This window comes from Streptomyces sp. NPDC028419 (genome assembly GCF_055565515.1).
Genome location: NZ_JBVHUE010000016.1, coordinates 57106 through 112163 on the forward strand (window position 1 = coordinate 57106; position 55058 = coordinate 112163).

General features: G+C 73.0%; 56 protein-coding genes and 3 pseudogenes (1 of these 59 running past the window's edge). 21 read left to right on the plus strand and 38 right to left on the minus strand.

The features are described from left to right. From ACZ4UB_RS19790 to ACZ4UB_RS19805, 4 genes are all read right to left on the minus strand, one after another. Nucleotides 1-187, minus strand: partial view of a cold-shock protein gene (locus ACZ4UB_RS19790; RefSeq protein WP_351038745.1) — the 5' portion only. It extends 17 nt beyond the left edge of the window; 187 of the gene's 204 nt are visible here — the first part of the coding sequence; the start codon lies at nt 185-187; the stop codon falls past the left edge of the window. 218 nt (nt 188-405) lie between these two features. Further along, a complete protein-coding gene (locus ACZ4UB_RS19795) occupies nt 406-1563 on the minus strand; it encodes an acetyl-CoA C-acetyltransferase (protein WP_468071737.1) in 1158 nt (385 codons plus the stop codon). 20 nt (nt 1564-1583) lie between these two features. Continuing rightward, nucleotides 1584-2198, minus strand: a complete 615-nt coding sequence (locus ACZ4UB_RS19800) for a TetR/AcrR family transcriptional regulator (protein WP_468071739.1) — start codon at nt 2196-2198, stop codon at nt 1584-1586. A gap of 33 nt (nt 2199-2231) precedes the next feature. Next, on the minus strand, nt 2232-3020 hold the full coding sequence (locus tag ACZ4UB_RS19805) for an SDR family oxidoreductase (protein WP_468071741.1): 789 nt from the start codon (nt 3018-3020) through the stop codon (nt 2232-2234). A gap of 204 nt (nt 3021-3224) precedes the next feature. On the opposite strand from ACZ4UB_RS19805, the gene ACZ4UB_RS19810 reads away from it, so the two are divergent. From ACZ4UB_RS19810 to ACZ4UB_RS19820, 3 genes are read left to right on the plus strand one after another with little or no spacing between them, the layout of a single operon-like run. Next, nucleotides 3225-3374 (plus strand): hypothetical protein, encoded by a 150-nt coding sequence (locus tag ACZ4UB_RS19810; protein ID WP_468071743.1) that lies wholly within the window; start codon nt 3225-3227, stop codon nt 3372-3374. Next, complete coding sequence (locus ACZ4UB_RS19815; protein WP_468071745.1) at nt 3374-4519, plus strand: acyl-CoA dehydrogenase family protein; 1146 nt, start codon at nt 3374-3376, stop codon at nt 4517-4519. The genes ACZ4UB_RS19810 and ACZ4UB_RS19815 overlap by 1 nt, the downstream gene beginning before the upstream one ends. Then, a complete protein-coding gene (locus ACZ4UB_RS19820; RefSeq protein ID WP_468071747.1) occupies nt 4519-5493 on the plus strand; it encodes an acyl-CoA dehydrogenase family protein in 975 nt (324 codons plus the stop codon). The genes ACZ4UB_RS19815 and ACZ4UB_RS19820 overlap by 1 nt, the downstream gene beginning before the upstream one ends. Nucleotides 5494-5978: 485 nt before the next feature. Here the strand turns inward: ACZ4UB_RS19820 and ACZ4UB_RS19825 are convergent, their stop codons facing one another. The 3 genes from ACZ4UB_RS19825 to ACZ4UB_RS19835 form a co-directional block, all read right to left on the minus strand. Beyond that, nucleotides 5979-6743: a class I SAM-dependent methyltransferase gene (locus tag ACZ4UB_RS19825; protein WP_468071912.1), complete on the minus strand. Its 765-nt coding sequence runs from the start codon at nt 6741-6743 to the stop codon at nt 5979-5981. 409 nt (nt 6744-7152) lie between these two features. Then, nucleotides 7153-7881, minus strand: a complete 729-nt coding sequence (locus ACZ4UB_RS19830; protein ID WP_468071914.1) for an SDR family NAD(P)-dependent oxidoreductase — start codon at nt 7879-7881, stop codon at nt 7153-7155. Nucleotides 7882-7893: 12 nt separating this feature from the next. Next, nucleotides 7894-8391, minus strand: coding sequence for an LLM class flavin-dependent oxidoreductase (locus ACZ4UB_RS19835; protein WP_468071749.1), 498 nt, complete (start codon nt 8389-8391; stop codon nt 7894-7896). A gap of 115 nt (nt 8392-8506) precedes the next feature. Between ACZ4UB_RS19835 and ACZ4UB_RS19840 the strand changes: the two genes are divergently transcribed. From ACZ4UB_RS19840 to ACZ4UB_RS19855, 4 genes are all read left to right on the plus strand, one after another. Next, complete coding sequence (locus ACZ4UB_RS19840; RefSeq protein WP_468071751.1) at nt 8507-9112, plus strand: helix-turn-helix transcriptional regulator; 606 nt, start codon at nt 8507-8509, stop codon at nt 9110-9112. Between the two features lie 162 nt (nt 9113-9274). After that, nucleotides 9275-9427, plus strand: coding sequence for a hypothetical protein (locus ACZ4UB_RS19845; RefSeq protein ID WP_468071753.1), 153 nt, complete (start codon nt 9275-9277; stop codon nt 9425-9427). A 15-nt stretch (nt 9428-9442) separates the two neighbouring features. Beyond that, nucleotides 9443-10171 (plus strand): VWA domain-containing protein, encoded by a 729-nt coding sequence (locus ACZ4UB_RS19850; RefSeq protein WP_468071755.1) that lies wholly within the window; start codon nt 9443-9445, stop codon nt 10169-10171. 60 nt (nt 10172-10231) lie between these two features. Next, nucleotides 10232-10735: a pyridoxamine 5'-phosphate oxidase family protein gene (locus tag ACZ4UB_RS19855; RefSeq protein WP_468071757.1), complete on the plus strand. Its 504-nt coding sequence runs from the start codon at nt 10232-10234 to the stop codon at nt 10733-10735. 168 nt (nt 10736-10903) lie between these two features. Here ACZ4UB_RS19855 and ACZ4UB_RS19860 read toward each other — a convergent pair. The 4 genes and pseudogenes from ACZ4UB_RS19860 to ACZ4UB_RS19875 form a co-directional block, all read right to left on the minus strand. Beyond that, nucleotides 10904-12322 (minus strand): annotated as a pseudogene (locus ACZ4UB_RS19860) (DUF1906 domain-containing protein); the annotation flags it as partial. 60 nt (nt 12323-12382) lie between these two features. Further along, nucleotides 12383-13477, minus strand: coding sequence for a hypothetical protein (locus ACZ4UB_RS19865; RefSeq protein ID WP_468071759.1), 1095 nt, complete (start codon nt 13475-13477; stop codon nt 12383-12385). Next, nucleotides 13474-13695, minus strand: coding sequence for a hypothetical protein (locus ACZ4UB_RS19870; protein ID WP_468071761.1), 222 nt, complete (start codon nt 13693-13695; stop codon nt 13474-13476). Before ACZ4UB_RS19870 ends, ACZ4UB_RS19865 begins: the two co-directional genes overlap by 4 nt. Before the next feature lie 97 nt (nt 13696-13792). Further along, entirely contained in the window at nt 13793-14980 is a 1188-nt protein-coding gene (locus tag ACZ4UB_RS19875) for a DNA sulfur modification protein DndB (protein WP_468071763.1), read from the minus strand. Nucleotides 14981-15327: 347 nt separating this feature from the next. On the opposite strand from ACZ4UB_RS19875, the gene ACZ4UB_RS19880 reads away from it, so the two are divergent. Together ACZ4UB_RS19880 and ACZ4UB_RS19885 are read left to right on the plus strand one after the other, a co-directional pair. Beyond that, nucleotides 15328-15582 carry a hypothetical protein gene (locus ACZ4UB_RS19880; protein ID WP_468071765.1) on the plus strand — a complete coding sequence of 85 codons (255 nt, stop codon included), beginning with the start codon at nt 15328-15330 and terminating at the stop codon, nt 15580-15582. A 19-nt stretch (nt 15583-15601) separates the two neighbouring features. Then, nucleotides 15602-16144 (plus strand): GntR family transcriptional regulator, encoded by a 543-nt coding sequence (locus tag ACZ4UB_RS19885; RefSeq protein ID WP_468071767.1) that lies wholly within the window; start codon nt 15602-15604, stop codon nt 16142-16144. A 148-nt stretch (nt 16145-16292) separates the two neighbouring features. On the opposite strand, the gene ACZ4UB_RS19890 is transcribed toward ACZ4UB_RS19885, so the two are convergent. The 3 genes from ACZ4UB_RS19890 to ACZ4UB_RS19900 form a co-directional block, all read right to left on the minus strand. After that, the gene (locus ACZ4UB_RS19890; RefSeq protein ID WP_468071769.1) at nt 16293-17753 is read right to left on the minus strand and encodes a glutamate synthase subunit beta; all 1461 of its coding nucleotides are present in this window, start codon (nt 17751-17753) and stop codon (nt 16293-16295) included. Beyond that, nucleotides 17746-22311, minus strand: a complete 4566-nt coding sequence (gene gltB, locus ACZ4UB_RS19895) for a glutamate synthase large subunit (protein ID WP_468071916.1) — start codon at nt 22309-22311, stop codon at nt 17746-17748. The genes ACZ4UB_RS19890 and gltB overlap by 8 nt, the downstream gene beginning before the upstream one ends. A gap of 373 nt (nt 22312-22684) precedes the next feature. Then, nucleotides 22685-23416, minus strand: coding sequence for a VIT1/CCC1 transporter family protein (locus tag ACZ4UB_RS19900; protein ID WP_354384494.1), 732 nt, complete (start codon nt 23414-23416; stop codon nt 22685-22687). 280 nt (nt 23417-23696) lie between these two features. On the opposite strand from ACZ4UB_RS19900, the gene ACZ4UB_RS19905 reads away from it, so the two are divergent. Genes ACZ4UB_RS19905 through ACZ4UB_RS19935 form a run of 7 tightly spaced genes read left to right on the plus strand, consistent with a single transcriptional unit; the run spans nt 23697 to nt 31535 of the window. Then, nucleotides 23697-24791 carry an ADP-ribosylglycohydrolase family protein gene (locus tag ACZ4UB_RS19905; RefSeq protein ID WP_468071771.1) on the plus strand — a complete coding sequence of 365 codons (1095 nt, stop codon included), beginning with the start codon at nt 23697-23699 and terminating at the stop codon, nt 24789-24791. Beyond that, nucleotides 24788-26080 (plus strand): ADP-ribosylglycohydrolase family protein, encoded by a 1293-nt coding sequence (locus tag ACZ4UB_RS19910; protein ID WP_468071773.1) that lies wholly within the window; start codon nt 24788-24790, stop codon nt 26078-26080. The genes ACZ4UB_RS19905 and ACZ4UB_RS19910 overlap by 4 nt, the downstream gene beginning before the upstream one ends. Then, entirely contained in the window at nt 26077-27222 is a 1146-nt protein-coding gene (locus ACZ4UB_RS19915) for an ADP-ribosylglycohydrolase family protein (RefSeq protein ID WP_468071775.1), read from the plus strand. The genes ACZ4UB_RS19910 and ACZ4UB_RS19915 overlap by 4 nt, the downstream gene beginning before the upstream one ends. Continuing rightward, nucleotides 27219-28625 carry an ADP-ribosylglycohydrolase family protein gene (locus ACZ4UB_RS19920; RefSeq protein ID WP_468071777.1) on the plus strand — a complete coding sequence of 469 codons (1407 nt, stop codon included), beginning with the start codon at nt 27219-27221 and terminating at the stop codon, nt 28623-28625. Before ACZ4UB_RS19915 ends, ACZ4UB_RS19920 begins: the two co-directional genes overlap by 4 nt. Then, nucleotides 28622-29527, plus strand: a complete 906-nt coding sequence (gene rbsK / locus ACZ4UB_RS19925) for a ribokinase (RefSeq protein ID WP_468071779.1) — start codon at nt 28622-28624, stop codon at nt 29525-29527. The genes ACZ4UB_RS19920 and rbsK overlap by 4 nt, the downstream gene beginning before the upstream one ends. Further along, entirely contained in the window at nt 29524-30717 is a 1194-nt protein-coding gene (locus ACZ4UB_RS19930) for a CaiB/BaiF CoA transferase family protein (protein WP_468071781.1), read from the plus strand. The genes rbsK and ACZ4UB_RS19930 overlap by 4 nt, the downstream gene beginning before the upstream one ends. Further along, the gene (locus ACZ4UB_RS19935; RefSeq protein ID WP_468071783.1) at nt 30669-31535 is read left to right on the plus strand and encodes an HpcH/HpaI aldolase/citrate lyase family protein; all 867 of its coding nucleotides are present in this window, start codon (nt 30669-30671) and stop codon (nt 31533-31535) included. The genes ACZ4UB_RS19930 and ACZ4UB_RS19935 overlap by 49 nt, the downstream gene beginning before the upstream one ends. A gap of 72 nt (nt 31536-31607) precedes the next feature. Here the strand turns inward: ACZ4UB_RS19935 and lgt are convergent, their stop codons facing one another. The 11 genes and pseudogenes from lgt to hisI form a co-directional block, all read right to left on the minus strand. Continuing rightward, entirely contained in the window at nt 31608-32579 is a 972-nt protein-coding gene (gene lgt, locus ACZ4UB_RS19940; RefSeq protein WP_468071785.1) for a prolipoprotein diacylglyceryl transferase, read from the minus strand. A 334-nt stretch (nt 32580-32913) separates the two neighbouring features. Next, a pseudogene (locus ACZ4UB_RS19945) lies at nt 32914-33699 on the minus strand (DsbA family protein); the annotation flags it as partial. Between the two features lie 94 nt (nt 33700-33793). Then, nucleotides 33794-34624 (minus strand): tryptophan synthase subunit alpha, encoded by an 831-nt coding sequence (gene trpA, locus ACZ4UB_RS19950; RefSeq protein ID WP_468071787.1) that lies wholly within the window; start codon nt 34622-34624, stop codon nt 33794-33796. Continuing rightward, nucleotides 34621-35868 carry a tryptophan synthase subunit beta gene (gene trpB / locus ACZ4UB_RS19955; RefSeq protein ID WP_468071789.1) on the minus strand — a complete coding sequence of 416 codons (1248 nt, stop codon included), beginning with the start codon at nt 35866-35868 and terminating at the stop codon, nt 34621-34623. The genes trpA and trpB overlap by 4 nt, the downstream gene beginning before the upstream one ends. A gap of 119 nt (nt 35869-35987) precedes the next feature. Further along, nucleotides 35988-36197 carry a tryptophan biosynthesis modulator TrpM gene (gene trpM / locus ACZ4UB_RS19960; protein ID WP_354383962.1) on the minus strand — a complete coding sequence of 70 codons (210 nt, stop codon included), beginning with the start codon at nt 36195-36197 and terminating at the stop codon, nt 35988-35990. A gap of 11 nt (nt 36198-36208) precedes the next feature. Then, entirely contained in the window at nt 36209-37018 is an 810-nt protein-coding gene (trpC, locus tag ACZ4UB_RS19965; protein WP_354383961.1) for an indole-3-glycerol phosphate synthase TrpC, read from the minus strand. Between the two features lie 148 nt (nt 37019-37166). Beyond that, nucleotides 37167-37649 carry a DUF2752 domain-containing protein gene (locus ACZ4UB_RS19970; RefSeq protein WP_468071792.1) on the minus strand — a complete coding sequence of 161 codons (483 nt, stop codon included), beginning with the start codon at nt 37647-37649 and terminating at the stop codon, nt 37167-37169. 52 nt (nt 37650-37701) lie between these two features. Then, nucleotides 37702-37959 carry an HGxxPAAW family protein gene (locus ACZ4UB_RS19975; RefSeq protein ID WP_354383959.1) on the minus strand — a complete coding sequence of 86 codons (258 nt, stop codon included), beginning with the start codon at nt 37957-37959 and terminating at the stop codon, nt 37702-37704. A gap of 130 nt (nt 37960-38089) precedes the next feature. Next, nucleotides 38090-38761: a TIGR02234 family membrane protein gene (locus tag ACZ4UB_RS19980; RefSeq protein ID WP_468071794.1), complete on the minus strand. Its 672-nt coding sequence runs from the start codon at nt 38759-38761 to the stop codon at nt 38090-38092. A gap of 14 nt (nt 38762-38775) precedes the next feature. Beyond that, entirely contained in the window at nt 38776-40266 is a 1491-nt protein-coding gene (locus ACZ4UB_RS19985) for an anthranilate synthase component I (protein ID WP_354383957.1), read from the minus strand. A 15-nt stretch (nt 40267-40281) separates the two neighbouring features. Further along, the gene (gene hisI / locus ACZ4UB_RS19990; protein ID WP_354383956.1) at nt 40282-40653 is read right to left on the minus strand and encodes a phosphoribosyl-AMP cyclohydrolase; all 372 of its coding nucleotides are present in this window, start codon (nt 40651-40653) and stop codon (nt 40282-40284) included. Nucleotides 40654-40737: 84 nt separating this feature from the next. Here hisI and ACZ4UB_RS19995 point away from each other — a divergent pair, with 84 nt between their 5' ends. Next, a complete protein-coding gene (locus tag ACZ4UB_RS19995; RefSeq protein WP_468071796.1) occupies nt 40738-41370 on the plus strand; it encodes a TIGR03085 family metal-binding protein in 633 nt (210 codons plus the stop codon). 9 nt (nt 41371-41379) lie between these two features. Here the strand turns inward: ACZ4UB_RS19995 and ACZ4UB_RS20000 are convergent, their stop codons facing one another. The 10 genes from ACZ4UB_RS20000 to hisD form a co-directional block, all read right to left on the minus strand. After that, nucleotides 41380-42573 (minus strand): winged helix DNA-binding domain-containing protein, encoded by a 1194-nt coding sequence (locus ACZ4UB_RS20000; protein WP_468071798.1) that lies wholly within the window; start codon nt 42571-42573, stop codon nt 41380-41382. 67 nt (nt 42574-42640) lie between these two features. Beyond that, nucleotides 42641-43849: an MFS transporter gene (locus ACZ4UB_RS20005; protein WP_468071800.1), complete on the minus strand. Its 1209-nt coding sequence runs from the start codon at nt 43847-43849 to the stop codon at nt 42641-42643. A gap of 35 nt (nt 43850-43884) precedes the next feature. Further along, nucleotides 43885-44640, minus strand: coding sequence for an imidazole glycerol phosphate synthase subunit HisF (hisF, locus tag ACZ4UB_RS20010; RefSeq protein ID WP_404015572.1), 756 nt, complete (start codon nt 44638-44640; stop codon nt 43885-43887). Further along, entirely contained in the window at nt 44637-45032 is a 396-nt protein-coding gene (locus ACZ4UB_RS20015) for a RidA family protein (protein WP_468071802.1), read from the minus strand. Before ACZ4UB_RS20015 ends, hisF begins: the two co-directional genes overlap by 4 nt. Beyond that, nucleotides 45029-45775 (minus strand): bifunctional 1-(5-phosphoribosyl)-5-((5-phosphoribosylamino)methylideneamino)imidazole-4-carboxamide isomerase/phosphoribosylanthranilate isomerase PriA, encoded by a 747-nt coding sequence (gene priA / locus ACZ4UB_RS20020; RefSeq protein ID WP_468071804.1) that lies wholly within the window; start codon nt 45773-45775, stop codon nt 45029-45031. The genes ACZ4UB_RS20015 and priA overlap by 4 nt, the downstream gene beginning before the upstream one ends. Next, a complete protein-coding gene (gene hisH / locus ACZ4UB_RS20025; RefSeq protein ID WP_354383949.1) occupies nt 45775-46452 on the minus strand; it encodes an imidazole glycerol phosphate synthase subunit HisH in 678 nt (225 codons plus the stop codon). Before hisH ends, priA begins: the two co-directional genes overlap by 1 nt. Further along, the gene (locus ACZ4UB_RS20030; protein ID WP_354383948.1) at nt 46449-46616 is read right to left on the minus strand and encodes a hypothetical protein; all 168 of its coding nucleotides are present in this window, start codon (nt 46614-46616) and stop codon (nt 46449-46451) included. Before ACZ4UB_RS20030 ends, hisH begins: the two co-directional genes overlap by 4 nt. Before the next feature lie 2 nt (nt 46617-46618). Beyond that, on the minus strand, nt 46619-47212 hold the full coding sequence (gene hisB / locus ACZ4UB_RS20035; RefSeq protein WP_328298154.1) for an imidazoleglycerol-phosphate dehydratase HisB: 594 nt from the start codon (nt 47210-47212) through the stop codon (nt 46619-46621). Then, the gene (locus ACZ4UB_RS20040) at nt 47209-48336 is read right to left on the minus strand and encodes a histidinol-phosphate transaminase (protein WP_468071807.1); all 1128 of its coding nucleotides are present in this window, start codon (nt 48334-48336) and stop codon (nt 47209-47211) included. The genes hisB and ACZ4UB_RS20040 overlap by 4 nt, the downstream gene beginning before the upstream one ends. After that, nucleotides 48333-49655 carry a histidinol dehydrogenase gene (gene hisD / locus ACZ4UB_RS20045; protein WP_468071809.1) on the minus strand — a complete coding sequence of 441 codons (1323 nt, stop codon included), beginning with the start codon at nt 49653-49655 and terminating at the stop codon, nt 48333-48335. The genes ACZ4UB_RS20040 and hisD overlap by 4 nt, the downstream gene beginning before the upstream one ends. Before the next feature lie 136 nt (nt 49656-49791). Here hisD and ACZ4UB_RS20050 point away from each other — a divergent pair. The 3 genes and pseudogenes from ACZ4UB_RS20050 to ybaK all read left to right on the plus strand — a co-directional run bounded on the left by ACZ4UB_RS20050 (nt 49792) and on the right by ybaK (nt 52787). After that, nucleotides 49792-51391, plus strand: a pseudogene (locus ACZ4UB_RS20050) (oxidoreductase). Further along, entirely contained in the window at nt 51304-52245 is a 942-nt protein-coding gene (locus tag ACZ4UB_RS20055; protein WP_468071811.1) for an LON peptidase substrate-binding domain-containing protein, read from the plus strand. The pseudogene ACZ4UB_RS20050 and the gene ACZ4UB_RS20055 overlap by 88 nt, the downstream one beginning before the upstream one ends. A gap of 38 nt (nt 52246-52283) precedes the next feature. After that, nucleotides 52284-52787 carry a Cys-tRNA(Pro) deacylase gene (gene ybaK / locus ACZ4UB_RS20060; RefSeq protein ID WP_354383943.1) on the plus strand — a complete coding sequence of 168 codons (504 nt, stop codon included), beginning with the start codon at nt 52284-52286 and terminating at the stop codon, nt 52785-52787. An 18-nt stretch (nt 52788-52805) separates the two neighbouring features. Here ybaK and ACZ4UB_RS20065 read toward each other — a convergent pair whose 3' ends face one another. Continuing rightward, nucleotides 52806-53252 carry a nuclear transport factor 2 family protein gene (locus ACZ4UB_RS20065; protein ID WP_468071813.1) on the minus strand — a complete coding sequence of 149 codons (447 nt, stop codon included), beginning with the start codon at nt 53250-53252 and terminating at the stop codon, nt 52806-52808. Between the two features lie 137 nt (nt 53253-53389). On the opposite strand from ACZ4UB_RS20065, the gene ACZ4UB_RS20070 reads away from it, so the two are divergent. Further along, nucleotides 53390-53962: a TetR/AcrR family transcriptional regulator gene (locus tag ACZ4UB_RS20070; protein WP_354383941.1), complete on the plus strand. Its 573-nt coding sequence runs from the start codon at nt 53390-53392 to the stop codon at nt 53960-53962. A 3-nt stretch (nt 53963-53965) separates the two neighbouring features. Here ACZ4UB_RS20070 and ACZ4UB_RS20075 read toward each other — a convergent pair whose 3' ends face one another. Continuing rightward, complete coding sequence (locus ACZ4UB_RS20075; RefSeq protein WP_468071815.1) at nt 53966-54544, minus strand: hypothetical protein; 579 nt, start codon at nt 54542-54544, stop codon at nt 53966-53968. A gap of 91 nt (nt 54545-54635) precedes the next feature. After that, entirely contained in the window at nt 54636-55040 is a 405-nt protein-coding gene (locus ACZ4UB_RS20080; protein ID WP_354383939.1) for a hypothetical protein, read from the minus strand. Nucleotides 55041-55058 lie beyond the last annotated feature (18 nt).

Genomic DNA, 55058 nt, shown 5'->3' on the forward strand with positions numbered 1-55058 from the left:
TCTCGGCCTGCGGGCCCTTCTGACCCTGGGTGACCTCGAAGGACACGCGCTGGCCCTCCTGGAGCTCACGGAAGCCCTGGGTGGCGATGTTCGAGTAGTGCGCGAAGACGTCCGGGCCGCCGCCGTCCTGCTCGATGAAGCCGAAGCCCTTTTCGGAGTTGAACCACTTCACGGTGCCTTGAGCCATTTTGAAATCTCCTGAATAGGTGGCAAGGGCCCCATCCGGAAGAGCCGGAAACAAAATAAGCGCCTGAGGAGCAATCCCGTCAGGCGCACATAAAGTTCATGGGTACCACAACTGCAACGTCTCCAACGTACCACAGGAAGACCGCGGAGCTCGGATCCGGGTGTGTGACGCATGTCGCCTGCGGGGCGCCCCGGCGGTCCGCCGGGGCGCTCCGTGGGTCAGAGCCGCTCGATGATGGTCACATTGGCCTGACCTCCGCCTTCGCACATCGTCTGGAGCCCGTAGCGGCCCCCCGTGCGCTCCAGCTCGTGCAGCAGGGTCGTCATCAGCTTGACCCCGGTGGCCCCCAGCGGGTGCCCCAGCGCGATCGCTCCGCCATTCACATTCACCCGTTCGGGATCGGCTCCGGTTTCCTTCAGCCAGGCGAGGACGACCGGCGCGAAGGCCTCATTGATCTCGACCAGGTCGATGTCGTCCAGGGACATCCCGGTCTTCTTCAATGCGTACGCCGTCGCGGGAATGGGAGCGGACAACATCCGGATGGGGTCCTCCCCGCGCACGGAAAGGTGGTGGATGCGGGCGCGCGGGGTCAGGCCGTGTTCAGCGACGGCCCGCTCGGAGGCGATGAGCAGCGCGGCGGCGCCGTCGGAGACCTGGGAGGAGACGGCCGCGGTGATGGTGCCGCCCTCCACGACGGGCTTCAGCCCCGCCATCTTCTCCAGGGTGGTGTCCCGGCGCGGTCCCTCGTCCGTGCGGACGTCCCCGTGGGCGACGGTCTCGCGCTCGAAGCGGCCCTCGTCGATGGCGCGCAGGGCCCGCTGGTGCGAGCGCAGCGCGAACTCCTCCATGTCGAGGCGCGAGATCCCCCACTTCTCGGCGATGAGCTGGGCCCCGTGGAACTGGTTGACGGGGGCGTCGCCGTAGCGGGCGCGCCAGCCCGCCGAGCCGGCGTAGGGGCCTTCGGTGAGGCCGAGCGGTTCGGCGGCCTGCCGGGAGGCGAAGGCGATCGGGATCATCGACATGTTCTGGGTGCCGCCCGCGACCACGAGGTCCTGGGTGCCGGACAGGACGCCCTGCGCGGCGAAGTGGACGGCCTGCTGCGAGGAGCCGCACTGGCGGTCGATCGTGACTCCGGGGACCTCCTCGGGGAGCCCGGCGGCCAGCCAGGCGGTCCGGGCGATGTCGCCGGCCTGCGGGCCCACGGTGTCGAGGCAGCCGAAGACCACGTCCTCGACGGCGGCCGGGTCCACCCCGGAGCGCTCCACGAGCGCGCGCAGGACGTGGGCGCCGAGGTCGGCCGGGTGGACCCCGGACAGTCCTCCCCCGCGCCGGCCCACGGGGGTGCGGACCGCGTCGACTATGTAGGCCTCGGGCATCGGAACTCCTAGGTGAGGGTTCAGGTACGGAGCGCGATCCCGTCCAGCACCATCGAGAGGTACTGGCGGGCGATCTCCTCGGGGCTGTGCTGGCCGCCCGGCCGGTACCAGGACGCCGCCACCCACACCGTGTCGCGCACGAAGCGGTAGGTGAGGCGGATGTCCAGGTCGGCCCGGAAGACCTCGGCGGCGACCCCCCGCTCCAGCGTCCCCAGCCACGCCTTCTCGAATTTGACCTGCGAGTCCGAGAGGTAGTGGAAGCGGGGCTGCGCGGACAGGTGCCGGGCCTCCTTCTGGTAGATCGCGACGGCGGCGCGGTGCCGGTCGATCTCCCGGAAGGACTCGGTGACGAGGGCCTCGATGGTCTCCCTGGGGCCGAGCCGGGCGTCGAGCACGGTGTCGTAGCCCTGCCACAGCTCGTTCAGGAAGCTCGAGAGGATCTCGTCGAGCATCGATTCCTTGGAATCGAAGTGGTAGTAGAGGCTGCCGGCGAGCATTCCGGCGGCGTCGGCGATCTTGCGGACGGTGGTGGCGTTGTAGCCCTGGGCCGCGAAGACCTCCGCGGCGGTGTCGAGGAGCTCCCGTCGGCGCTCCGGCGAGGCCGTCACCTGCTGCTTCTTCTGGTTCGTTGGCACGCGCCCATTGTGGTCCCAGTGGTCCTCGCGGTCCTACGCGTGCTGACTGCTGACCGATACGGTCTCGCCCGTCATGTACGACGAGTAGCCGCTGGCCAGGAACACGATGACGTTGGCGACCTCCCACGGCTCGGCGTAACGCCCGTAGGCCTCCCGGGCCGTCAGTTCGTCCAGGAGCTCCTCGCTGGTGACCTTCACCAGGTGCGGGTGCATGGCCAGGCTGGGGGCGACCGCGTTGACCCGGACGCCGAACTCGGCGGCCTCCAGGGCCGCGCAGCGGGTCAGCGCCATCACCCCGGCCTTGGCGGCGGCGTAGTGGGCCTGGCCGGCCTGGGCCCGCCAGCCGATGACGGAGGCGTTGTTGACGACGACCCCGCCGGCGCCGGCCGCCTTGAGGGAGCGCAGGGCGGCGCGGGTGCAGCGGAAGGTGCCGTTCAAGGTGACGTCGAGGACCTTGGTCCACTGCTCGTCGGTCATGTCGACGAGGGCCGCGGTGCCGCCCAGGCCGGCGTTGTTCACGACGACGTCCAGGCCGCCGTGGGTGGCCTCGGCGAGCGCGAACAGGGCCCGGACCTGCTCCTCGTCGGTGACGTCGCAGGGCAGGGAGGTGATCCGGTCGGCGCCGAAGTCGGCGGCCAGCGCCTGCTCGGTCTCCTTGAGGCGGCGGGCGTGCGCGTCGCTGATGACCACGCGGGCCCCCTCCTCCAGGAAGCGGCGGGCGGTGGCGCCGCCGATCCCGGCGCCGGCCGCCGCGGTGATCACGGCCGCGCGGTCCTTGAGCAGCCCGTGCCCGGCGACGTACCGGGGAGCGGTGGCGTTCATGCCCGAACCTCCTTGGGAAGGCCGAGGATCCGCTCGGCGATGAGGGTGCGCCGGATCTCGTCGGAGCCGCCGCGAACGCGCCGGTGAGGTGGGTCCGTGGCCACTCCCGAACCTCGGTGCGGAACTCCTCGACGCCGCTCATGGCCGTACGTTAACCTACCAAACACTTGTTAGGGAAGGTCGCTCGTGAAGGATGGAAGCCGGATGCCCGCCCAGCCCCCCGCCGACGAGGCCGAGGTGGTGCTCTACGAGCGCCACGGCCCGGTCGCGCACGTGACGATGAACCGCCCCCGCAACCGCAACGCGCAGAACGGCGCGATGACCATCGCGGCGATGAAGGAGGCGACCGGCTGATGGACCTGACCCACACGGCGGAAGTGACCGCGTTCCGGGCCGAGGCCCGGGACTGGCTGCGCGCGCACGTGCCCGCGCGGCCGCTGCCCTCGCTGGAGACGGCCGAGGGCTTCGCCGCGCACCGGGAGTGGGAGGGCCTCCTCGCGGCGGACCGCTGGTCGGTGGTGTCCTGGCCCGAGGAGTACGGCGGCCGGGGCGCGGGCCTCGTGAAGTGGCTGGTCTTCGAGGAGGAGTACTTCGCCGCCGGGGCGCCGGGCCGGGTCTCGCAGAACGGCATCAACCTCCTCGCCCCCACCCTCTTCGACCACGCGACCCCCGCCCAGCGGGCCCGCGTCCTGCCGTCGATGGCGAGCGGCGAGGTGATCTGGGCGCAGGCCTGGTCGGAGCCGGAGTCCGGCTCCGACCTCGCCTCGCTGACCTCGCGCGCGGAGCGCACCGAGGGCGGCTGGCTGCTCTCGGGGCAGAAGACCTGGTCCTCGCGGGCGGCCTTCGCGGACCGCGCCTTCGGCATCTTCCGCACGGAGGCGGGCACGCCCAAGCCCCACCAGGGGCTCAGCTACCTGATGTTCGACCTGCGGGCGCCGGGGGTGACGGTACGGCCCATCGGGCGCCTGGACGGGAAGCCCGCCTTCGCGGAGCTGTTCCTGGACGGGGTGTTCGTGCCGGACGAGGACGTGATCGGCGAGCCGGGCCAGGGCTGGCGGATCGCGATGTCCACGACGGGCAACGAGCGCGGGCTGACCCTGCGCTCCCCCGGCCGCTTCCTGGCGGCGGCGGACCGGCTGACCGCGCTGTGGCGGGAGCGGGCGGAGCCGGCCGACACGGCGCTGCGCGACCGGGTGGCGGACGCGGTGATCGGGGCGCGCGCCTACGAGCTGTTCACCTGGGCCAACGCCTCGCGGTTCGCGGCGGGCGAGACGATCGGCGCGGAGTCGAGCCTGAACAAGGTGTTCTGGAGCGAGTACGACATCGCCCTGCACGAGAGCGCGCTGGACCTGCTGGGCGCGGACGCGGAGCTCGCGGACGGGCCGTGGGCGGAGCCGTGGCTCTTCTCGCTGGCCGGGCCGATCTACGCCGGCACCAACGAGATCCAGCGCGACATCATCGCCGAGCGGCTGCTCGGCCTCCCGAAGGGCCGCCGCTGATGCGCTTCCTGCCGACCGACGAGCAGTCGGACTTCGCCCGCACCCTGCGCGCGCTGCTGGGCGCCGCGGACGTGCCGGCCGTCGTACGGTCCTGGTCCACCGGGGCGTACGGGCCGGGGCGGGCCCTGTGGTCCCGGCTCGCGGACACGGGGCTGCTCGCGCTGGCGGCGCCGCCGCAGTACGAGGGGCTGGGTCCGCTCCCCGTCGAACTGGCCCTGGGGTTCGTGGAGCTGGGGCGCGCGGCGGTGCCGGGGCCGCTGGCGGAGACGGCGGCGGTGGTGCGGCTGCTGTCGGAGCTGGGGGACGAGGCGCTGGCGAAACGCTTCGTCCCGGGGCTGGTCTCGGGCGGGGCGCCGGCGACGCTCGTCCTCCCGGACGGGGGTCCGTACGCCGTGGACGCCGGGGCGGCCGACCACGTCTTCGTCGTCTCCGCGGCGGGGGAGCTGCGCCTGGCCGCCGGGCCGGGGGCGGAGCTGGCCTCCCTGGATCCGGCCCGGCGCCTCTCGCGGCCCGCCCCCGGCGGGGAGTTGCTGGCCGCGGGCCCGCACGTTACGGCGGCGGCCGCGACCGCCCTGCGGTGGGCGCGGCTGCTGACGGCGGCGCAGTGCCTGGGGGTGGGCGAGGCGCTGCTGGCGCGGACCGTGGAGTACGCGAAGCAGCGCACGCAGTTCGGGGTGGCCATCGGGTCCTTCCAGGCCGTCAAGCACCGGCTGGCGGACACGCTGATCGGGCTGGAGTTCGCGCGGCCGCTGGTGTGGGCGGCGGCGCTCGGCCTCGTCCCCTGGGAGGTCGCGGCGGCGAAGGTCGCGGCCGGCGAGGCCGCGTACCGGGCGGCCCGGACCGCGCTCCAACTCCACGGCGCGGTCGGCTACACGGACGAACTCGACCTCTCCCTCTGGCTCCGCAAAGCCCGCCCCCTCCGCGACGCCTGGGGCACCCCGTCCACCTGCCGAGCCGAAATCCTGCCGACCTGACGTGACCCCGGGTCCAAACCCCGACCCCAGGCTCCGCCCAGGGCACGTCCTCAAACGCCGGACGGGCTGGGGGTGACCCCGGCCGCTTCAGCCCCGCCGAACAACCGGCCCCGGCCGCTTCAGCCCCGCCGGCGTTTGAGGCGCGGGTCCGGGCAGAGCCCGGGACGACGGGCCGCACCCGGGCCCCCAGCGTCCTCAAACCCCGGACGGGCTGGGGGGGTGACCCCGGCCAATTCAGCCCCGCCGGCGTTTGAGGCGCGGGTCCGGGCAGAGCCCGGGACGACGGGCCGCACCCGGGCCCCCAGCGTCCTCAAACGCCGGACGGGCTGGGGGGGGTGACCCCGGCCAATTCAGCCCCGCCGGCGTTTGAGGCGCGGGTCCGGGCGGAGCCCGGGAGGGCGGGCCGCACCCGGGCCCCCGGCGTCCTCAAACGCCGGACGGGGTGGGGGTGGCCCCGGCCGATTGAGGTGCGGGTGCGGGCGGGGTCAGGGGTGGGTGACGGACAGGGTGACGGCGTAGGGTTCCTCGATCGTGCCGTCGGGGAAGAGGCGCAGGAGCCGGTCCCGCTCGGCCGCACAGAAGTCCGCGGTGGGCCCGGCCCCGAGGACCAGGAAGGCCGAGTGACTGGCCAGGTTCGCCAGATGCACGTCGACCGGGACCCGCCGCCCCCACCGCACCTCGCGCGTCACGAAGTCGAGCCCCGCGGGCAACCCCCGCCCCGGAACCCCCGGCCGCGCCGACAGGAAGTCCGCCACCCGCCGGTCCTGCTCGGCGACCCACGGCACGGACAGGTCCAGGTCGTTCCACCACAGGGCCAGCGCCCCACCCTCCCGCAGCACCCGCCGCACCTCCGGCACCGAGCGGCCGGGATCGGTCCAGTGCCACGCCTGCGCGTAGGTGACCAGGTCGAAGGCCCCGTCGGCCAGCGGCAGCCGGTCCCCGTCCCCCCGCACCAGCGGAATCCCCGGGTGCCCCCGCCGCAGCTCGGCCGCCATGCCGTCCCCCGGCTCGACGGCGACGACCCGCGCCCCCCGCGCCCGCAGCAGCGCACTGGCGATCCCGGTCCCGGCCCCCACGTCCGCGACCCGCGCCCCCTCCAGCGACCGCCCGGTCAACTCCTCGACGGCGTCGAACAACTCCGGCGGATACCCGGGCCGGTTGGCCCCGTACAGCGCGGCGGCGGCGTCGAAGGACCGCGCCCGCTCCCGGACCGTGCCGAACTCGTGCACCACCTCGATCCGCCCGACGATGTGCGCGTTGAACTCCGCCAGCTCCTCCGCCGGCACCCACAGCTCCAGGATCGTCTCCCCGCCCGCCTGCTGGACCGGGTACCGCGCGAGGAACTCCGTGTCCACCTCGAAGCGGGTCACGAAGCCCGCCCCGTCGTGCTTGACGTTCCAGTCGCGGGCGATGCGGATCGCGTAGTCCTCGTTCATGACCGGGTAGAAGATCGGCTGTTCCGGCAGCCGCGGCGGCCAGGCCCGCCAGTCGGCCGCCGCCACCAGTTCCAGTTCGACGGGCCCGGCGGGCCGCCACAAGGTCGTCGTAGTCGTCATCTCCCGACCCTAAGTGCCCCTGCGCGCAACCCACTCGGCCGCCCCCGGCCAGGTCCGGCGCCGGATCGTAAACCCGCACCGGCACCCGCCCCGGGACGGACGCTCACCGCGTCGTCATCCCGCCGTCGACGGTGAACTCCGCGCCCGTGATGTAGGAGGAGGCGTCCGAGCACAGGAACCGCACCAGCTCGCCGACCTCCTCCGGGCGCCCCATCCGCCCCAGCGGCAGGTGCGACCAGTCCCGGCCCGTCACCGCCGCGGCGACCATCGGCGTGTCGATCGCCCCCGGGTGCACGGAGTTGACCCGGATCCCGTCCCCGGCCAGGTCCAGGGCCGCCGACCGGGTCAGCCCGCGCAGGGCGAACTTCGTGGAGCCGTAGGCCGCGTGGCCCGGTATCCCGACCAGGCCGGCGGTGGAGGAGATGTTCACGACGGAGCCGCCCCCGGCCGCCCGCATGAGCGGGGCCACCGCCTGGATGCCGAGGAAGGGGCCCAGCAGGTTGACCCGGAGCAGCGCTTCGAAGTCCTCGACACCCTGCCGCTCCACGTGGGCGGTGCGCCACAGGGCCGCGTTGTTGACCAGGGCCGAGACGCCCCCGTACGCGTCCACGGCGGCCCGCGTCACCCCGGCCCAGCTCTCGGCGTCGGCCACGTCGTGCCGTACGTACAGGCCCTGGTCGCCGAGCGCCCCGGCGACCTCGCGCCCCTCCTCCTCGCGGATGTCGGTGACGACGACCCGCGCGCCGGCCTCCGCGCACAGCCGGGCCTCCGCCGCGCCCTGGCCGCGCCCGGCGCCGGTGATGACGACGACCTTCCCGTCCAACGGGACCATCGCTCCCACGGGTCAGCCCTCCAGCGCGCGGAAGTGGCGGAAGTGGGGGATGGCCTTCTCGCCCCACTGGCGGATGGTCTCCCTGCGGACCTCCTGCGGGACGGTGCCCATCTGGATCAGGCACATCACCTCGTCGACGACGTCGCCGGCGCCCGCGAAGCCCATCACCGGGGCGCCGATGCCGAGTTCGGCGGCCAGCTTGAGGGTGTCGTGCTGGGAACAGGCCATGAAGAGCGGCGGGTGCGGGTCCTGGACCGGGCGGGGCAGGACCGCCCCGGGCCCGATGTCGATCGAGCCGTGCCACTCGAACCGCTCCCCCTTCCACGCCGTGGAGAAGATCCGCAGGCCCTCCTCCATCTGCGGGTAGGTGTCCTCGGGGCGCACCGGGTGCTGGTAGCCGAAGGGCATGGTGACCACGCCGTGGCCGACGCGGATCCGCTCGGTCCGGGCGGCGACCCAGGTCGGGAAGGGGGCGACGAGCTGCGCCTCGAAGATCATCGAGAACTTCACGTGGGGTCCTCCATCACGAGCGTCCGCGAGCATTCATATCCCTAATCGGCATACTTCTAGCAGGCACACCCCGCAGGGGGAAGGGCGCCGCGAGGCCGGTCGTAGACTGCGGTCCGTGGCAGAAGAGGCGAACGGGCGCGCGCTCCCCGCAACGAGCTGGGCGGTGCTCGGACTGCTCTCCTTCGGGGAGGAGCTGTCCGGCTACGACCTGAAGAAGTGGTCGGACCGGTCGCTCAAGTTCTTCTACTGGAGCCCCTCCTTCAGCCAGATCTACAGCGAACTCAAGCGCCTGGAGAAGGCCGGCTACGCCTCCTCGCGCCTGGTCGCCCAGGAGACCGGCACCCGCGACAAGCGGGTCTACCGGATCACCGACGAGGGCATGGACGCCGTGCGCGACTGGGCCCGCCGGGCCCCCGCCGACCCACCCGTCCTCAAGCACGGGCCGATGCTGCGCCTGTGGCTGGGACATCTGCTGGAGCCGGAGCAGATGCGCGACGTGCTGGCGCGGCACCAGGAGTTCGCGGAGAAGATGCGCCTGCGGGCGGTCGCGGACGTCGAGGGCGCCCAGGGCGAGGCGGCGTGGGCCTACCCCGCCCTCACCCTCAAGTGGGCCGAGCGGTACTACGCCTCCGAGCGCGACCTCGCCGCCGCCATGCTGGAGGACATCGAGGCACTGGAGGCGGAGCGCGGGTCCGCCGCCCCGGGCGGCAACACCCCGTAGGCCCGCCGGACAGAAGCAGACCGGCGGCGGGACGCGGGACACCGAGGAGAAGGACCGCACGGCCATCCCGACGGTACGGCCGTCGCCTTCGCACACCGTGGTGACGGCGACGACGCCGCCGGTTCGGCGTACGGGGAGGCGTACTCCTGGGTGGTCGGGGAGATGATCCAGCCGCACGGCGGGATCGGGATCATCCGGGAGCACGAGGCGCACCGGTTCTTCAAGCGCGCCCACGCCGCCGCGCGGCTGTTCGGCGGCCCGCCCGCGCACCGCGACCGGCTGACCGCACGGCTGGGGCCGATCGGGGCCCGTTGACGTACCCTCGGGGCCATGACCGGCAGTGCGATCGACCTGCGCAAGATGGAAGAAACCGCTCCGGCGCTCGTCAGCCTGTACAAGAGCGCCGGGGTCTCCCTGCGCAAGCACGGCCTGGACGGTCAACGGGCCGCGGTCTACCTGGTGCTGGACTACTCCGGCTCGATGCGCCCGTACTACGCCGACGGCACCGTGCAGGCCTTCGCGGACCGGGTGCTCGGACTGTCCGCGCACCTGGACGACGACGGTCGGGTCCCGGCGGTCTTCTTCTCCACGGACGTCGACGCCGTCGAGGAGATCTCGCTGGAACGGCACGCGGGCGCGGTGGGCCGCATCGTGGCGGGCCTCGGGCACATGGGCAAGACGTCCTACGACGCGGCGATGGACGCGGTCATCGACCACTACCTGGACAGCGGGGCGACGGATCCCGCCCTGGTGGTCTTCCAGACGGACGGCGGCCCCCTCGACAAGGCCGCGGCGGAGCGCCACCTGTGCAAGGCGGCCCGGCTGCCGCTCTTCTGGCAGTTCGTCGGCTTCGGCAACACCCGCAGCACCCAGTTCGACTTCCTGCGCAAGCTGGACGAGCTACCGGTGCCCCGGGCGCGCGTCGTCGACAACGCGGGCTACTTCCACGCCGGGAAGGACCCGCGCGCGGTGCCGGACGCGCAGTTGTACGACCGGCTGGTCTCGGAGTTCCCCTCGTGGCTGGCCGCGGCGCGGACGGCGGGCATCGTGCGCGCCTGAGCGGCGGGCATCGTGCGCGCCTGAGCGGTCGGCGCCCGTACCAGGCGCTTTCATAGCGGTATGACGACGAACAACTGGGCGCATTTCGCCGCGGCCGAGCCGGAGCTCGCCGAGGCGGTCCGGGCCCGCTTCGGGCAGTACGCGCACCACGTCCTGGCGACCCTGCGCAAGGACGGCTCGCCGCGGGTCTGCGGGCTGAACGCCACCTTCCGGGGCGGCGAGCTGTGGCTCGGGATGATGCCGGGGTCGATGAAGGCCCTGGACCTGCGGCGCGATCCCCGGTTCGCGCTGCACACCAATCCGGGTGCGGACGAGTCGATGCCCGACGGGGACGCCCGCGTCTCGGGGCGGGCCGTGGAGATCCTGGACCCGCCCGAGCTGCACCGCTTCGCCGAGGAGTCAGGCGAGCCGCCGCACCCGTCCCACCTGTTCCGGGTGGAGCTGACCGAGGTGGTCCTGACCGGGATCGACGGGGACGACCTGGTGGTGCGCGCGTGGACCCCGACCACCGGCCTGCGCACGATCCGCCGGGGGAACGACGACGAGCCCGCCCGGGAGGAGTGAGGCGCGGTCGACCTCGGACTCCTCGTCCGCGTACTCGTCCTCGTCCGCGTCCTCGACGGGGGTGGGAGCGGGGGCGGGGGCGGTCGACACCGGGGCCGGGACCGGCTCGGGGGCGGGCCCGGTCCCGGGGAGGGCGATCGCGGCCGGGTCCACGTCGACCTGGTTGCGGTCGATGTTGATCGTCACGCCGTCGTAGGTCTCGTCGTGGTCGCCCTGGTACTGGTGAGCGCGCCGGCGCCCGCCCCACTGCCCGCCGCCCGCGGGCAGGCCCAGGTCCGAGTCCGTGACCGAGGCGCGCCCGTTCCAGGCCGCGGCCCAGACGACGTCCGGGACGGCGCGCCCGGTGCGCGCGTGCTCGGCGCTGAGCGCCTTCACGCCCGAACCGGCCGCGAGGTAGGCGGCGGCCCGGTAGCCGAGCGCGTGCAGCCGCTGGGTCCAGGCGGTGACGTACGCGACCACCGGCCGGTCCCAGGTGGCCCGGTCGGTGTAGTTCTCCAGGTCGTTGTAGAGGACGGTGCCCGCCCCCAGGCCGAGCGAGCGGGCCGCCGAGGCCGCGCCGTCGGCGGCCGTCCGGCCCTGCGCGGCCGCGGTGTCAGGGTCGGTGGACAGCCCGGTGGTGGCACTGCGCCAGGGCTGGCGACCCACCCAGATCGGCATCAGGTGCCAGCCCGCCGCGCTCTGCCGCTTGACCCAGTCGGCGGTCAACTGCGGCTGGGCGCAGGCGCGGGCGCCGCCGCCGATGTAGATGCCGACGGCGCCGAAGGGGGACTCCTCGCCCCAGCCGTCCATGGTGGCCTGGCCGGGCGCGGTGCACGCGTCGAAGCCCGGGCCGGTGTAGGCGCCCGGCGTGACCGAGGCCACCGGTACGGGGACGGGCCGCAGGACGGAACCGGGGGACGCGGGCCGGCCCGGCACGGTGGCCGGGGGGCCGGCGTGGCCCCCGGGGCCGCCGACCGGGCGGGCGCCCTCGATCACGGCGCGGACCGCGGTGGGCGTGTCGCCGTAGGAGGCCGTGGCCATCACCCCCGACTGGGCGAGGGCGTAGCGCAGTTCGTTGCTGGGCGTGCGGGGCCCGGTGACGGGCAGCGCGGTGCCCACCGGTACGTCGACGGTCGGCACGTCGGCGCGCGGCGGGGCGTCCCGTACGGGCTCCAGGTGCAGGGTGTCGGCGCGGTCGGCGACCGCCCGGCCCGCGCACTCGCCCTGCCTCCCGGCGTGGCCGACGTACAGCGTGGGCACGTCCAGGCGCAGGCAGGCGTCGGGGGTGCGGTCGAGGTCGACGACCCGCCAGTTCGCGGGGAGCGTGAAGCGCAGCCCCCGGTAGTCGTACTGGCCGGGCCCCGGGCCGGGGCCAGGGTCCGCGGCGGCGACGGGCCCCACCGCGGTGAGCCCGCTCAGCGCGAGCACGACCCCGCAGCCCGAGGCGACCAGCCGCCTCAGCCCCCGCCTCCCGCCAGCGGCGGACGCGCCGGAGCCTTTGCCGGGGCCATCGCCACGACCCTCGCCACACCACTCGATACGACTCTCGACACGACTCTCGACACGGCACTCGACACTCGACATGACCTTCGACATGGCTCGCGACATGACGCTGTGTATACAGGTGCCGCGGCCTCCCGGAGACCCGGCGAGGCCGCGGCGGCCCGGCTAACTACCCGCCTGGTCCTGGAAGGCGGGCAGCTCGAAGACGCGCTGCTTGCCCGCGTCGTCCATCAGCTCCACCAGGGGCAGGACCAGCTCCCACAGGTCCCGCTCGTCGACCTCGCGGACGAGCGCGTCCAGCTCCCCGTCGCCCAGCAGGGCCGCGGTGTCGGCGACCACCTTGCGCCCGTCCTCGGGCAGCACGCCGACCAGCGGCAGGAACTCTCCCCACAGGCCGGTCCCGACGACGGCGCGGACCACCCCGCGCAGCACCTCGGGCTCGCGGAGCGCCTCCAAGCGGGCGACGGCCGTACGGTCCTCCTCCCCCAGTAGCGCGACCAGCGGGAGCAGCGCCTCCCACAGGCCGCGCTCGTGGGTGGCCCGGACCAGCGAGTCGAGGGCGCCGCCGTCCAGCCGGGCCGTCAGCTGGGCGATCCGTTCGCGCTGTTCGCCGTCGACCGACCCGGCGACGGCGAGGGCCTCCTCCCACAGCCCGCCCGCGGCGGCCGCGCGCACCACGCCCGCGAGCCGCTCGTCGCCCATCAGCCGCAGGACGTGCGGCAGCCGCTCGGGCTGGTCGACGTAGAAGCCGGTGCGCAGGACGGCCTCGTCGTCGACCTGTTCGAGGATCCGGGTGAGCGCCCGGTCGCGGATGTGGCCGACGAAGCGGCCCATGGTGAGGAAGTCGGCCGACTCGGCGAGCGCGACGGCGATGCGGACGAGCAGGCCCTCGTCGAGCCGGTCGACCACGCCCGCGATCCGCCGGGGGTCGAGGTGGGCACAGGAGTCGACGGTGAAGGGCACCGGGAGCTTCTCGATGATGTCGGCGGCCCGCCCGGGGTCGAGCCGGCCCGCGACCGCCGCCGCGAGGCGGGGGCCGAGCGCCTTCTGCGAGATGGCGGCGGCCACCGCGGCCGGCACCAGCTTGGTCGCGGCGGCGATCCGGTCGAGCATCTCGGGCGCCCCGTCGTACAGGACGGCGGTGACCTGCTCGCGGAAGCGGCGCACGTCCTCGGCGGGCACCGCCTCCAGGAAGCGCAGCGCCTCCGGATCGCCCTCCCCCAACAACCGTGCCACCTTCTCCACCTCGGCGCGGCTCACCGGAAGAGCACCTTGCGCACGGCGCCGCGGGCGAGCGCGGGGACGAGCTTCAACGCCTCCTCGGCGGCGTCGCCGAGCCCGACGGCCTGCCGCTCCCGCTCCGCGCGCAGCGCGTCGGCGAGCCGCCCGAGCTCCCCGTCCGCCAGCCCGGCGAACGACCCGGGCACCGACGCCCCCTTCAACTCCACACCCAGCCTGGCGAGTTCCTCTGCACCCACGGGACGACCTCCCACGACGGCGACACCACGACAACGGCTCGCCCCCGAGACTGATCCCACTTTGACTATTAGTCAATACTCGCGGGTAGCAGTGCCCTCAAAGCCCTCGGACCTTGCAGCCCGACACCGATTCGGGGTCGGTCAGAGCGTCGTAAACCTTGTACCCGGAGTCCTTGGCACCACCGCCCCAGGTCACCTTGCCGTCGGAGCGGACCGTGGCGGCGACCCCGCCCCAGAAGCGGGCGTCCCGCTCCCACCGCACGTCGCCGAGCAGCGCCATGACGTCCTCGCCGTCGTCGCTAACGCCCGACCAGGGCATCGCATGATGCAGGGTGGCCCCGAGCCCTGCGAGCACGGCGGGCGCGGTGATCGCGGACCGGGAGGCGAACGCCTCGGCGAACCGATTGATGACCTCTCCCAGCAGGGACGTCACCGCGTCCATCACCTCCTCCGCAGTGAAGTCCCCCGGGAGGTCGTGGAGGGTGACGCCGCCGGAGGTGGACTGGATGCCGGACTTGCCGAGCAGGGTGGTGACCACGAGGGTCCGCACCGCGGAGAGCGTCACCCACTCGCGCGCGCTACTGGCGATCTGCCGCTTGCCCGTGAGGACGTAGTCCGTGAGGCGGACCTTCTCGCCCCGGAGCGTGACGACCACGTTGTCCACCAGCGCGCGCGTCACGGTGGTCGCCAGATCGCGCGAGTCCATCGACAGGGCGAGCGACTTGTCGACGGGCACGCCCTTCAGGTTCCGGTCATGGAAGATCTGTCGCGCATGGCCGGTGGAGACGCCGTGGAAGATCTCGAAGGCCACGTTGGCCTGCGAGAAGTCGAAGCCCTCCAGTCCGTAGTCCCGATAGTTCTTGCGCACCCGGTGCATGGCCGAGACCTGGGTCTCGGCGTCGACCGCAATGATCAGATCGCGGAGCGGAAGAAACGTCTTCCCACCCCGGCCGATACTCAGCGGCCTCGGACACCACCAGGTGAGCGGCGGCACGGACCAGCCGTCGCTGAGCTCACCCCTGATCCCCTGCGCGATGTACTCGGCGTAAGACGTGATGTTCCGGGCCTTCGACGTCCCGGCGCCACCGATCAACCTCTGCACCTGGCTGCGCAGTTGCGCGTATTCACCGAGCCCCAGGTCCACCCGCCCGGAAGCGGAGAGCTCCACGAGCTGCGGGTCGTGGACGATCGCCAGGACACTCTCCCAGTCCAACACCCCGATGGCGAGCTTCGGCCGGACCTCCATCACGGTCACCGGAAGCCCCGTCCGAATGGGCTCAAGCACGCCGTTCCCCTTCCTGCGGGCGGCCATTGACACCGCACTCTCCTGCCCCACTTCGGCGATGCTAGCAACTGTCACACCCCAACTGCGGCGCGAATCCCCGTGGATACGACTACACCGCAGTTCACCGAGGGCCAGGCTGCATTCGTCAGGTCGAGGCGGCAGCATCGCTCAGCCAACTCAACAGAGCGGCTCACGATGGACGTTGGACTGAGCTAGGCTGACCTCAGCAGACACCTGGAAAGAGTTTGGGGGGACCGTCCTACCGGTCCCCCCAAGGTCCAGTGGCGTCCGCATGCATCAAGGCCGCTTAGCCGTCAACAACAAGTGAATCCACTGGAGGCTCCATCATGTCACGTCCCCTCGACGAGGCACTCGGGAACGAGCACGGCGGGCACGGCGGCGGGTATGCCCCCGTCTTCCCCCGCCCCGCCTGGCGCGACCGCGCGATCGGAGGGCTGTCGGTGGCGCTGGTGGAAGCCGTCAGCGCTCCCTGGCTGCCAACCTTCTCCACCCACGAAATCCTCGCGGTCCAGTTCGGCGCGGTCCTCGCGTACTACGCCACCACGTACGTCCGCCTGGAGCGCCGCCCCCACCGGGCCTGACGGGAATACGGAGAGCAGCATGAGCGAAGGCCGCTGGACCAGTGCGTCGATGCCGTACCTGACGCCCCGCGCGGCGGGGGCGGTGGACGCGTGGACGGCCGAGGCAGCGGCCCGGGGGCGGTCCGGCGGGCAGCGCATCCTGTACGCCGGGGAGCAAGCCGCGCCGGAGGAGGTCGCCCGGATGCTCCGGCTCCCCGCCGGAGGGGGCGTCGTAAGGCGTCGGCGTCTGATCGAACTGGACGGGATCCCGACCGAGTTGACGGACAGCTACTACCCCGCGACCATCGCGGCGGGGACCCCTTTGGCGGGCACGGCGAAGATCCGCGGCGGCTCCGTCACGCTGCTCGCCGCGCTGGGGCACGTCGGTGTCCGCGCGGTGGAGCACGTGACGGCCCGGTTGCCGAGCCCCGAGGAGTGCGAGCACCTGCGCACCGGCCCCGGCGAACCGGTCCTGGTCCTGTCCAGGGTCACCCTGGACGCGGCCGACCGCCCCCTCCAGGCCGACGTGATGGTCATGCCCGCCGACCGCGCGCAGCTGCGCTACGCGACCCGGATCGGCTGACCCCACCCGCCCCCGGGCATGCCACAGCGCCCGCCTTCCCTGGTCGGAGACTGGCGGGCGCCGTGTCAGAGTCCCGTACGCCTTTGTACGGACCGTTTGAGGGCCTCCCCTCCCCGGAGTTCCGGGGGGGGAAGGGGGCCGGGGGCGGTTACACCATCAGCGAGCGGTCCGTCGGCTTGACCGGGTACGGGAGGGTGCTCGCGCCCGTCAGGAAGCGGTCCACGCCGCGGGCCGCGGAGCGGCCTTCGGCGATGGCCCACACGATCAGGGACTGGCCGCGGCCCGCGTCGCCGGCGACGAAGACGCCGTCCACGTTGGTCGCGTAGGAGGCGTCCCGCGCGACGTTGCCGCGCGCGTCCAGCTCCAGTCCGAACTGCTCCACCAGGCCGTTGGCCTGGTCGGTGCCGGTGAAGCCCATCGCGAGGGTGACCAGCTGCGCCGGGATGACCCGCTCGGTGCCCTCCTTCTGGACGAGCTTGCCGTCCTCGAAGGCCACCTCGACCAGGTGCAGGGACTGGACGTTGCCGTCCTCGTCGCCCTCGAAGTGGGTCGTCGAGACGGAGTAGATCCGCTCGCCGCCCTCCTCGTGGGCCGAGGTGACCTTGTACAGCATGGGGAAGGTCGGCCACGGCTGGCCGGCCGGCCGGTCCTCGGAGGGACGCGGCATGATCTCCAGCTGGGTGACCGAGGCCGCGCCCTGGCGGTGGGCGGTGCCCACGCAGTCCGCGCCCGTGTCACCGCCGCCGATGACGACGACGTGCTTGCCCGCGGCGGTGATGGGGGGCGCCACGAAGTCGCCCTCCTGCACCTTGTTCGCCAGCGGCAGGTACTCCATCGCGAAGTGGATGCCGTTCAGGTCGCGGCCCGGGACCGGGAGGTCGCGGGAGACCGTGGCGCCGGCCGCGATGACGACCGCGTCGTAGCGGCGGCGCAGCCCGTCGGCCGGGATGTCCCGACCGATCTCGACGCCCGTACGGAACTTGGTGCCCTCCGCGCGCATCTGCTCGATGCGGCGGTTGATGTGCACCTTCTCCATCTTGAACTCGGGGATGCCGTACCGCAGCAGGCCGCCGATGCGGTCCGCGCGCTCGAACACCGCGACCGTGTGACCGGCCCGCGTCAGCTGCTGGGCGGCGGCGAGTCCCGCCGGGCCCGAGCCGATGACGGCGACGGTCTTGCCGGACAGCCGGTCCGGCGGCTGCGGGGTGACGTCGCCGTTGTCCCACGCCTTGTCGATGATCGAGACTTCGACGTTCTTGATGGTGACGGCCGGCTGGTTGATGCCGAGCACGCACGCCGACTCGCACGGAGCCGGGCACAGGCGGCCGGTGAACTCCGGGAAGTTGTTCGTGGCGTGCAGGCGCTCGGACGCGGCGGTCCAGTCCTCGCGGTAGGCGAAGTCGTTCCACTCGGGGATCAGGTTCCCGAGCGGGCAGCCGTTGTGGCAGAACGGGATGCCGCAGTCCATGCAGCGACCGGCCTGCTTGCTGATGATCGGCAGCAGCGAACCCGGGACGTAGACCTCGTTCCAGTCCTTCAGCCGCTCGGCGACGGGACGGGAACAGGCGGTCTCGCGGGGGGTGGTGAGGAAGCCCTTCGGGTCAGCCATGGGTCGCCGCCTCCATCATCTTCTCGGTGGTCTCGGACTCGGAGAGTCCGGCCCGCTCAGCGGCGTCCTTGGCGGCGAGCACTGCCTTGTACGTGGTCGGGATGATCTTGCTGAAGCGGTCCACCGAGACGGACCAGTCAGCGAGGAGCTTGGCGGCCACGGTCGAGCCGGTCTCCTCCTCGTGGCGGCGCACCACATCGTGCAGCCACTGCTTGTCGGCGTCGGACAGGTCGGTCTCGACCGCGCCCGCGTTGCCGACGTTGACGTTGCAGGGGTCGAGGTCGATGACGTACGCGACGCCGCCCGACATGCCGGCCGCGAAGTTGCGCCCGGTCTCGCCCAGGACCACGGCCTGGCCACCGGTCATGTACTCGCAGCCGTGGTCGCCCACGCCCTCCGAGACGACCAGGGCGCCGGAGTTGCGGACGCAGAAGCGCTCGCCGGTGCGGCCGCGCAGGAACATCTCGCCGCCGGTCGCGCCGTAGCCGATGGTGTTGCCCGCGATGGTCGAGTACTCGGCCAGGTGGTCGGCGCCGCGGTCCGGGCGGACCACGATCCGGCCGCCGGAGAGCCCCTTGCCCACGTAGTCGTTGGCGTCGCCCTCCAGGCGCAGCGTGATGCCGCGCGGCAGGAAGGCGCCGAAGGACTGACCGGCCGAACCCGTGAAGGTGAGGTCGATGGTGTCGTCGGGCAGGCCCGCGCCGCCGAACCGCTTGGTGACCTCGTGGCCGAGCATGGTGCCGACGGTCCGGTTGATGTTGCGGATCGCGACCTGCGCGCGGACCGGGTGGGCGGCCTCGGCGTTCGGGGCGTTCAGCGCGTCGGCGGACAGCCGGATCAGCTCGTTGTCGAGGGCCTTGGCCAGACCGTGGTCCTGCTCGATGACGGCGTGGCGGACCGCGCCCTCGGGCAGCTCGGGCACGTGGAAGAGCGGGTCCAGGTCGAGGCCCTGGGCCTTCCAGTGCGCGACGGCCTTGGTGGTGTCGAGGAGTTCGGCGTGACCGACGGCCTCCTCGATGGTGCGGAAGCCCAGCTCGGCGAGCAGCTCGCGCACCTCCTGCGCGATGAACTCGAAGAAGTTGACGACGAATTCGGGCTTGCCGGAGAAGCGGTCGCGCAGGACCGGGTTCTGCGTGGCGATGCCGACGGGGCAGGTGTCGAGGTGGCAGACGCGCATCATGACGCAGCCGGAGACGACGAGCGGCGCGGTCGCGAAACCGAACTCCTCGGCGCCGAGCAGCGCGGCGATGATGACGTCGCGGCCGGTCTTGAGCTGGCCGTCGGTCTGGACGACGATGCGGTCGCGCAGGCCGTTGAGCAGCAGCGTCTGCTGGGTCTCGGCGAGGCCGAGCTCCCAGGGACCGCCCGCGTGCTTGAGCGACGTCAAAGGAGACGCGCCCGTACCGCCGTCGTGGCCGGAGATGAGGACGACGTCCGCGTGCGCCTTGGACACACCGGCGGCGACCGTGCCCACGCCGACCTCGGAGACCAGCTTCACGTGGATGCGGGCGGCCGGGTTGGCGTTCTTGAGGTCGTGGATCAGCTGAGCCAGGTCCTCGATGGAGTAGATGTCGTGGTGCGGCGGCGGGGAGATCAGGCCGACGCCCGGGGTGGAGTGCCGGGTCTTGGCGACCCACGGGTAGACCTTGTGGCCGGGCAGCTGGCCGCCCTCGCCGGGCTTGGCGCCCTGCGCCATCTTGATCTGGATGTCGTCCGCGTTGACCAGGTACTCGCTGGTGACGCCGAAGCGGCCGGAGGCGACCTGCTTGATCGCCGAGCGGCGCGCCGGGTCGTACAGGCGGTCCGGGTCCTCGCCGCCCTCACCCGTGTTGGACTTGGCGCCCAGCTGGTTCATGGCGATGGCGAGGGTCTCGTGGGCCTCGCGCGAGATGGATCCGTACGACATGGCGCCCGTGGAGAAGCGCTTGACGATGTCGGCGACCGACTCGACCTCGTCGATGGAGATCGCCGGGCGTGCACCGGAGCCCTCGCCGTTCGCGCTCGTCTTGAAGCCGAAGAGGCCGCGGAGCGTCATCAGCCGCTCGGACTGCTCGTTCACCCGGTCCGTGTACTGCTTGAAGATGTCGTACCGGCGGTTGCGGGTGGCGTGCTGGAGGCGGAAGACCGTGTCCGGGTCGAACAGGTGCGGCTCGCCCTCGCGGCGCCACTGGTACTCGCCGCCGATGTCCAGCGCGCGGTGCGCCGGGGCGATGCCGGAGACGGGGTACGCCTTGGCGTGGCGCGCGGCCACCTCCTTGGCGATGACGTCGAGACCGGCGCCGCCGATCTTGGTGGCGGTGCCGCTGAAGTACGTGCCGACGAAGTCGTCGTTCAGGCCGATGGCCTCGAAGACCTGGGCGCCGCGGTAGGAGGCGACCGTGGAGATGCCCATCTTGGACATGACCTTCAGGACGCCCTTGCCGAGCGCGTAGATCAGGTTCTTGATGGCCTGCTCGGGCTCCAGGTCCGCCAGGAAGGTGCCCGCGCGCAGCAGGTCCTCGACGGACTCCATGGCCAGGTACGGGTTGACCGCGGCCGCGCCGTAGCCGATGAGCAGGGCGACGTGGTGGACCTCGCGGACGTCGCCGGCCTCGATCAGCAGACCCACCTGGGTGCGCTGCTTGGTGGCGATGAGGTGGTGGTGCACCGCGGAGGTGAGCAGCAGCGAGGGGATCGGCGCGTGCTCGGCGTCGGAGTGCCGGTCCGACAGGACGATCAGGCGGGCGCCGTTCTCTATGGCGGCGTCGGCCTCGGCGCGGATCTCCTCGATCCGCGCGGCGAGCGCCTCGCCACCGCCCGAGACCCGGTAGAGGCCCGAGAGGGTGGCGGCCTTCATGCCGGACATGTCGCCGTCGGCGTTGATGTGGACGAGCTTGGCCAGCTCGTCGTTGTCGATCACCGGGAAGGGCAGGGTGACGCTGCGGCACGACGCGGAGGTCGGCTCCAGCAGGTTGCCCTCGGGGCCCAGCGAGGACAGCAGCGAGGTGACGAGCTCCTCGCGGATGGCGTCCAGCGGCGGGTTGGTGACCTGCGCGAAGAGCTGGGTGAAGTAGTCGAAGAGCAGCCGGGGGCGCTCGGACAGGGCCGCGATCGGGGAGTCCGTGCCCATGGAACCGAGCGGCTCGCCGCCGGTACGGGCCATCGGCGCCAGGATGATCTTCAGCTCTTCCTCGGTGTACCCGAAGGTCTGCTGGCGGCGCGTGACCGAGGCGTGGGTGTGCACGATGTGCTCGCGCTCGGGGAGGTCCTCCAGCTCGATCTCACCGGATTCGAGCCACTCGGCGTACGGCGCCGCGCCCGCGAGCTCGGCCTTGATCTCGTCGTCCTCGATGATCCGCTTCTGGGCGGTGTCGACGAGGAACATCTTGCCGGGCTGCAGGCGGCCCTTGCGGACGACCTTGGCCGGGTCGATGTCGAGGACGCCGACCTCGGAGCCGAGGACGACGAGGCCGTCGTCGGTGACCCAGTAGCGGCCGGGGCGCAGACCGTTGCGGTCGAGGACCGCGCCGACCTGGGTGCCGTCGGTGAAGGTGACGCAGGCCGGGCCGTCCCAGGGCTCCATCAGGGTGGAGTGGTACTGGTAGAACGCACGGCGGTCGGGGTCCATCGAGGTGTGGTTCTCCCACGCCTCGGGGATCATCATCAGCACGCTGTGCGGGAGCGAACGGCCACCGAGGTGGAGCAGCTCCAGGACCTCGTCGAAGGACGCCGAGTCGGAGGCGTCGGGCGTACAGATCGGGAAGATCCGCTCCAGCGCGCCCTCGCCGAAGACGCCGGAGGCCAGCTGGGACTCGCGGGCCTTCATCCAGTTGCGGTTGCCCTTGACCGTGTTGATCTCGCCGTTGTGCGCGACGAAGCGGTACGGGTGGGCGAGCGGCCAGGACGGGAAGGTGTTCGTCGAGAACCGCGAGTGGACCAGGGCGAGCGTCGAGGCGAAGCGACGGTCGGAGAGGTCCGGGAAGAAGGGCTCCAGCTGGCCGGTGGTCAGCATGCCCTTGTAGACGATGGTGCGGGCGGACAGCGACGGGAAGTACACGCCCGCTTCGCGCTCGGCGCGCTTGCGCAGCACGAACGCCTTGCGGTCCAGCTCGATGCCGGTGCTCCCGTTGCTCACGAAGAGCTGGGAGAACGCGGGCATGGTGGCGCGGGCGCCGTTGCCGAGCAGGTCGGGAGCGACCGGCACCTCGCGCCAGCCGAGCACGGTGAGGTGCTCCTCGGCGGCGATGGCCTCGATCTGCTCCACGGCGACGGCCTGTGCGGTGCCGTCGGCGGGGAGGAAGGCGATGCCGACGGCGTACGCGCCGGCCTCGGGCAGCTCGAAGTCGGTGACCTCGCGCAGGAACGCGTCGGGGACCTGGCTGAGGATGCCCGCGCCGTCGCCCGAGTCGGGCTCGGAGCCGGTGGCCCCGCGGTGTTCGAGGTTCCGCAGTACGGTCAGCGCCTGCTCGACCAGCGTGTGGCTGGCCTCGCCGGTGAGGTTGGCCACGAAACCGACGCCACAGGCGTCGTGCTCGTTGCGCGGGTCGTACATGCCCTGCTGGGCGGGGCGACCGTCCATGGGCGACCAGGCGGTGGTGCTGGGGCCGGTCGCGGAGTGCGTGGATGCGGAACGCATCGGGACTCCCGTCGTCGTCGTGGCATATGCATAGCCGAGGGACGACGTTGGCCCTCTGCGAAATTTCGTGCAGGTTACATGATGGCGGCAATCCCGGGAACCGGATATCTCGTTCCAGCATGCGGACACTGCGCGAATCGGAAAGAGGGGACCTGCGCGGGCGGATGCGCGGGGCGGAAGTCCCGTGTGGGCTGGGCATCATTGCCCAACCGCCTAAGCCTTATTGCCCACCGGACACACGATCGAAACCGATCGAAACCGGTGAGTAACGAACTACTTATGCGGCCCTATGCATAGTGTCTCATCCTCCGAGCGGTCAGCCTACGACGCCACCGATCCACGTGCCCAGGATGTACGTCACACCCGCGGCCGCGCCACCCAGGAGCAGCTGGCGCAGGCCGCTGTACCACCAGGACCGGGCGGTGACCCGGGAGACGACGGCGCCGCACAGGAACAGGCCGACCAGGGCCAGCAGCACCGCGGGCCACAGCGCGGTCGCGCCGAGCAGGTACGGCAGTACGGGCAGCAGCGCGCCGAGCGCGAAGGCGCCGAACGACGACACCGCGGCGACCAGCGGCGACGGCAGGTCGTCCGGGTCGATGCCCAGCTCCTCGCGGGCGTGGATCTCCAGCGCCTGCTCCGGGTCGCGGGACAGCTGCATCGCGACCTCGCGGGCGAGGGCGGGTTCGACCCCGCGCGAGACGTAGAGCTCGGCCAGCTCCTCCATCTCGTCGACGGGGTGCTTCTTCAGCTGCTGCCGCTCTATGTCCAGCTCGGCGAGGACCAGCTCGCGCTGGGAGGCGACCGAGGTGTACTCACCGGCCGCCATCGAGAAGGCGCCCGCGGCCAGACCCGCGAGCCCGGTGATGACGATGGTCTGCGTCGCGACCGCACCGCCCGCCACACCGGTCATCAGGGCGAGGTTGGAGACCAGTCCGTCCATGGCACCGAAGACGGCCGGGCGCAGCCAGCCACCGTTGACGTCACGGTGGGTGTGGTTGTCGCGGTGGGCCTCGTGCAGCGGTGCTTCGATGTCGATGATGGACATGTGGTTCTACTCCCCTTTTGATGCGAAATGGGTGCGCGCGAGCACGACACGGGTATGCCCGGGCCTGTGCAGGCACCCACTCCCCCTGAACACCTCGAAACTACGCACGATTTCTGACCGCCGCCAGCAAGGTAGGCCGTACTTACCAGGGCTTTCGCCCCTCGGCGACCGGGTGACGGGGAGGTTCGAGGGGTGTTTCGCGGCAAGCGACAAACCCGATGCCATGGCACAAATCCCCCATGGGCTCATGATGAGTTCCACCAAGTGGAGAGGCGCGCCCATGGAGCTGATTGCATCCGATCCGCAGTCGCATCCCGAGACGCATCCGCAGGCGCATCCGCAGGCCCGTCCCGAGGCCCTTCCGGAGGCCCGTCCCGAGGCTCGTCCGGACTCGCCTCCGCAGGACCGTCCGCGGGTCGTGCTGGACCGGGCCCGGGGCGCGCTGCTGGGCCTCGCGGTGGGTGACGCGCTGGGCGCCCCGGCGGAGAACATGAAGCCCTCGCAGATCCGGGCCAAGTGGGGCCGGATCGAAGGCTTCGTCTCGGACGACCCGGCCGGGACGGACGACACGGAGTACGCGATCTTCTCGGGCCTGCTGCTGGCCCGGCACGGGTCGGCGCTGACCGTCGCGCACGTCGAACGGGCCTGGCACCACTGGATCGCGGACCTGGACGAGGGTCCCTTCCGCGGTGCGGGCTTCTCGGAGCGCGGCACGCTGGAGAACCTGCGGCGCGGGCTCGCCGCGCCCATCTCCGCGCAGCACCGGCACGCGTGGTCGGACGGCCTGGCCATGCGGGCCGCGCCCTTCGGGGTCTTCGCGGCCGGGCGTCCGGCCGAGGCGGCCCGGCTCGTCGCGATCGACGGCACGGTCAGCCACGACGGCGAGGGCATCTACGGCGGGCAGGCCGTCGCGGCGGGCGTGGCGGCGGCCATGGCGGGCGGATCCGCGGCCTCGGTGGTCTCGGCGGCCCTGTCCGTCATCCCCTCGGATTCCTGGACGGCCCGTTCGCTGCGCCGGGCCGTGACGGCCGCCCCGCGCGGCGAACGGGCGGTGCGCTCGGCGGTGGTCATCGGCGGCTACCCGTGGACGGACCTGGCGCCGGAGGCGGTGGGGCTGGCGTTCGGCGCGTTCGCCGCGTGCGGCGGGGACTTCGCGGAGTCCGTCCTGACCGCCGTCAACATGGGCCGCGACGCCGACACCACCGCGGCCGTCGCGGGCGCCCTGGCCGGAGCGCTGTCGGGAGCCGCCGCCATCCCCGCCGCGTGGTCCTCGGCGATCGGCCCGGTACGGGGCAGCTGCCTGCCCTCGATGCGGGGCTACCACGTCCTGGACATCGCGGACCTCCTCACCCCGGAAACCGAGCCCTCCCCATGACCGCACCCCCACTCCCCCACACGGCCCCCACCCACACGCCCCCCAGCCACCCCGAAACCGAACCGGCGCCCGCCCCCGCGCCCGCACCAGCGGCGACAGCGGTGGACCGCGCGGGCGGGGACGTGCGGCGGATCGAGGGGTTGCTGCTCGGGCTGGCCGCGGGGGACGCGGCCGGGTGGCCCGCCGCACGGCACCGGGCCAGCCGGATGCCCGAGTGGACCCGCCGCCTCACCCGCGAGCTGGACACCTTCGCCGAGCAGAACGCCACCACCACCCTCCCCGTCCCCATCGCCCTCAACCAGCCCCCCGAACCCCTGCGCCTCGGCCCGAGCGACGACGCCGAGTGGGCCGCCTTCGCCGCCGAGTCCGTCCTCACCGCCGCCGGGGCCCTGCTCAGCGACCTGAGCCGGTCCCGGCGCATGCGGGCCGCGATCGACCTGGCCTGGAACGCCCTGGCCAGCGAGGTCGCGGCGGCCGCCGAGCGGGCCCCCGAGGTCGAGTCGGCGGTCCTGCCGCTGCGCGCGCGGATCTCCGTACGGGCCGGCCTCGGCAACCTCGCGGCCGGTCTGCGCCCGCCCGCCACCGGCCACGACAATCCGCACTACTTCGACGACGCCGCCTGCATCCGCGCCTGCGTCCTCGCGGTGGTCCACCCCGGGGACCCGGCGGCGGCCGCCGACCTCGCCGAGTTCGACGCCCGCTACACCCAGGACGGCGACGGCGTGCACGGCGCCCGCGCGATGGCCGCCGCCGTCGCCACCGCCCTGGCGGGCGCCGGCACCGACGCCGCCGTGGACGCCGCGCTCGACCAACTGCCCGCCACCACCGAGATCGGCCGCAACGCCCGGCACGCCGTCGCGCTCGCCCGCGCCCACGCGCCCGCGCACACGGACGCGGGCGCGAGCGGCGGCGCCTTCGCCATCGTGCCGCTGCTGGAACACCAGATCGTGGACCACGTCTACAGCTACGGCATCGCCGCCGCCGAGACCGTCCCGGTCGCCCTCGCCCTCGCGACGGCCGCCCGCGGCCGGGTCGCCGAAGCGGTACCGGCGGCCGCCTGCCTGTCCCGCGTCGCGGATTCGGCACCCGCCCTCGCCGGGGCGCTGACCGGCGCGCTCGGCGGCGGCGACTCGATCACCGCCGCCTGGCGCGACGCCTGCCGCACCCTGTCCGGCTGCGCACTGCCCCGCCTCGCCGGCACCGACCTCGTGGAACTCGCCGCCCTCCTCGCGCGGACGGAACTCACCTCGCCCAAGGAACTCAAGCCCCAGGGGATGATTCGGACATGACGCTCACACTTGAGGACCGGGCCGCGGGTTGCCTGGTCGGCGCGGCCGTCGGGGACGCGCTCGGCGGCCCGGTGGAGGGCTGGTCACCGGACCAGATCGTGGAACGCCACGGCGGTCCGGTACGGGGGGTCGTCGGCCCCTGGTACGAGGACTGGCGCACCGCGCGCCCCATCGCGCCCTACCACAAGGGCGACGGCCACGTCACCGACGACACCTTGATGACGCACGCGCTGGTGCGCGTCTACGAGGCGGTGCGCGACCACCTGGACGCCTACGCGGTCGCCGACCACCTCGTCCCCGACCTGATGTCACGGCCGCGCTGGATCCCGGAACTGGAGGCGGAGGCGCTGCCGTTGCAGCGGATCTTCCTCGCCGAGAAGTGGATCGTGGCCCGGCTGCACTACGGGCACGTGGACCCGCGCGAGGCGGGCAGCGGGAACATCGTCAACTGCGGGGCCGCGATGTACGCGGCGCCGGTCGGCATCGTGAACGCCGGCAACCCCGCGGGCGCGTACGCGGAGGCGCTGGACCTCGCCGGCGCCCACCAGTCGTCCTACGGGCGGGAGGCCGCCGGGGTGTTCGCCGCGGCGGTGGCGGCGGCCTGCCTGCCGGGGGCGAGCGCCGCCTCGGTGGTCGAGGCGACGCTCTCGCTGGCCAAGGACGGCACCCGGGCCGCGATCGAGGCGGTCGCCGAAACAGCCTCCCGGCACCGGGACTTCGCGTCGGCGATCGCGCCGCTGCGGGCGGCGGTGGCCCCCTACGACTCGGTCGGCCCGGACTACCGCGCCCCCTCGCTCGGCGCCCGTCGGCCGTCCCGGCTGCACGCGATCGAGGAACTGCCGGTGGCGCTCGGGATGTTGCTGGTCGCGGACGGCCGGTACGAGGAGGCGGTGCTCGGCGCCGTCAACTACGGGCGGGACTGCGACTCGATCGCCACGATGGCGGGGGCGCTGGCCGGGGCCATGGGCGGCGCGGCGGCGGTGCCCGAGCGGTGGGCCAAGCAGGTCGCGGAGGCGAGCCGGCTCGACCTGCACGCCCCCGCGGCGGCCCTGGCCCGGGTGGCCCGCGAGGTCTTCGACCTCGACCGCACCCGCCGCCGGGCCCACGAGCACGCCTTCGCCGCGATCGCCGACCCACGGTGAGCCGGGCCGCCGTGGTGGCCCCCGCGCCGGCGGGCGTCCGGCTGACCTGGGCGCAGCCCGAGGACCTGGTCGGGCACGAGCTGCGCCAGGCCGAGGAGGACGGGCGGGGCCCGGCCGCGGAGCCGTTGCGGCGGGCCTGGCTGGCGGCGGGCGGCCACCCGGCCCCCGCCCGGGCCGGCGCCTCGACCACCCCCGCGGACCCGCACCTGCGCGTCCTCGCCCACCGCCTGCTGGACGAACTGGCCGCCCTCCCCCGCCCCGCACCGACGGACGAACCCACCTCCTGGCCCGCCATCACCGCCACCTGGCCCCCCACCCCCCGCCCCGCCCCCCGCCCCGCCCCCTCGCCGGAGGCGGACCGGCTGGAGGCCGCCTGGCTCGGGCGGGCCGTGGGGTGCGTGCTCGGGAAGCCCGTCGAGAAGCTGCCGCTCGTCGGGATCCGCGCACTGGCCCGGGCCGCCGGGAACTGGCCGCTGGACGACTGGTTCACCGCCCGCGGGGTCCCCGCGGAGCTGCTCGCCACGCACCCCTGGAACCGCCGCTCCGCGCCGACCTCCCTGGCCGAGAACATCGACGGGACCCCCGAGGACGACGACCTCAACTACCCGCTGCTGAACCTGCTCCTGATCCAGCGCCACGGCAAGGACTTCACCACCGCGGACGTCGCCCGGCTCTGGCTCGACGAGCTGCCGGCCGGGCGCACCTTCACCGCCGAGCGGGTCGCGTACCGCAACCTCCTCCTCGGCGTGGAGCCGCCCGCCACCGCCACCCGCCACAACCCGTTCCGCGAGTGGATCGGCGCCCTCATCCGCGCCGACGTCCACGGCTGGACCCACCCCGGCGATCCGGTGGCCGCCGCGGCCCAGGCCCACCGGGACGCTGTCCTCACCCACACCGGCAACGGCGTCTACGCCGCCCTGTTCGTCGCCGCCGCCACCGCCGCCGCGGCCTCCCCCGGAGCCGACGCGCACGGCGCGCTCGCCGCCGGACTGGCCGTCGTACCCCCGCGCTCCCGGCTCGCCGAGGCGGTCCGCTTCGCCCTGCGGGCCGCGCACGAGCACCCCCGCTTCGACGACGTGGTCGACCGGCTGCACGAGCGCTACGGCCACTACCACTGGGTGCACGCCGTCCCGAACACCGCGCTGATCGCGGCCGCCCTCACCCACGCCGACGGCGACTTCACCGGCTCCATCTGCCGCGCCGTGTCGGGCGGTTGGGACACCGACTCCAACGGCGCGACCGCGGGCGCGCTCGCCGGGCTGCTCGCCGGCTCACCGGACCGCCTCCCGCACCGCTGGACCGCCCCGCTGAAGAACCGGCTCGCGACCAGCGTCCCCGGCTTCGACGGCATCGGCTTCGACACCCTCGCCCACCTCACCGCACAGGAGGCAGCACGCTCATGACGGCCATCGCCGTGCTCGGCAGCACCAACATGGACCTCGTCGCCTACGTCCCCAAGGCCCCCCGCCTCGGGGAGACCGTCACCGGCCGCGAGTTCCGCACCGTACCCGGCGGAAAGGGCGCCAACCAGGCCGTCGCCGCCGCCCGCAGCGGCGGGGAGGTGACGATGATCGGGGCGGTCGGCGCGGACCCCTTCGGGGTACGGCTGCGCTCCGCGCTCTCGGCCGCCGGGGTGGAGACGGCGGCGCTGCGCACCGTAGAGGGCGCCAGCGGCACCGCGCACATCACCGTGGACGACGAGGGCGGCAACTCGATCATCGTGATCCCGGGCGCCAACGCCAGCGTCACCGGCCTGGAGGCCGGCGACGAGTCCCGGATCGCCGCCTGCGGCTCCCTCCTGCTCCAGCTCGAACTGCCGCTGACCGCCGTCCTGGCGGGCGCCCGCGCCGCCCGCGCACACGGCGTGCGTACGGTCCTCACGCCCGCCCCCGCCCAGCCGCTGCCCGCCGAACTCCTGGCCGTCACCGACCTGTTGGTGCCCAACGAGCACGAGGCGGCAACGCTCACGGGGCTGACCGACCCGCGGCTGGCGGCGGACGCCCTGCTGCACGACGTCCCGGAAGTGGTCATCACCCTCGGCGCGGTCGGGGCCCTGCACGCGGCGCGCGGGCAGGCTCCCTACACCGTGCCCGCGCCCCGGGTCCGGCCCGTGGACACCACAGCGGCCGGGGACACCTTCGTCGGCGCGCTCGCCGTGGCGCTCGGCGAGGGGCGCACCATGCGTGCGGCCCTGGCCTGGGCCTCGGCGGCGGCGGCGCTGTCGGTGCAGCGGGCCGGCGCCCAGGACTCGATGCCCTCGCGCGCCGAGACGGACGCCTTCGCGGGCACCGGACCCCGGCCGTGACCGCCCCCGGCCCGCTCGCCGGGCTGCGCGTCCTCGACCTGGCCACCCTCTTCGCCGGACCGCTGGCCGCGACGATGCTCGGCGACTTCGGCGCCGACGTGCTCAAGGTCGAGCATCCCCGGCTCCCCGACCCGTCGCGCGGCCACGGCCCCGCCAAGGACGGCATCGGCCTGTGGTGGAAGCTGCTGGGCCGCAACAAACGGACCATGACCCTCGACCTGTCCACGCCCGGCGGCCGGGAGGTGCTGCTGCGGCTCGCCTCCGGGTCCGACGTGATCATCGAGAACTTCCGTCCCGGCACCCTGGAGAAGTGGGGGCTGGGCTGGGCGGAGCTGTCCGCCGTCAACCCCCGGCTGGTCCTGACCCGGGTGACCGGCTTCGGCCAGTTCGGCCCCTACGCCCACCGCCCGGGCTTCGGCACCCTCGCCGAGGCCATGAGCGGGTTCGCCGCGATGACCGGGGAGCCCGACGGGCCGCCCACCCTGCCCCCCTTCGGGCTGGCGGACTCGATCGCCGCGCTGGCCACGGCGTACGCCGTCATGGCCGCGCTCGCGGGCCGCGACCGCACCGGGGCGGGGCAGGTCGTGGACCTGGCCATCATCGAGCCGATCCTGACCGTCCTCGGCCCGCACCCGCTCTGGTACGACCAGCTCGGCTACGTGCAGCCCCGCACCGGCAACCGGTCCACGAACAACGCCCCGCGCAACACCTACCGCAGCGCGGACGGCCGCTGGCTGGCCGTCTCCACCTCGGCCCAGTCGATCGCGGAGCGGGTGGTGCGGCTGGTCGGGCGGCCGGAGCTGATCGACGAGCCGTGGTTCACGACGGGCTCGGGGCGCGCCGCGCACGCGGCCGTCCTGGACGACGCGGTCGGCGGGTGGATCGCCCGGCACAAGGCGGACGAGGTGGTCGCGGCCTTCGAGGAGGCACAGGCGGCGGTCGCACCGGTCTACGACGTGCGCGACGTGCTGGCCGATCCGCAGTACGCGGCCCTGGACACGGTCACCGAGGTCGACGACCCGGACCTCGGCCCGCTGCGGATGCAGAACGTCCTCTTCCGGCTCTCCGAGACGCCGGGGGCGATCCGCTGGGCGGGCCGCGCGCACGGCGCGGACACCGAGGCGGTGCTGGCCGAACTGGGATGGTCCGGAGCGGAGATCGACGTCCTGCGGGCCGAGGGGGCGCTGTGATCCTGACCTGGCTGTACGTACCCGGGGACCGGCCGGAGGTGGTCGCGAAGGCGCTCGGCTGCGGCGCGGACGCGGTGATCGTGGACCTGGAGGACGCGGTACCGGTCTCCCGCAAGGAGTACGCCCGCGCGGCCACGGCGGAGCTGCTCCAGCACCGGCCCCCGACTCCGGTGTACGTCCGGGTGAACGCCCTGGACACGCCCTGGGCGCTGGCGGACCTGGCCGCGCTGTCCGCACTGCACGGCCTCTCGGGGCTGCGGCTGCCCAAGATCACGGCGCCGGAACAGATCAGCACGGTCGCGGACCGGACCGGCGGGGTGGCCCTGTACGCGCTGCTGGAGTCGGCGCTGGGCGTGGAGCGCGCGTACGAGATCGCCCGCGCCCACCCGGCGCTGCGCGGGCTCTCCCTCGGCGAGTCGGACCTGCGGGCGGACCTCGGCGTGAGCGCGGACGCGGGGCTCGACTGGCCGCGCTCCCGGGTGGTCGTGGCGGCCCGGGCGGCCGGACTGGCACCCCCGCCGCAGTCCGTCTTCCCGGACATCCGCGACCTGGAGGCACTGGCCGAGTCCTGCGTGCGGGGCCGCGCGCTCGGTTTCCTGGGCCGGGCCGCGATCCACCCGCGGCAGCTGCCCGTGATCGAGCGGACCTACCTGCCCGGGCCCGCGGAGATCGCCGCGGCCGAGCAGGTCGTCGCGGCGGCGCGCCGCGCTCCGGGCGCCCAGGCCCTGCCGGACGGCCGGTTCGTGGATCCGGCGGTCCTGGCGGGCGCGGAGCAGGTCATGGCGCTCTCCCGACGGGAGCCCCGGGTGCTGTCGTGACGCACGCGTGCTCCGCCGGATCGGATCCGGCGGAGCACGGTGTGATGCGGTGACGCGGTGACCCGGTGCGGGTCAGAGCTTCTTGGCTCCGGGCTTCTCGGACGGCTCGGCCTTCGCGGCCTTCTCGGCCTTCGCGAAGTCCACGGCCTTCTGGTCGGTCGCGGAACCGGCCACGTCCTTGCCCTTGCCCTTGCCCTTGTCCGCCGGAGCGTCCTCGCCCTCCGGGGCGCTGCGGATCGGCTCGACGATCTCCTCGCGGCCCGGCCGCAGCCGCGCCGACAGGATCAGGTAGGCCACGGCGGCCACGAAGACCACGATGGCCGTCCACACGTTGAGCCGCAGGCCCAGCACGTGGTGCGCCTCGTCGACCCGCATGTACTCGATCCAGCTGCGCCCGACGCAGTAGGCGGCGACGTAGAGTGCGAACGCCCGGCCGTGGCCCAGCTTGAAGCGGCGGTCGGCCCAGATCACCAGGGCCGCGACGCCGAGGCACCACAGCGACTCGTACAGGAAGGTCGGGTGGTAGGTGCCCGCGACCCGGTTCGGGCCGTCGCTGATCTCCAGCGCCCACGGCACGTCGGTGGCGCGACCGTACAGCTCCTGGTTGAACCAGTTGCCCCAGCGGCCGAAGGCCTGGGCCACCGCGATGCCCGGAGCCAGCGCGTCCGCCCAGGCGGGCAGCGGGATGCCGCGCAGGCGACAGCCGATCCAGGCGCCGACCGCGCCCAGCGCGATCGCGCCCCAGATGCCGAGGCCGCCCTCCCAGATCTTGAAGGCGTCGACCCAGTTGCGGCCCTCGCCGAAGTAGAGCTGGTAGTCGGTGATCACGTGGTAGAGGCGTCCGCCGACCAGGCCGAACGGAACCGCCCACACGGCGATGTCCGCCACCGTGCCCGGCTGGCCACCGCGCGCGACCCAGCGCTTGTTGCCGAGCCAGACGGCGACGAAGACGCCGATGATGATGCAGAACGCGTAGCCGCGCAGCGGGATCGGTCCGAGATGGACCACACCGGTCGACGGGCTGGGAATGTAAGCAAGTTCCATGGCAACCCAGACGCTACCTTGCCGGGCGGTGGGCACCGCAACCCGCCCGGCAAGCTGGCGTCAAATCGACACCTGCCGATCATCCGGCGGGCACGGGCCCGAGCCCTCCGGATCAGTCCCCGTCGACCGCCGAAGTGCCCGTCGCATTGCCGGACGAGGTGCCCGACGAGGTGCCCGACGAGGTGCCGGACGAGGTGCCCGACGACGTACCCGTGGAGCCACGGGCCGAGCTGCGGGCCGAGGGCCGCCCCGATGCCGATGCCGATGCCGACGGGCGCGCCGACGCCTGCGGCGACCCCTCGGGCGAGGACTGCGCGGGGGCTCCGGCGCCGGCCGCCGCCGTGACCTTCGCCTTCAGCTTCTCCGGGGTGAGCGGATTGGCCTGGTCCGCGAAGATGTCCTTGCCGTCGAGCAGGATCGTGGGCGTGCCGCGGAACTTCTGCGCCTTGAAGGCGTCGTACGACTTGGCGACCCAGCTGTTGTGGGTCCCGCCCTCGACGCACTGGCGGAAGGCGGGGGTGTCCAGGCCGTCCACCTTGCCGGCCAGCTCGATCAGCCGGGCGTTCTTGCCGTAGGCGTCGTCGACCTCCTTCGGCTGGTTCTCGAAGAGGACGTCGTGGTACGCCGGGAACTTCCCGACGTCCTGCGCGCAGGCCGCGGCATTGGCCGCCTTCTGGGAGCCGCTGCCGCTCATGTTGCCGTCGATCAGCGTCACCAGGTGGTACTCGACCTTGAGCTGCCCCTTCCCGACGAGATCGTGGATGGTGGCGCGGTAGGCGTCCTCGAAGGACTTGCAGGCCGGGCAGCGGAAGTCCTCCCAGACCGTCAGGGTCGACTTCGCGGAGTCCTTGCCGTTCTGGATCGCGAGGGCGTCCTTCCCCGTGGCACCCGAGGGGGCCACGACCGGGCCGGCCTTGTCCTTGTCCGCGCCGCTCTTGCCCGCATTGGCCGCGAGCAGACCGACTACGGCCGCGAGGCCCAGTACGCCGACGACCGCGGCGGACACCACCAGGGTCCGGCGGCGCTTGTCCTTGCTCTTCTGCCGCTCGCGCTCCACCAGGAGTCGCTCGCGGGCCGTTCTCTTCGCATCGCGGTTCGCACCGTCGTTCTTGTCACTCACGCCCCGCCAAACGAAGCGGGGAGGCACTCTCGTGCCTCCCCGCTCCCACATCCACCCGAACGGGCTACAGAACCCCGTTCGCGATCAGCCGCGCCTAGTTCCTGCGTACGCCTTCCGCAAGCTCGCCCGCCAAAGCCCGCACGGCGGCGAGGCCGGCCGGGAGGTCGGGGGCGTCGAGGAGGAGCTTGACGAAGGCCGAGCCGACGATCACGCCGTCCGCGAAGACCGCGACCTCCTTCGCCTGCGCCGCGTTCGAGACGCCCAGGCCGACGCAGACCGGGAGGTCGGTGGTCTTGCGGGTGCGGGCGACCAGGTCCTGGGCCTGTTCGCCGACCGAGACCCGGGTCCCCGTGACACCCATCAGCGACGCCGCGTAGACGAAACCGGAACCGGCCGCCGTGATCGTCGCCAGACGGGCGTCCTTGCTGGAGGGCGCCACGACGAACACCGTCGCCAGACCGTGCTTGTCGGCGTGCTCGCGCCACAGCGCGGACTCCTGGACCGGCAGGTCCGGCAGGATGCACCCCGCACCACCCGCCGCCGCCAACTCCGCGGCGAACCGCTCCACGCCGTACCGGTCGATCGGGTTCCAGTACGTCATCACCAACACCGGCGCACCCGTCGCCTCATGCGCCTCACGCACCGTGCGCAGCACGTCGGCGATCTTCACCCCGCCGCGGAGCGCGATGTCGTCCGCGGTCTGGATCACCGGACCGTCCAGGACCGGGTCACTGTGCGGCAGGCCGACCTCGACCACGTCCGCGCCACCCGCGATGACGGCCTTGACCGCCTCGATCCCACCGTCCACCGTCGGGAAACCCGCCGGGAGATACGCCACCAGCGCCGCCCGGTTCTCCGCCTTGGCCTTCGCCAGGGTCTCGCTCAGCAGCTGGACGTTGCCCTGTCCCGCAGTCGTGGTGCTCACTTGCTCTCCCCCTCGGTGCCGTCGTAGAGGCCGAAGTAGCGGGCCGCCGTGTCCATGTCCTTGTCACCGCGTCCGGACAGGTTCACGATGATCAACCCGTCCTTGCCCAGCTCCTTGCCCAACTCCAACGCCCCCGCCAGCGCGTGCGCCGACTCGATCGCCGGAATGATGCCCTCCGTACGGGACAACAGACGCAGGGCCTGCATCGCCTGGTCATCGGTCACCGCCCGGTACTCGCCCCGGCCCGCGTCCTTCAAATACGCGTGCTCCGGACCGATCCCCGGATAGTCCAGACCCGCCGAGATCGAATACGGCTCGGTGATCTGACCCTCCTCGTCCTGCAGGACATAGGAACGCGAACCATGCAGGATCCCCGGCTCACCCGCCGACAACGTCGCCGCGTGCTCACCCGTCTCGATCCCGTGCCCCGCCGGCTCGAACCCCACCAGACGCACCCCCGCGTCCGGAATGAACGCGTGGAAGAGACCGATCGCGTTCGACCCGCCCCCCACACACGCCGCGACCGCGTCCGGCAACCGCCCCACACGCTCCAAGATCTGCCGACGCGCCTCCACACCGATCACCCGGTGGAAATCACGCACCATCGCCGGGAACGGATGCGGACCCGCGACCGTACCGAACAAATAATGCGTACGGTCCACATTCGCGACCCAGTCACGGAACGCCTCGTTGATCGCGTCCTTCAACGTCCGCGAACCCGACTTCACCGCGATGACCTCGGCACCCAACATCCGCATCCGCGCCACATTCAACGCCTGACGCTCCGTGTCGATCTCACCCATGTAGATCGTGCACTCAAGACCGAACAACGCACACGCCGTCGCCGTCGCCACACCGTGCTGACCCGCACCGGTCTCCGCGATCACCCGCGTCTTCCCCATGCGCTTGGTCAACAACGCCTGACCCAACACATTGTTGATCTTGTGCGAACCCGTGTGGTTCAGATCCTCACGCTTCAGGAAGACCGTCGCCCCACCCGCGTGCTCCGCGAACCGCGGCACCTCGGTCAACGCACTCGGACGACCCGTGTAATTCACCAACAGATCATTCAACTCGGCCGCGAACGCCGGATCGACCTTCGCCTTCTCATACTCGGCCGCAACCTCATCCACCGCGGCGACCAACGCCTCCGGAATGAACTTGCCACCGAAATCACCGAAATAGCCCTCGGCGGTGGGGACGGAACCCTCGGGGTCCGGAATGAAGAACTCACTGGACGGCATGCCAGTACTCCTACGGAAGCAATCGGGTGGGATTCACCGTATTGCGCCGAGGGTCCCGAACGTGTCCGGCTCCACCACGGCCAAAGCGGCCGCGGAGCGCGGATCAGGGCAGGGGACGGCTACGACGCGGCTCCGCCGCGCCATCGCATGCCGTTGACCTGGCCGGGCTCCGACCCGATCACGTACCGGACCCGGCGCCCTCGCACGCGCCGGGCCGGGGCGCGGCAGCCGCGGGGGCGGCAGCCGCGCGCCAGGGGCGCGTGGGCCGACGGCACGCCGACCAGGCCGGGGAGGCCGGGTCGGGTGCGGGCGGCGCGGGCGGACGGCATCACGGTCTGGGTCAGCTCCGCCCGTGGCGCAGGGCGGGGTGGGCGCCGGCGGCGACCAGGTCGGCCACGGCGCTCTTCGGGTCACGGCCGGTGACCAGGGATTCGCCCACGAGGACGGCGTCGGCGCCCTCGTTCGCGTAGGCGATGAGGTCGTGCGGTCCGCGGATGCCGGACTCGGCGACCTTCACGATGTGGGCCGGGATCTCGGGGGCGACCCGCTCGAAGGTCGAGCGGTCCACCTTGAGGTCCTTGAGGTTGCGCGCGTTGACGCCGATGATCTTGGCGCCGGCGGCGACCGCGCGCTCGGCCTCCTCCTCGTCGTGGACCTCGACGAGCGGGGTGAGGCCGATGGACTCGGCCCGCTCGATGAGGGAGACGAGGGCCTCCTGCTCCAGGGCCGCGACGATCAGCAGCACGAGGTCGGCGCCGTAGGCGCGGGCCTCCCACAGCTGGTACGCCGTGACGATGAAGTCCTTGCGCAGGATGGGAACGTCCACCCGTGCTCGTACGGCTTCCAGGTCCGCGAGGGAACCGCCGAAACGGCGCTCCTCGGTCAGGACGGAGATGACGGCGGCGCCGCCCGCCTCGTAATCGGCGGCCAGCCCTGCCGGGTCTGCGATCGCGGCGAGCGCGCCCTTGGACGGGCTGGAGCGCTTCACCTCACAGATCACCTTGACGCCTTCGCCACGAAGGGCGGCGACGCCGTCCTTGGCCTGGGGCGCCTTGGCGGCACGCTCCTTGAGCTCGTCGAGGCTGACGCGCGACTGCCTTTCGGCAAGGTCGGCGCGGACCCCTTCGATGATCTCGTCGAGCACACTCACGCGAGCGGCCCCCTTCCGGGTCGGTCGACTGGTTCAAGGTCAGCAATCAAATGGTATCCGCAGGAGGCACTCGCCTCTGCACACGATTGACGGCGTCCCATTGACTGGACATTCGGAATCTGCTCTTCAATCCGGGCGGCGTACGGCCTCACGGGGCCAGCGCCGACCCGAAGGGCAGGTTTCGGACAACGGCGAAAATCAGCGCCACGGCTCCGATTCCCCACCAGTACAGCGGTGCGAGGGCCAGCCGCGGGGTCGGCCCGCCGCGATAGGCGCGAATCAGCCACAGGATCATGAAGCCGGCGAAGACGAAGTAGCCGATGACCGCCATGGCGTTCGCGCCGAGAGCGGTGATCAGATCGCCGTGGGCGAACGCGTGGGCGCTGCGCAGACCGCCGCAGCCGGGGCACAGGATCCCGGTCAGCCGGAACAGCGGGCACACCGGGTAGTGGCCCGGTTCGTACGGGTCCACGGCGGCGACGTAGCCGAGGGCCGAGGCGGCCACGGCCAGCGTGAGCGCCGGAGCGGCGAGGCGACGGGCCCGGGTGGGGGCGGCGGGCGCGGCGCCGGGCGGCCCGGGCGTCGCCAGCGGGGTGCGTGAGGCGTCCACGCGCTGATTCTCGCCGGTCATGACAAAAGGCGCAGCCCGACGGGGCCGCGCCTTTCGATTCCGCTCCGGAACATCAGACCTTCGCGGCCTTGGCGGCCTTCGCGGCGGCGATGACCGTCGCGAGGTCCTTGTGCTCGGCCTTCGGCGCGCCCATGCCCGCCGCCTTCATCGCCATGCCGACGACGCCGCCCAGCGCCACGATGACCAGTCCGGCGATGAAGCCGGTCAGGTTCGCCAGCACCATGAAGGCGCCGGACACGCAGAAACCGACGAAAGCGATGATGACACCGGTCCAGGCGGCCGGGGTGTGTCCGTGGTCAGTGCCCGCCATGAGTTGCTCCTCGTTGGTCTGTGTTGGTCTGTGTTGCTCTGTCGAACGCGTCTGTACGACCGCCCGGCCATCGTTTTCCTCATTGTCCCGCACCCGGGACGCCCCTCGCGCACGGGGGGTGAGCAGGCTTTCAGCGCCCGCTCGTGGGGTCCTCGCCCCGGTCCAGCGCCTTCCACAGGTCCTCCGGCCGGTCCGGGTCCACCACCGGCGCCTTGCGTGGCCGGGGCGTGCCGTCGCGCTCGTAGCGACCGCCCATCGCGGGCCAGCTCCGGCCGAAGCGCAGGGCCAGCAGCCCGGCCAGCAGGATCAGGAGCGCGCCCCCCGCCGTCACGTACGGCCACGCCGTGTGGGTCAGCGCGGCCGCGTGGGCGGCGGTGTCCGCGGTCGTACGGGCGGCCGCGTCGTCCAGCGCCGCCCGGTCGCCGGCCCCCGCCAGCGCGGTGAGGACCGCGCCGAGGCCGCTCAGCGCGAGCAGGGCGGAGACCAGCAGCCGGCTGCGGCCGCGTACGGCGAAGACGGCGACCAGGGCCGCGAGGGCCACGATGGCCAGGGCCGCGGGGACCCCGGTGACCGCCCGCCCGTCGGCCGACAGCGGCAGCGCGCCGCCCCCGGCCGCGGCGGCGGTGCCGCGCGCCCAGGTCCGGCCCGAGGCCAGCAGGACGACGGTGGCGCCGAGCGCGCCGAGCAGCAGGGCCGCGGCGACGCTGCGGCGGCTGCCGCCGCCGCGCGCGGCGGCCGCATCGGCTTCCGGGTCGGCGGCGGGATCGGTTCGGGGTGGGGGTACGGCGCTCACGTACCCCACTATCCCCTACCGCTTCAGGCGGAGTGGAGCCGGTTCGCCGCTCCGACCGCGCGGAGCACCGCGGCAGCCTTGTTGCGGCACTCGGCGTCCTCCAGCTCGGGCACGGAATCGGCCACGACCCCGGCTCCGGCCTGCACGTACGCCGTGCCGTCGCGCAGCAGCGCGGTGCGGATGGCGATGGCCGTGTCGGCGTCACCGGCGAAGTCGAGGTAGCCGACGCAGCCGCCGTAGAGCCCGCGGCGGGAGGGCTCCAGCTCCTCGATGATCTGCATGGCGCGCGGCTTGGGCGCCCCGGACAGGGTGCCGGCCGGGAAGCAGGCGGTCAGCACGTCGAAGGCGGTCCGGTCCTCGGCGACGCGGCCGGTGACGGTCGAGACGATGTGCATGACGTGCGAGTACTTCTCGATGCTCATGAAGTCGACGACCTCGACGCTGCCGGGTTCGCAGACCCGGCCGAGGTCGTTGCGGCCGAGGTCCACGAGCATGAGGTGCTCGGCGCGCTCCTTGGGGTCGGCCAGCAGCTCCTCGGCGAGGTCGTGGTCCTCCTGCGGGGTGGCGCCGCGGTGCCGGGTACCGGCGATGGGGTGGACCATGGCCCGCCCGTCCTCGACCTTGACCAGGGCCTCGGGGCTGGAGCCGACGACGTCGAAGCCGTTCTCGAAGCGGAAGAGGTACATGTACGGGGACGGGTTGGTGGCGCGCAGCACCCGGTAGACGTCCAGGGCGGAGGCGGTGCAGGGGGTCTCGAACCGCTGCGAGGGCACGACCTGGAAGGCCTCGCCCGCGCGGATGCGTTCCTTGACGTCCTCGACGGCCGCCTGGTACTTCTCGCCGCCCCACAGGGCCGAGTACGCGGGCAGCTCGGAGGCCGGCAGCGGCGCGGGCGTGTACGGCGCCGGGCGGGAGAGGTCGGCCTCCATCGCGTCGAGCCGGGCGACGGCGTCGGCGTACGCCTCGTCGACGCCCGTGTCGAGGTCGTTGTGGTTGATCGCGTTGGCGATCAGGAGGACCGTGCCGTCCCAGTGGTCGAGGACCGCGATGTCCGAGGTGAGCAGCATCGTCAGCTCGGGGAGTTCGAGGTCGTCGCGGGTGTGCTCGCCGATCCGCTCCAGCCGGCGCACGATGTCGTAGCCCAGGTAGCCGACCATGCCGCCGGTGAAGGGCGGCAGACCGCCCGAGAGGTCGCGCGGGGTGTGCAGGGCCTCGACGGTGGCGCGCAGCGCGTCGAGGGGGTCGCCGGTGGTGGGCACGCCGACGGGCGGGGTGCCGATCCAGTGCGCCTCGCCGCCGCGGACCGTGAGGGTCGCGTCACTGCGGACGCCGACGAAGGAGTAGCGCGACCAGGAGCGGCCGTTCTCGGCCGACTCCAGCAGGAACGTGCCCGGGCGCTCGGCGGCCAGCTTGCGGTAGAGGCCGACCGGGGTGTCCCCGTCGGCGAGGAGGCGGCGGCTGACGGGGATGACCCGGCGGTCGGCCGCGAGCTTGCGGAACGTTTCAAGATCCATGGCGTGCGACCTTACCTATTCGGCTTCGGCGGGGCGGAGGAGGACGTCGGTGTCGAAGCAGGTGCGGGTGCCGGTGTGGCAGGCCGCGCCGACCTGGTCGACCCGGACGAGCACGGTGTCGGCGTCGCAGTCGAGGGCGACGGACTTCACGTGCTGGAAGTGGCCGGAGGTGTCTCCCTTGACCCAGTACTCCTGGCGGCTGCGGGACCAGTACGTGCAGCGGCCGGTGGTCAGGGTGCGGTGCAGGGCCTCGTCGTCCATCCAGCCGAGCATGAGCACCTCACCGGTGTCGTACTGCTGGGCGATGGCGGGCACCAGACCGTCCGCGGAGCGCTTGAGGCGCGCGGCGATCGCGGGGTCGAGGGAGGACGTACTCATGGGGACCATTGTGCCGCGCGGGGCGGGCGATTACGGAGGACTGTCCGCCTGATGAGCAGGCGCGGGGCCGGTTCCGGTCGTAGGCTGGCCCGCATGTCTACCCATGCGAAGCGTGAACGACTGCTGCTGGCGGACCTGTTGGAGTCGGCGGGGCCCGAGGCCCCGACGCTGTGCGAGGGCTGGCGGACCCGGGAACTGGCGGCGCACGTGGTGGTGCGGGAGCGTCGGCCGGACGCGGCGGGCGGGATCCTGCTGAACGTGCTCAAGGCCCGGCTGGACAAGGCGATGGCCGAGTACGCGGCCAAGCCGTACGAGGAACTGATCCAGCTGATCAGGACCGGCCCGCCGAAGATGTCGGTGTACTCGCTGAAGCAGATCGACGAGGCCGCGAACGCGGTGGAGTTCTACGTCCACGCGGAGGACGTGCGCCGGGCCCAACCGGACTGGTCGCCCCGCGAGCTGGACCCGGTGTTCTCGGACTCGCTGTGGTCGCGCCTGGAGAAGCTGGCCCGCCTGACGGGCCGCCGCTCCCCGGTGGGCCTGGTGCTGCGCCGCCCGAACGGCCAGACGGCGGTGGCCCACAAGGGCACGCCGGTGGTCACGGTGACGGGCGATCCCGGCGAGCTGACCCTGTTCTGCTTCGGCCGTCAGGACGCGTCGCGGATCGAACTGGACGGCGAGAAGGACGCGGTGGCGAAACTGACGGCGGCGAAGCTGGGCCTCTAGGCCCTGTCGTCAGTCGCCCGGGCCCGGTCCCGCCGAGAGTCGCCGCTCCAGCGGGGTGCGCATGCTGGGGCGTACGCGCAGGTCGCCGAAGAAGGCGGCCAGGCGTGCGCTCTCGGCCTCGATGGCGCGGCGGGCGTCGCGGCCGGGGTCGGATCCGGTCAGGAGCGCGGTGACGATCTCGCCGTCGGGTCGCTGCGTCCAGCCGCCCACGATCCGGCCGTCCCACCACAGGGTGGGCCCGATGTTGCCGTTGTTGTCGAAGAGCTCGGGGACGTGGGCCGGGTCCAGGTACCAGTCGCGCTGGATCCAGCCCATGGGGGTGGGGTCGAGCGAGGGCAGCAGGACGGCGGCGGGTTCGGGGGCGGCGGGAGCCTCCAGCTGGGCGGGCAGGGCGTGGGCCGGCCCGTGGCCCAGGTCGACGTCGACGGTGTCGATCCGGGCCAGCGCCTTGCGGGTGTCGGTGAGCGTCCAGCCGGTCCACCACTTGAGGTCCGCGGTGGTGGCGGGGCCGAAGGCGGCGAGGTAGGCGGCGGCCAGTTCGGCCCTGGCCAGGTCGACGGGCAGCTCGGGGTGGGGCTCGGCGGGCATCCAGCGGAACTGCGAGGAGGCCCAGCTGCCGAGCGGGCGTCCGCGGCGGATGCGGCCCTCGGCGGCGAGCACGGACAGGACCCGGCTGGTGATGCGCGGCCTGGCCTCGTAGGGCTTGCCCGGCGCCACCACGATCACCTCCTTCAACCGGGGCACCGCGTCGGCGAGTTGGGTCGCCGACGCCTCCCCGCGCTCGGCGAGGGCGGCGAGCACGGCGGCCTCGGTCCGGGCCAACCAGTCGGCGTCGTGACCGAGTTGCTCGGCCAGCACCTTCAGGAGCCCGGTGCGCTCGCGGGCGGCCACGGCGCGGGCGGTGGAGGCGTCGACGACGGGGGCCAGGGCGCGGGGCACGACGAACATGGTGCGGCGCATGCACAGCATCCGCGCCAGGCTCCGGTCGGTGTACAGGGCCCGCTCCAGCTCCGCCGCCGAGGGGGTGGCCATCCGGGCGGCCGCGCTGAGGTACACGCTGGCGGGATCGGTGGCGTGCAGGGCGAGCAGGGCGTCGACGACCTGCTCGGGGGTGGCGGCGCGGGTCGCGGGCGTCAGCAGGTGGCGCGTCACGAGCAGGGCGCGGCGGTGCTCGTCGCCGATTCTCGGCCGGGTGGCGGTCATGGCGCCACGCTAAGGGGGCAGGCGGACAGATCCCGTCCTACTTCCCGCGCGCCACGCGTACGGGCCCTCAGGCGAAGGTGAGCTCCGCCCGGCGGACCAGGGGCGCGGCGGTGCCGACGACGGCGCCCGCCATGCTCAGCGCGCCACCCGCGAGGAACACGGGGACGATGCCCCACAGCTCGACGGCCACGCCGAAGGCGGGGTAGGCCAGCGGGGCCAGGCCGACGGCGGTGAAGGCCATCACCGAGCTGACCCGACCGAGGTACGAGGGGTCCGTGGCCGTCTGGATGAGGGCGATGGCCAGGCCCCCGCAGATCCCGCACACCAGGCCCCCCGCCACCGCGAGCCCCACCGCGACCGGCAGGCTCGGCGCCAGGGCCAGGGCTCCGATGGCGGCCGATCCGACGATCAGGGTGAGGTTCTGCACCGCCCCCGCCCGCGGCACCCCGCGCACCAGGGTCAGCAGCAGGGCGCTGGAGGCCGCCCCGGCCCCGAAGGCCCCGACGACCCAGCCGACCCCCGACGCGCCCCAGCCGCGCTCCTCGGCCAGGAGGAGCAGGCCGACGCTGAGCGGGGCGGACGTACCGAGCTGGCTGAGGGTGCCGGAGAGGATCAGCGGGCCGATCAGACGGTGGTGGCGTATGTAGGCCAGGCCCGAACGCAACTGCTGCCAGGGGGATTCCGGGCGCCCTTCCCCCGGCGCGTCGGACGCCGTCGGCAGCGGGCCGAGGCGGACCGCCACCAGGAGGGCCAGGGAGAGCCCGAACAGGGCCGCGGCCACCGCGAAGGCGGCCGCCGGGCCGCCCAGCCCCATGGCCAGACCGGCCACCGGCGGCCCGGCGGTGTTGCCCACGCGCTCGACCAGGCTGCGCAGCCCCTGGACCCGGACGAGGCGCCCGGGTCCGGCGATCCGCGGCGGCAGCGCCCCCACGGCCGGCATGAAGAGCGCGTCGACGGCGCCGAACAGCAGGGCGACGGCGACCAGCAGCCACAGCCCGGGCGAGGTGAGGGCGACCACCGCGGCCAGGGCGAGCACCACCGCGCAGCGCACCGCGTCGGAGGAGATGACGACCAGGCGGGGGCCGAAGCGGTCGGCCACCACTCCCCCGCCCAGCATCAGCAGGGCGCGCGGCACCGCCCCGGCCGCCATGACCAGGCCGACCTGCGCGGGCCCGGCGGTCTGCGCCGCCGCCCAGCCGAGGGCGAGGAAGTAGATCCCGTCGCCGACGAGCGAGGCGGCGTAGGCCGTGAGCCAGCGCCAGACGTTCCGGTTCATCCGAGTCCCCCCAGACCCGTCGGCGGACGGACGTCTCAGCGGACCGGGTGTCCGGCCCCCCGCAGCGCGTCCTTGACCTGGCCGATGCGCAGGTCTCCGAAGTGGAACACCGAGGCCGCGAGCACCGCGTCGGCGCCCGCCGCGACCGCCGGGGCGAAGTCGGACAGTTTGCCCGCGCCGCCCGAGGCGATCACCGGGACGCTGACGTGCTGGCGCACGGCCGCGATCATCTCGGTGTCGTAGCCGTCCTTCGTACCGTCGGCGTCCATCGAGTTCAACAGGATTTCCCCGGCGCCGAGTTCGGCGGCGCGGTGGGCCCATTCGACGGCGTCGATGCCGGTGCCCCGGCGGCCGCCGTGGGTGGTGACCTCGAAGGTGCCGGCCGCGGTGCGCCGTGCGTCGACGGACAGGACGAGGACCTGGCGGCCGAAGCGTTCGGCGATCTCCTGGATCAGCTCGGGGCGGGCGATGGCGGCGGTGTTGACGCCGACCTTGTCCGCGCCCGCGCGCAGCAGCTTGTCCACGTCGTCCGCGGTGCGCACGCCGCCGCCGACGGTGAGCGGGATGAAGACCTGCTCGGCGGTGCGGCGCACCACGTCGTAGGTGGTCTCGCGGTTGCCGGAGGAGGCGGTGATGTCGAGGAAGGTCAGCTCGTCGGCGCCCTCGGCGTCGTACAGCTTGGCCATCTCGACGGGGTCGCCGGCGTCGCGCAGGTTCTGGAAGTTGACGCCCTTGACGACCCGGCCGTTGTCCACGTCCAGGCAGGGGATCACCCGTACGGCCAGGGTCATGCGCTCTCTCCTCGGTAGGCCTCGACCTCGACCTCGACGACCAGGCTGGGGTCGATGAAGCCGGACACGATGATCATGGAGGCGGCGGGCCGGACGGCGTCGAACAGCTCCTTGTGCGCGCGGCCCACCTCGTCCACGTCCCGGGCGTGCGTGATGTACATCCGGGTGCGCACGACGTGCTCGGGGCCGAGGCCCGCCTGCGCGAGGGCGTCGAAGGCGACCTTGAAGGAGTTCATGGCCTGCTCGTAGGGGCCGCCCGCGGCGATCTGGCCGCCCACCACGGAGGTGCAGCCGGAGACCAGGACCAGACCGTTGGGGAGGGCGACGGCGCGGGAGTAGCCGACGGCCTCCTCCCAGGGGCCGCCGGAGGAGATCTTGCGCACCTCGCTCACAGGGCCACCGCCTTCAGGGCCTCTTCGAGGGTGAAGGCCTTCGCATACAGGGCCTTGCCGACGATCGCGCCCTCGACGCCCTGCGGGACCAGCGCGGCCAGTGCCCGCAGGTCGTCCAGCGAGGAGATGCCGCCGGAGGCGACGACGGGCCGGTCGGTGGCGGCGCAGACGTTCGTGAGCAGCTCCAGGTTGGGGCCGGTCAGGGTGCCGTCCTTGCCGATGTCGGTGACGACGTAGCGGGCGCAGCCTTCGGAGTCCAGGCGGGCGAGGGCCTCGTAGAGGTCGCCGCCCTCGCTGGTCCAGCCGCGGCCCTTGAGGGTCGTGCCGCGCACGTCGAGCCCGACCGCGATCTTGTCGCCGTGCTCGGCGATGACCTTGGCGACCCAGTCCGGGGTTTCCAGGGCGGCGGTGCCGAGGTTGACCCGGGTGCAGCCGGTGGCGAGGGCCGCGGCGAGCGTGGCGTCGTCGCGGATGCCGCCGGAGAGTTCGACCTTGATGTCCATGGCGCCGGTGATCTCGGCGACCAGGGCGCGGTTGTCACCGGTGCCGAAGGCGGCGTCGAGGTCGACCAGGTGCAGCCATTCGGCGCCGGAGGCCTGCCAGGAGAGGGCGGCCTGGAGCGGCGAGCCGTAGGAGGTCTCGCTGCCGGACTCGCCGTGCACCAGGCGGACCGCCTGGCCGTCGCGGACGTCGACGGCGGGCAGCAGCTCGAGCGTGCCCGCCGGGTTCACCAGATTCGCCATCAGAGAGTCTCGATCCAGTTGGTGAGGAGCTGGGCACCGGCGTCGCCGGACTTCTCGGGGTGGAACTGGGTGGCCCACAGGGCGCCGTTCTCCACCGCCGCGACGAAGGGCTCGCCGTGCGTGGCCCAGCTGACCTTGGGGGCGCGGATCAGCGGGTTGGTGACTTCGAGGCTCCACTCGCGCACCGCGTAGGAGTGCACGAAGTAGAAGCGCGCGTCGTCGTCCAGGCCGGCGAAGGCCTGGCTGTCGGCGGGTGCGTCGACGGTGTTCCAGCCCATGTGGGGGACGATCGGGGCCTTGAGCGGCTCGACCGTGCCGGGCCATTCGTCGAGGCCCTCGGTCTCCACGCCGTGCTCGATGCCGCGCTCGAAGAGGATCTGCATGCCGACGCAGATGCCCATGACCGGGCGTCCGCCGGAGAGCCTGCGACCGATGATCCAGTCGCCGCGGACCCCCTTGAGGCCGCGCATGCAGGCCTCGAAGGCGCCGACGCCGGGCACCAGCAGGCCGTCGGCGTCCATGGCCTTGTCGTAGTCGCGGGTGATCTCCACCTCGGCGCCGACGCGCGCGAGCGCGCGCTCGGCGGAGCGGACGTTGCCGAAGCCGTAGTCGAAGACGACGACCTTCTTGGTGGGCCGGGTGGGCCGGGCGGTGCGGGTGGGGGTCTCGTCGCTCATTCCCAAATCCCTTGGATGCGCAGGACTCCGGCGGCCAGACACATCGCGGAGCCGATGGCGAGCAGGATGACGACCGACTTGGGCATCTTCTGCTTCTGGAAGGAGTAGACGCCGCCGGCCAGGAAGAGGCCGAGGACGATCAGGATGGTGTTGAGGCCGTTCACGGTTAGAGGGCGCCCTTCGTGGAGGGAAGGATGCCCGCGGCGCGCGGATCGAACTCGGCGGCGTAGCGCAGGGCCCGGGCGAGGGCCTTGAACTGGCACTCCACGATGTGGTGGGCGTTGCGCCCGTACGGGACGTGGATGTGCAGGGCGATCTGCGCCTGCGCGACGAACGACTCGAAGATGTGCCGGGTCATGGTCGTGTCGTAGGACCCGATCATCGGCGCCATGTTCTCGGGCTCGGTGTGCACCAGGTAGGGGCGGCCCGACAGGTCGACGGTGACCTGGGCGAGGGACTCGTCCAGCGGCACCGTGCAGTTGCCGAAGCGGTAGATGCCGACCTTGTCGCCGAGGGCCTGCTTGAAGGCGGCGCCCAGCGCCAGCGCGCTGTCCTCGATGGTGTGGTGGCTGTCGATGTGCAGGTCGCCCTCGGTCTTGACGGTGAGGTCGAAGAGGCCGTGGCGGCCGAGCTGGTCGAGCATGTGGTCGTAGAAGCCCACACCGGTGGACACGTCGACCTTGCCGGTGCCGTCGAGGTCTATCTCGACGAGGACCGAGGTCTCCTTGGTCGTCCGTTCGACTCTTCCGATGCGGCTCATGCCTGCTGCTCCTTCTTCAGTGCGCGAACCGCTTCCAGGAACGCGTCGTTCTCGGCCGGGGTGCCCGCGGTGACCCGCAGCCATCCTGGTACGCCGTTGTCCCGGACCAGGACGCCCTGGTCGAGGATCTGCCGCCATGCGGTGGGGGAGTCCGCGAACGTCCCGAACTGCACGAAGTTCGCGTCGGACGCGGTGACCTCGTAGCCCATGGCGAGCAGTTCGGTGACCAGCCGGTCGCGTTCGGCCTTGAGCTGCTCGACGTAGCCGAGCAGGGTGTCGGTGTGTTCCAGGGCGGCCAGCGCGGTCGCCTGGGTGACGGCGGAGAGGTGGTACGGCAGGCGCACCAGCTGTACGGCGTCCACGACGGCGGGGTGCGCCGCGAGGTAGCCCAGGCGCAGTCCGGCGGCGCCGAAGGCCTTGGACATGGTCCGGGAGACCACCAGGTTCGGCCGGCCTTCGAGCAGCGGCAGGAGCGAGTCCCGGTGGCTGAACTCGACGTACGCCTCGTCCACGATCACCAGCGACGGGCGGGCGGCCTGGGCGGCCTCGTAGAGGGCCAGGACCGTCTCGGCCTCGACCGCCGTGCCCGTCGGGTTGTTGGGCGAGGTGATGAAGACGACGTGCGGGGCGTGCTCCGCGATCGCCCGGGCGGCCGCGTCCGCGTCGATGCGGAAGTCGTCGCGGCGCGGACCGGAGATCCAGTCGGTGCCGGTGCCGCGGGCGATCAGGGCGTGCATCGAGTACGAGGGCTCGAAGCCGATCGCGGTGCGGCCGGGTCCGCCGAAGGTCTGGAGCAGCTGCTGGAGGACCTCGTTGGAGCCGTTGGCGGCCCATACGTTCTCCCGCGCGACCGGGTGCTTGCCGGTGCGGGTGAGGTAGGCGGCCAGCTCGGTGCGCAGCTCGACCGCGTCCCGGTCGGGGTAGCGGTTGAGGGTGCGGGCGGCCTCGGCGACGCGCTCCGCGATGCGGGCGACGAGCTCCTCGGGCAGGGGGTACGGGTTCTCGTTGGTGTTGAGCTGGACGGGTACGTCGAGCTGCGGCGCGCCGTAGGGGGTCTGGCCGCGGAGCTCGTCGCGGATGGGGAGGTCGTCGATGCCGAGATCGGCGTTCACGGGCCGGGTCACCGCTGGGGAACCTTCCATCCGAAGCGCGCCTTGAGGGCGGCGCCGTGCGCGGGCAGGTCCTCGGCCTCGGCGAGGGTGACCACGTGGTGGGCGACCTCGGCGAGGGCGTCGCGGCTGTAGTCCACGATGTGGATGCCGCGCAGGAAGGACTGCACGGACAGGCCCGATGAGTGGCAGGCGCAGCCGCCGGTGGGCAGCACGTGGTTGGAGCCGGCGCAGTAGTCGCCGAGGGAGACCGGGGACCACGGGCCGACGAAGATCGCGCCCGCGTTGCGCACCCGGGCGGCCCAGGCGGCCGCGTCGGCGGTCTGGACCTCCAGGTGTTCGGCGCCGTACGCGTCGACCACCTTCAGGCCGTCCTCCAGGCTGTCGACCAGGACGATCGCGGACTGGCGGCCCGCCAGGGCGGGCTTGATCCGGTCCTCGACGTGCTTGGACGCCGCGACCTGCGGGGCCAGCTCGCGCTCGACGGCCTCGGCCAGCTGGACGGAGTCCGTGACGAGGACGGCGGCGGCCAGCGGGTCGTGCTCGGCCTGGCTGATCAGGTCGGCGGCGACGTGCACGGGGTCGGCCGTGGAGTCCGCGAGGACCGCGATCTCGGTGGGGCCGGCCTCGGTGTCGATGCCGATCTTGCCGGTGAAGTAGCGCTTGGCGGCGGCGACCCAGATGTTGCCGGGGCCGGTCACCATGTTCGCCGGGGCGCACTCGTCCGTGCCGTACGCGAACATCGCCACGGCCTGGGCGCCGCCGGCCGCGTACACCTCGTCGACGCCGAGCAGCGCGCAGGCGGCCAGGATCGTCGGGTGCGGCAGGCCGTCGAAGTCGGCCTGCGGCGGGGACGCGAGCGCGATCGATCCGACGCCCGCCTCCTGCGCCGGGACGACGTTCATGACCACGGAGGACGGGTACACCGAGCGGCCGCCGGGCGCGTAGAGGCCCACGCGCTCGACCGGGACCCACTTCTCGGTGACGGTGCCGCCGGGGACGACCTGGGTGGTGTGCTCGGAGCGGCGCTGCTGTGCGTGCACGATCCGGGCGCGCCGGATCGACTCCTCCAGGGCCGCGCGGACGGCCGGATCCAGTCCCTCCAGGGCGGCCTTGATGGCCTCCTCGGGAACCCGGATCCGCTCCAGCACGACCCCGTCGAACTTCCGCGCGTACTCGATCAGCGCCGCCGTGCCACGATGATGGACGTCCTCGCAGATGGGCCGCACCTTGTCCAGGGCGGCCGCTACGTCGAACTCGGCACGGGGCAGCAGATCGCGCAGGGCGCCCCCCTCGGGGAGGGAGTCGCCGCGCAGGTCGATACGAGAGATCACCTCCCAATTCTCTCAGACCGCATCTCGCCGCCGTTCGTCCGTATCACTGGCTGATACGCGCCCCGGTCGTCACCGGCGTCACCTAGCGTTTCGGATACACGGGGTGACGGGGGAAGACAGCTGAAGGGGGGCCGCCGTGGCGGAGCCGCGTCCGGGCGAGGAGCCGCAGGACCTGACGGAGCCGGAACGACGGATGTGGAGCGCCTTCCGCACCGGCAACGTCTGCGACCTGAGCGCGCGGGTCGCCGTCGAGGACGATCCGCACGGGGACCACGTGTGGGGGCCGGCGCGCAGCGTGCGCGCGCGGGTGGTGGCGCTGTTGCTGCTCCACGGGCCGCCGCCGGTGCCGGGCCGGGTGTCGTCGCTGAAGCTGCGGGGCGCGCGGATCACCGGGCGGCTCGATCTGTCCGGCGGCGCGGTGGACCCGTACGTCGAGGTCCAGTCCTGCCGCTTCGACAGCGAGGTCCAGCTGTCCGAGACCCGGCTGGGCACGCTGCGCCTGGTCGACTGCGCGGTGCCCCGCCTCGACGCGGCCCGTCTGCACACCGCGGGGGACCTGCACCTGTTGCGCTGCCGGGTGGCCCGCGGGATCCGGCTGACGGACGCGCAGATCGGCACCGATCTGTTGATCAGCGAGCTGGTCGTGCAGCGGGACAACCGCGGGCGGGCGATCGCCGCCGACGGCATGTCGGTGGCGCAGGACTTCCAGGCCGACCTGATCAGGACGTACGGAGAGGTCAGCCTGCGCGGGGCCAAGATCGGGGTGTCGATGAGCCTGCGCGGGGCCCGGCTCAGCAATCCGTACGGGCGGCTCGCGCTGAACGCGCCCACCCTGACCGTCGAGCGGACCCTCTACCTGACCTCGATCGCCCTGTCGAGCGGGAACGGCGACCCGGGGGCCACTCCCCCCTACGGCTGGGGCCAGACGCCCACGCGCGGCGGCCGCGCCCGGCGCTTCGAGTGCCGGGGCGGGCTGCGGCTGGACGACGGGCGGTTCGGGGACGCGGTGGACTTCTACGGCGCCCGCTTCCTGCTCACCGAGGAGCAGGAGATATCGCTGCGCCGGATCCAGACCCCCGAGCTGCGGTTCGTGGGCGAGCAGCCGGAGCGGGGGCGGGTGGTGGTGTCGGGGGCGAAGGTGGTCAAGCTGGTCGACCAGTCCACCAGCTGGCCCGCGGCTCCGGGCGCGGTGTCGATGGAGGGGTTCGTCTACGAGAACCTGGCGCCCCGCGGCCACTTCCCGCTCGCCCGCCGCCTGGCGTGGGCGGAGGCGTCCACCGCCGAGTACTCCCCCGAGCCGTACGAGCGCCTGGCGGCCGTGCTGCGGGCCAGCGGGGAGGACGCGGACGCGCGGGAGGTGCTGCTCGCCAAGATGCGCCGGGCGCCGGGCGACGCTGCCGCCCGCGGCGAAGGCGTGGGGGTACCTGCAGGACTGGACGATGGCCTACGGGTACCGGCCCGGGCGGGCCGCGCTGTGGATGGCGGTGCTGTGGGCGGCGGGCGCGGTGCTGTTCTCGCTGCACGACCCGGAGCCGATCAAGGCGGACGAGCACCCGCAGTGGAGCGCCGCGCTCTTCGCCCTGGACCTGTTGCTCCCGGTCATCGACCTCGGGCAGCAGGGACAGTGGCTGCTCAAGGGCGGCTGGCAATGGGGCGCGTCCGTGCTGGTGCTGCTGGGGTGGGTGCTGGCGACCACGGTGGCGACCGGAGCGTCCCGGCTGCTGCGGCGCGGGTAGGCGGGGCGCGGCGCGGTGTGCGGCGGGAGCCGGGCGCACGCCCGGCGGGAAGCCGGTGCTACGCGGTGGGCGGACAAGGTGACGGGGGTGGCCGCCCGGCCACTACCCTGAGCCTCGTGACCACCGTTCGTCTGCCCCTCTTCCCGCTCAATACGGTGCTGTTCCCGGGACTCGTCCTCCCGCTGAACATCTTCGAGGAGCGTTATCGCGCCATGATGCGCGACCTGCTGAAGACGGGCGAGGAGGAACCGCGCCGCTTCGCCGTCGTGGCGATCCGCGACGGCCGCGAGGTGGCGCCCACCGCGCCCGGCCTGCCGGACCAGACGGCCCTGCCGGAACGCGGCCCGGCCGCGGGCTTCGGCACGGACCCGATCCAGGCCTTCCACCGGGTGGGCTGCATCGCGGACGCGGCGACGATCCGCGAGCGCGAGGACGGCAGCTTCGAGGTGCTGGCCACCGGGACCTCCCGGGTCCGGCTGCTCTCCGTGGACGCGAGCGGCCCCTTCCTGGTGGCCGAGCTGGAGGAGCTGCCCGAGGACGCGGGCGACAGCGCGGGTGCGCTGGCGGAAGGGGTGCTGCGGGCGTTCCGCTCGTACCAGAAGCGGCTCGCCGGAGCCCGCGAGCGGTCCCTGACGGGTGCCGAGCTGCCGGACGACCCCTCGGTGGTGTCGTACCTGGTGGCGGCGGCCGCCGTGCTGGACATCCCGTCCAAGCAGCGGCTGCTCCAGGCCCCGGACACGGCGACGCGGCTGGCCGAGGAGCTGACCCTGCTGCGGTCGGAGACGGCGGTCATCCGCCACCTGCCGTCCCTGCCGATGATCGACCTGACCCGCACCCCCACGAACCTGAACTGACGACGGCACGGCGAGCGAGGGCGGAGCGGCACGGCGAGATGGCGAAGAAGACGAAGCAGGGCGGCTCCGGCTCCGCCACCCCGGCCGTGGTGGCGCTGACCGCGGCGGGCGTGGAGTTCCGTACGCACGCCTACGCGCACGACCCGGCGCACGCGTCGTACGGCGAGGAGGCGGCCCAGGCGCTGGGGGTCTCCCCGGACCGGGTCTTCAAGACGCTGGTGGCGGACGTGGACGGGGAGCTGACGGTGGCGGTGGTGCCGGTGGCCGGGAGCCTGGACCTCAAGGCCCTGGCGGCGGCCGTCGGCGGCAAGCGGGCCGCGATGGCGGACCCGGTGCTGGCCGAGCGCACCACGGGCTACGTCCGCGGCGGCATCTCCCCCCTGGGGCAGCGCAAGCGGCTCCGCACGGTCCTGGACGCCTCGGCCTCGGCGCACGCCACGATCTGCGTGTCGGCGGGCCGCCGCGGTCTGGAGGTCGAGCTGCCCCCGACGGCGCTGGCGACCCTGACGGCCGCCACCCTCGCCCCGATCGCCCGGGGCTAGCTTTTCCCGGCGGTCGGGTTACGCGGCCCCGCCCTCCAGCGCCGCCACCAGCTGGGGCAGCTGACCGTCGGCCACGGCGAGGGCCAGGTGGTCGTGGTAGTCCCGGCTGCTGACGATCAGGCCGTCGCGGATCCGCAGGACCTGGATGTTGGAGACCTCGAAGGTCTTGCCGCTGGGCCGGTGGTGCACCTCGTAGTCGTACTCGGCCACGACCACCTCGGCGTCGTCCGTCCGGCGGACCACCACGTTGCGCGGGGTCAGCTCCAGCGGGGTGTGCTCGGCGACCTGCGCGAACCTCTCGCCGATCGCGGCCCGCCCCGCCAGGCGGCGCGGTCCCACCGGCGCGAAGACGCTCTCCACGACGGCGTCCTCGGCGTAGAGCCGGGCCAGCTCCGCGTACCGCCCGGCGGCGATGCCCTCGATCAGCTTCTGGAAGACTTCACTGGGTTCGGCTGTTTCGGACATGATCAACCTCCGGTGGAATCCGCGACCCTAATCGGACTGGTAACTCCGTTTAAACGATACGGACTGCCGAGTCCGGTTGTCCAGGGTGCGCGGCGTGCCCACCGGCGACCGGAAGAGGTGCAGAGGGTGGGAGAGCGATGAGCGGCGCCGCCGAGCGCCCCCTGCGGGCGGACGCCGCCCGCAACCGGGCCAGGCTCTTGGAGGTCGCCACGCAGGTGTTCACCACCCGCGGCGTCGGCGTGCCGACCGAGGAGATCGCCCGCAGCGCGGGGGTCGGCGTCGGCACGCTCTTCCGCCACTTCCCGACCAAGGAAGCGCTGCTGGAGGCCGTGATGGTGCGCCGGCTGGAGGACATCGCCGCCCGCACCGCGCGGCTCGCCGCCGGTTCCGCGCCGGGCGAGGCCTTCGCCGCCTGCTTCCGCCTGGTCGTGGAGCAGTCCGTGGGCAAGAACGAGTTCGCGCGGGCGCTCGCCGCGGCCGGGGTCGACGTCCACGCGTCCCTGCGCGGGCCGACGGAACAGATCCAGAGCCGGCTGGCCGAACTGCTCGCCGGGGCCCAGCGCTCCGGCGCGGTCCGCCCGGACCTGGAGCTGGCGGAGTTCCTCGCCCTCCTGGCCGGCACCAGCAGGGCCCTGGAGCAGCTCGGCCCGGACCCGGAACCCAGGGAACGGATCTTCCAGGTGGTCTTCGACGGCCTGCGCCCGCGCTGACCGCTACCGCGACGGCGCGGCGGCGCCGCCCGGCGGCGGGGGCGGCGCGTCGGCCAGGCTCTGGGCATCGGCCAGCTTCGCCGCGCTGGACACGAGCACGACGCCGTCGGCTCCCTTGGCCACCAGGTCGCGCGCCCGCCCGGGCACGACGGCGTAGGCGAAGTACCGGTGTGCCGGGTCGGCCCCGAGCGACTGGGTCACCACGAACCGCGGCCCCCCGTCGCCCACGTCGGTCCGCTCCAGGGAGGCGACCTGTGCGCCGACCAGCCCGTGGACGACGACGAGCTCCTTGGTGCCGTCGACGGCGAAGTTCAGCGGTCGGTCCTTCGCCGAGGCCGGCGGGCAGGCGATGCCCACGACCTTCGCCCGGATCGTGACCGCCGTGCACAACTGACCGTCCTGCCTGACCAGCTCGACGCGCCAGGGCCGGGCTCCCTCACGGCCCTGTGCCACTTGCGCCAGGGACTCCGCCCGGGGCCCCTCGGCCCGTGGGGCGGCTTCCGTCGTGGCGCACCCGTTCAGCGCGCCGGCCGCGAGCAGCGCGAACGCCGCGGCGGCGCTCCGGCTCCGGATCCTCTTCATCGCTTCCCCCCGTGTGATGACCGTGCGTCCCGGGGGGGGACGGCCGCGCCGCCTGCGCGACCGGCCGTCCCCCGCCCTGGTTCAGCGATGATCAGGAGTCGAAGCCGCCGCCGGCGCAGGGCGCCGAGTAGCCGTTGCTGAGGTTGTTGTTCTGGCCGTACCAGCGGGTGTAGTAGGCCGTGCCGCTCGAAATCCCGGAGCCGCCCTGGCTGTAGACCTGGTTGTCGGCCGGGTAGCTGTAGGTCGACGAGATCTTCGCGGAATCCCGGGTGCGGACGAGCTGCACGTAGAAGTACCGGGCGTCGCCGCCACCGCAGGCGCGGCCCTTGAGCGTGAAGCTACCGCTGCCCGCCACACCGTCGTAGCCGGCGTGGTAGCTGCCCGAGCCCCAGTCGTTCCACGCCCCCGCACTGGCGGTACCCGCGCCGAGCAGGGAACCGGCGACCGCCGCACCGGCGGCGAGGGTGAGGGCCAGAGACTTGCGCAACGTGCTCAACGTGATCTCCTCATGTCG

Coding starts and splice junctions, on each gene's coding strand:
- ACZ4UB_RS19795 (WP_468071737.1), bottom strand. CDS start 1,563: ATGCCCGAGGCCTACATAGTCGACGCGGTCCGCACCCCCGTGGGCCGG.
- ACZ4UB_RS19805 (WP_468071741.1), bottom strand. CDS start 3,020: ATGAACGCCACCGCTCCCCGGTACGTCGCCGGGCACGGGCTGCTCAAG.
- ACZ4UB_RS19810 (WP_468071743.1), top strand. CDS start 3,225: ATGCCCGCCCAGCCCCCCGCCGACGAGGCCGAGGTGGTGCTCTACGAG.
- ACZ4UB_RS19815 (WP_468071745.1), top strand. CDS start 3,374: ATGGACCTGACCCACACGGCGGAAGTGACCGCGTTCCGGGCCGAGGCC.
- ACZ4UB_RS19820 (WP_468071747.1), top strand. CDS start 4,519: ATGCGCTTCCTGCCGACCGACGAGCAGTCGGACTTCGCCCGCACCCTG.
- ACZ4UB_RS19830 (WP_468071914.1), bottom strand. CDS start 7,881: ATGGTCCCGTTGGACGGGAAGGTCGTCGTCATCACCGGCGCCGGGCGC.
- ACZ4UB_RS19845 (WP_468071753.1), top strand. CDS start 9,275: ATGATCCAGCCGCACGGCGGGATCGGGATCATCCGGGAGCACGAGGCG.
- ACZ4UB_RS19850 (WP_468071755.1), top strand. CDS start 9,443: ATGACCGGCAGTGCGATCGACCTGCGCAAGATGGAAGAAACCGCTCCG.
- ACZ4UB_RS19855 (WP_468071757.1), top strand. CDS start 10,232: ATGACGACGAACAACTGGGCGCATTTCGCCGCGGCCGAGCCGGAGCTC.
- ACZ4UB_RS19880 (WP_468071765.1), top strand. CDS start 15,328: ATGTCACGTCCCCTCGACGAGGCACTCGGGAACGAGCACGGCGGGCAC.
- ACZ4UB_RS19885 (WP_468071767.1), top strand. CDS start 15,602: ATGAGCGAAGGCCGCTGGACCAGTGCGTCGATGCCGTACCTGACGCCC.
- ACZ4UB_RS19890 (WP_468071769.1), bottom strand. CDS start 17,753: ATGGCTGACCCGAAGGGCTTCCTCACCACCCCCCGCGAGACCGCCTGT.
- gltB (WP_468071916.1), bottom strand. CDS start 22,311: ATGGACGGTCGCCCCGCCCAGCAGGGCATGTACGACCCGCGCAACGAG.
- ACZ4UB_RS19900 (WP_354384494.1), bottom strand. CDS start 23,416: ATGTCCATCATCGACATCGAAGCACCGCTGCACGAGGCCCACCGCGAC.
- ACZ4UB_RS19905 (WP_468071771.1), top strand. CDS start 23,697: ATGGAGCTGATTGCATCCGATCCGCAGTCGCATCCCGAGACGCATCCG.
- ACZ4UB_RS19910 (WP_468071773.1), top strand. CDS start 24,788: ATGACCGCACCCCCACTCCCCCACACGGCCCCCACCCACACGCCCCCC.
- ACZ4UB_RS19915 (WP_468071775.1), top strand. CDS start 26,077: ATGACGCTCACACTTGAGGACCGGGCCGCGGGTTGCCTGGTCGGCGCG.
- rbsK (WP_468071779.1), top strand. CDS start 28,622: ATGACGGCCATCGCCGTGCTCGGCAGCACCAACATGGACCTCGTCGCC.
- ACZ4UB_RS19935 (WP_468071783.1), top strand. CDS start 30,669: ATGGTCCGGAGCGGAGATCGACGTCCTGCGGGCCGAGGGGGCGCTGTG.
- lgt (WP_468071785.1), bottom strand. CDS start 32,579: ATGGAACTTGCTTACATTCCCAGCCCGTCGACCGGTGTGGTCCATCTC.
- trpB (WP_468071789.1), bottom strand. CDS start 35,868: ATGCCGTCCAGTGAGTTCTTCATTCCGGACCCCGAGGGTTCCGTCCCC.
- trpM (WP_354383962.1), bottom strand. CDS start 36,197: ATGCCGTCCGCCCGCGCCGCCCGCACCCGACCCGGCCTCCCCGGCCTG.
- ACZ4UB_RS19970 (WP_468071792.1), bottom strand. CDS start 37,649: ATGACCGGCGAGAATCAGCGCGTGGACGCCTCACGCACCCCGCTGGCG.
- ACZ4UB_RS19975 (WP_354383959.1), bottom strand. CDS start 37,959: ATGGCGGGCACTGACCACGGACACACCCCGGCCGCCTGGACCGGTGTC.
- ACZ4UB_RS19985 (WP_354383957.1), bottom strand. CDS start 40,266: ATGGATCTTGAAACGTTCCGCAAGCTCGCGGCCGACCGCCGGGTCATC.
- hisI (WP_354383956.1), bottom strand. CDS start 40,653: ATGGTCCCCATGAGTACGTCCTCCCTCGACCCCGCGATCGCCGCGCGC.
- ACZ4UB_RS19995 (WP_468071796.1), top strand. CDS start 40,738: ATGTCTACCCATGCGAAGCGTGAACGACTGCTGCTGGCGGACCTGTTG.
- ACZ4UB_RS20000 (WP_468071798.1), bottom strand. CDS start 42,573: ATGACCGCCACCCGGCCGAGAATCGGCGACGAGCACCGCCGCGCCCTG.
- ACZ4UB_RS20005 (WP_468071800.1), bottom strand. CDS start 43,849: ATGAACCGGAACGTCTGGCGCTGGCTCACGGCCTACGCCGCCTCGCTC.
- hisF (WP_404015572.1), bottom strand. CDS start 44,640: ATGACCCTGGCCGTACGGGTGATCCCCTGCCTGGACGTGGACAACGGC.
- priA (WP_468071804.1), bottom strand. CDS start 45,775: ATGGCGAATCTGGTGAACCCGGCGGGCACGCTCGAGCTGCTGCCCGCC.
- hisH (WP_354383949.1), bottom strand. CDS start 46,452: ATGAGCGACGAGACCCCCACCCGCACCGCCCGGCCCACCCGGCCCACC.
- hisB (WP_328298154.1), bottom strand. CDS start 47,212: ATGAGCCGCATCGGAAGAGTCGAACGGACGACCAAGGAGACCTCGGTC.
- ACZ4UB_RS20055 (WP_468071811.1), top strand. CDS start 51,304: ATGGGGCGCGTCCGTGCTGGTGCTGCTGGGGTGGGTGCTGGCGACCAC.
- ybaK (WP_354383943.1), top strand. CDS start 52,284: ATGGCGAAGAAGACGAAGCAGGGCGGCTCCGGCTCCGCCACCCCGGCC.
- ACZ4UB_RS20065 (WP_468071813.1), bottom strand. CDS start 53,252: ATGTCCGAAACAGCCGAACCCAGTGAAGTCTTCCAGAAGCTGATCGAG.
- ACZ4UB_RS20070 (WP_354383941.1), top strand. CDS start 53,390: ATGAGCGGCGCCGCCGAGCGCCCCCTGCGGGCGGACGCCGCCCGCAAC.
- ACZ4UB_RS20075 (WP_468071815.1), bottom strand. CDS start 54,544: ATGAAGAGGATCCGGAGCCGGAGCGCCGCCGCGGCGTTCGCGCTGCTC.